Below are 46,699 nucleotides of genomic sequence, written 5' to 3'. Positions count from 1 at the left end.
GAACCCGGTAGCTAAGGTTGTTTGCGCTGATGGTACTGCACTCGGTGGGGTGTGGGAGAGTAGGTCACTGCCGCCATGTTTTTTAGTGTGTGGGGTGTTAGTCCTGTTTGGGGCTGGCACCCCACACACGCATTTAAGCTGCGAGGCCCAGCCGACCGGGCGAATTTGCCTTCGCATAATCTAGACGCGGTGAACTACTTTGATTTAAAGTAGTTCAAGGGAGTCACGTAGTTGTGACTTTCGTTGGTTGCACCGCGCAAATGGGAACTATGCGTGGTGACCGATATTGCGGTCAAGCAAGGAGCTTGACCGTAGGAAGGCTACGCCGTGTTGAATATTAGAAAACGCGCAGCAGCTGTCACAGCTACGCTCGCCGTTATGTGCGGGGGGGGGGCTCGCTTCTGCTAGCTTCGCCTCGGAAATAGATCCGAATGGTGTCGACGGAAGCTCCGATTATTCTGCGCCCGTCGGGGAGCATCTCGCTGCAACGTGGGATGCTCTTTCTGAAACTCTCACCGTCTCAGGTTACGGTGAACTCAACCGCGAACAATGGCTCACCGTTAAAAAGCCACATTGCGAAAATAACACTGCACCGGCGAAACGGATTATTTTTAGTCCGGACGCCGATAAGACAATCTCATTCCCGCAGGACTCCAGCATTCTGTTTAGTCAGTGCGGCGCTGCTGATATCCAATTGCCAGAGAACGGCATCGATACCAGCAAGGCTACAACGATGATGGCAATGTTCAACGGTGCGGCACAGGCGAATCCCAACGTAGCCAACTGGGACACTCGCAACGTTACCGATATGAACAGCATGTTCCTCCATGCAACGAGTGCCGATCCGGATGTCTCTAGGTGGAACACCGGAAAAGTCACGGATATGCACTCGATGTTCCGAGAAGCCACCTCCGCGAATCCAGTCGTAACCACATGGGACACCTCAAATGTGACGAATATGAGTGATATGTTCTTCCAGGCGACGCATGCTAACCCTGATGTGACGGCGTGGAAGACCGGGAACGTCACCACGATGGCAAATATGTTTTGGGGTGCAGAATCGGCTAGTCCAAACGTTGCGAATTGGGATACCAGCAAGGTGACGGACATGAACTCCATGTTTGCTCATGCCAAACAAGCGAACCCTGATGTTTCAAACTGGGACACCGGAAACGTCACCACGATGGCCAGTATGTTCAAGAGCGCGAAGTCGGCCAACCCGAATGCGGCGAGCTGGGATACCAGCAAGGTCACTGATATGAGTTCGATGTTCGCGAGTGCTTCTATGGCTAACCCCGATACGTCGAAGTGGAAGACCGGCAACGTCACCACAATGGCAAGTATGTTCGAGGAGGCAAGCTCAGCTAATCCAAACGTTGCCGATTGGGATACCAGCAACGTCACAAATATGCGCTCCATGTTTGCTAATGCCACAAAGGCGAATCCCGATGTCTCGAAATGGGATACCGGAAATGTTACAGACATGAGCCGGATGTTCACGTGGGCTTTTGCGGCCCGCCCCAACGTCACTAACTGGAATACCAGCAACGTCACAAATATGAATAGCATGTTTGCCGTTGCGGTATACGCGAATCCGGATGTCTCGAAATGGGATATGGGTAAAGTAACCGATATTAACCAGATGTTTGAGATGGATAACTTCGCGCAGTTCCTCGATATTGCAAACTGGGGTACCCTCCCTGCCTCGCTTGATTCAGTTTTTGCGACGAGCTCACCCGCGGTCATTAGACTCACCGGTAGCCAAGTGAAAGCACTTGCGCAGGGGACAAATAACTTTAAGTTCCAGAAAGACGTTCCCTTTAATATCGTGGAAGAGAGCGAATCTGCTGACGTCCCGCTTCCGCTGAGATCAGAAGCGGTCATGGGACAGAACGCTAACGATCTCTTCAGTATCGCCGATACACTTCGCGATGATGCGGTGTACTACGTGCGCCCGAACATGATGGTGGGAGTCACGGTTGCCCCATTGAGCGTCGTGGAGGGGAGCCCGGCGCCTAGCCTGGAGCTCACGACCAATCCCGAAGGATTCTCGACGTGTCTGGAAGGCCAACCTGCTCTGACGTACACCACGGAAACTAAACCCGGTGAATATCCGATCACCCAAGGAAGCGTGAAAGTAAAAGCCGAATGTGCGGCGGGATACGGAATCACATTTGAGGATTCTTCCTTAACCGTAACAGCCCGCGAAGTCACGCCACCGGCACCGAAGCCGACTCCATCCGTTCCAAACACCGGCAATATGTTCTACGTTTCGAATAACTGGACTTCCACGGTTGCTGAGCATATGTTCTCCTACGGCCGCGCCGGTGACCAGGTGCTCGTCGGGGACTGGGATGGTGACGGTGTGGATACCTTTGCGGTGCGCCGCGGAAACATTCTGTACGTGAAGAACTCCGTGCAGGGCGGCCAAGCCGATCACGTCTTCTCCTACGGCCGCGCGAGCGATGAGATCGTCGTCGGTGATTTCGACGGAGACGGTAAGGATACGTTCGCCGTGCGCCGCGGGAATGCCTACCATGTCCTCAACTCGCTGCACAGCGGGGCTGCTGATCAAGTCATCTACTACGGGCGGGCCAATGACGCCGTCTACACCGGTGACTTCGATGGTGACGGCGTGGATACCTTCGCGGTGCGCCGCGGCAATATGTACTACGTCAAGAACAGCATTGCCTCGGGTGTGGCCGATAGCGTCTTCTCCTACGGGCGGGACGGTGACACTACCCTCCTGGGTGATTTCGATGGCGACGGCGTAGATACTTTCGCGGTGCGCCGCGGGAATACCATCTACGTGAAGAATTCCCTGACGCCCGGTGATGCCGATCGGGTCCTGGCCTACGGGCGGGTCTCTGACACCCTTTACATCGGTGACTGGGATGGAGATGGTATCGATACCCCGGCGGTACGCCGCTAAAACTCCGTGACGTTCCGGCTACGTCGTCTTCTAGCCGGGCAAGGGCCCCGCTCCGTTTCGTGAGCGGGGCCCGCTTATGTGCGGCTAGCCGGATCGGCACACATAGCGACAGTTGGGCGGATGCGTCGCCAGGGCTCAACCTTGTCGTAAGGGTGTGGTACCGTCCGATACATGATCGGCGCGCCGCCTTCGGATAGCGACATGCACGCGGATTGCTCGCGGGGGCTAGCTGCGCCGTCGTACCTTAGGTACACGCGAAATGGAGGTAAGAATGAAACGTTGGGGAGCGCTGTGCGCGGTGCTCGCACTCGCCCTGGGCGCCTGCGGAACCACCGGGAAAACCGAAGGGAATTCCCCGAAGGAAGGAGCCGCATCCGCACCGGCAGCTGAAGCGCAAGCATCCGCGCCCGCCACCACCGCGGTAGCCGTGCCCGATCCGCGCAGCCTCACCGGAATGGTGAGCGTCGATCCGCTCCCCGAACCGCATCCGGCGCAGCCTGCCGCCGTCAATCTCCCCGTCACCATCACGGACGCCAGTGGCGCGAAAGTGACCGTGACCGATGCGTCGCGCGTGGTGACCCTCGATATGTCCGCCGCGATTTCGCAAACGCTCCTCGCCCTCGGGCTGGGCACCACCATCGCGGGCCGCACCGTATCCGATACCGAGCCGAGCCTCGCGGACGTGCCGGTGGTCACCGAAAGTGGGCACAGCGTGAACGCCGAGGCAGTACTGCGTCTCGCCCCGACCCTCATCCTCACCGACGGTACGATCCGCGGGGCCGAAGGCGCCCTCGCGCAACTCGAAGCGTCCGGTATTCCGGTGGTGCGGCTTACGCGCGCAACAAAGTTCGACGACGCGCCCGCCCGCGCGGCGGAAGTCGCCCGTGCTGTGGGAGCCGGGCAGGCGGGTGAAGAACTGGCCGCCCAGATTTCCCAATCCATCGCGCAGGCGCGGATCGATGTCGCCCAGCTGGCCCCGGCCGACCCGCTGCGCATGGTCTTCCTCAATATTCGCCCCCAGGCCGGGCTGTTTATGCTGCTCGGGAGCGAATCGGGTGCCAGCGGCGTGATCGATGCGGTGGGCGGGCGCGATATGGCCGGGGAAGCGGGAGTCACCAAGGCCCGGCCGGCCAGCCAGGAAGCCCTGCTCGTGGCCAATCCCGAAGTTATTATCGTGATGACCAATGGGCTGGGCGCACTCGGCGGGATCGAGGCGCTCGAAGGGCAACCCGGGATCTCGCAAACCGACGCCGGGAAGAAGCAGCGCGTGCTCGCCATCCCCGATAATCTTTCCCTCGGATTCGGTCCGCAAAGTGGCGATCTTATTCGGGCGATGGGCCAGGCGCTTTACACTGCCCAGTAGCGGTACAACGGCGGCAGCGGTGGGAACGCCTCGCCGGCAAGTAGTGGGAACACATCGCCGGCAGCAGTAGGAACACGCCACGCGGCGTGGGAAACGCGGGTGGTAGTACGCCCGCGGTAGCGCACCGCGAAGGGAAACACGAAAGGACAGTGAGAGGATGACCGTGGCCCAGCGCCCCAGCTCGCGCGAGGGACATCCGCATTCTTCGCCGGCCGGGCACGCCACGCGGCCAGCGCAAGGCCCGAGCTCACGCGGGGCGGATCCAATTTCCACCCCCGGGCGCCGCGCCGCACTCATCGCGGCCTGCCTGCGCCTGGCCACCATCGCGGCGATTATTGCCGGGTACGTGACGGTGGCCCACACCAGTGCGGTACCGTTGAGCAGCACCCACCTCTGGCTCGCGGCCGGCTTCTTCGCCTTGGCCGCCGCCTGCGCGGTAGCCGAACGAGTGGGCAGCACCGGGGCAGCCCGCGCGGAGGAACGCCGGCTGCGCGGCAGGCTCCTCGAACGCACCTTCACGCTCGCCCGCACCGGCACCCCCACGCTCTATACCGCCGGGCGCCTCCTCCCGCTCCTCACCGATAGCGTCGAACGCATCACCAACTACCGGCAGGGCTACGTGGGCACCACCATCGGCGCGCTGCTCGCCCCGTTCCTCACCCTCGCCTTTATCGGCATCGCCATCGACCCGGTAATCGGCTTCGGCGTGATGGCAGCCCTCCCGCTTATCCCCGCCGGCATCGGCCTCTTCTTCCGTTTCTTCCGCCGCGCGTCTACCGAATCGCGCCGCGCGCGCGACACCCTCGTGGATAGCTATCTCGACGCCATCCGCAATATGACCACCATCCGCCTCTTTAACGCCGGGGAACGCACCGAAGCGGACCTGGCCCGCCGCGGCGAAGCGAACCGCCGCGCCATTATGCGGATGCTGGCCGGCAACCAAATCGTCATTATTGTGATGGACGGCCTGGTCGGGCTCCTCCTCATCTGCCTGACCGCCGGGCTCACCACCGCCCGCGCCGCGCACCTAGCCCCGTGGGAAGCCCTCGCCGTGGCCCTCCTCGCGGTGGTACTCCTTGAACCGCTCTCGCAAGTAGCGGGCTTCTTCTACATCGGGATGGGCGGGCGCGCCGCCCAAAAAGCCATCACCCGGTACCTCGCCATCGCTCCGCGTATAGTGCACGACGGCGCAGCTGCGGCTCCCAGCACCGTTGCGGATTCAGGTGCGGCTGAGAGTGACGGCGCCACCCCGCCCGCCAGTGCCGCCCCGCTGATCACCGTGACTAACGCGGCGGTGAATTACGGGCGTGAAGAAGTGCTGACCTCGGTGAATCTACGCGTGGCGCGCGGGGAACGCCTCGCGATTGTGGGAGTGAGCGGAGCCGGGAAATCCACCCTGCTCGCGCTGCTGCGCGGAGCCCTGCGCCCGCAAGCCGGGAGTGTGCAGATTGGCGAGGTCCACGTGGATGCTGAGAGTGGTGACCTGGCGCAGTTGCGCGCGCGCAGCGCCGTCGTCGCCCAAACAACGTGGATGTTTACCGGAACTATTGCAGATAACCTGCGCCTGGCGCGCCCGGATGCCACTGAGGAACAGATGTGGGAGGCACTGCGGCGGGCGCAGGTCGCCGAGGACGTGGCGCGGATGCCGGAGGGGCTCGGTACCTATCTCGGGGAGGATTCCGCTTTGATTTCCGGCGGGCAGGCGCAGCGTATCTCCCTGGCGCGGGCGTTTTTGGCCGGGCGCACCCTGCTGCTGCTCGACGAGCCCACCGCACAGGTAGACCTCGAATCCGAAGACCGGATATGCGCGGCGCTGGCGGGGCTGGGGCTCGAGTACACGCTCGTCATGGTCACGCACCGTCCCGCCTTGGCGGCGCTGGCGGACCGGGTGGTGCGGGTCCGCGACGGAATTCTCGAGGAGGTCAGTGATGTCCACGCCGAGTAATAAAGCCGCGTTGCGCGGGAATGGTGCGCGCGAGAATAACGGCGCCGTGCGGCGCAGGAATGGTGCGCGCAAGAGCAATGGCGCCGCGCCGGGGTTGCGCACCGTGCTGCGCTGGCTGCTCTCCCTCACCCGCCCCGTCCACGGCCCGCTCGCCCTCTCCACCCTGTGCCGGGCCGCCGGCCAGGTGGCCGATATTGGGCTGTTCGCGGTGGCGACCTACGGGATGGTGGCGGCCGTGAGCAGCGGCGGGGGAGCGGGCTTCCTCTGGTTCGTGGCTCTCCTCGCGCTCCTCAAAGCCGCCCTGCGCTACCTCGAACAATTCACCGGGCACTACGTGGCCTTCCGGGCCCTCGAACTGCTGCGCACTCGCGTTTTTGCCAGCTTGTGGCCCAAGGCCCCCGGGATTATGGCGCGCTCGCGTTCGGGGGATATCGTTGCCTCCCTCACCCGCGATATTGACCGCATCGAGGTGGTCTACGCCCATACTGTGGCGCCGGTGGTCTGCGCCTACGTGCTTACCCCCGCGGCGCTGCTGGTGGGCGGCGCGCTGCTCGGGTGGAGCGCGATGGCGCTGCCGGTGGTAGCCGCGGCGCTCGCGCTCGCCGTGATTCCGTACGCGGGTACCCGGCGCGCGATTGATGCGACGACGGCGCAACTCGCCGCCCGCGCCGATCTGGCCGCGCATGTGACCGATTCGCTCTACGGCCTCGAAGACGTGCTCGTCTTCGGCCGCACCGCCGACCGGATGGACGAAACAGCGGCCCTGGGTGCGAAAGTCGCCACCGGTGGATCTTTCCCGGCCTGGGTGGCCGGGCTGCGCCGCGGGGCGAATATTCTTGCCGCCGGCATGAGCGCGGCGTGGATTATCGCGGTGGGAGTGAGTGATCCGAGTATTTCACTGCCGCTTGCGGCGGCCGGCGCGGTGGCGGCGCTGCGGGTATGGGAAGGCCCCCAAGCTCTCGAAGATGCGGCGTCATCCCTCGATGCCTCGCTCGCGGCCGCGCGGCGTATCTATGCCCTCGCGCACGCGCCCCAGCCGTGCCCGGACGGCCCCGGGATCCTCATGCCCGAACGCGGCCTCTCCGTGGAATTCGACGACGTCCACTACGCCTATCCGGAACGCGAGCGCGAAGTGCTGCGCGGAGTGAGCTTGCGTATTCCCGCCGGTTCCCACACGGTGCTGGCCGGGCGTTCCGGCTCGGGCAAATCCACCCTGGTGCATCTGGTGGAACGCTACGATGACCCGACATCCGGGACGGTGCGGATCGGCGGAATTCCCACCACGGACCTCAAGGTCGCTTCGCTACATGCCTGCGTGGTGGGGGTGTCCCAAAAGAGTCAGATCGTGGCCGGGACCATCGCCGATAATCTGCGGCTCGGGGTACCGAAGGCCACCGAAACTGAGCTGTGGCGCGCCCTCGGCGTGGCCGGGCTGGATAGCGATGTGCGGGCCATGCCGGAAGGCTTGAATACCCGGGTGGGAGGCGGTACCTCGCACGGGCGGCCCACCGGATATGCGCTTTCGGGCGGGCAGGTGCAGCGCCTGTGCCTGGCCCGCGCGGTGCTCATGCACCCGGCCGTCCTCATCCTCGATGAATTCGCCGCCGCCCTCAATAGCGAACTTGAAGCGCGCATCCGCGCCAATCTGCGCGCCGCCCTGCCCGAGGCCACCATTATTGAAGTGAGCCACCGCCTCGATGCGGTGCGCGAAGCCGATACCGTGGCGGTGCTCTCCGGTGGGCGCCTGGTGCTTGCCGGCCCGCCCGCCGAGATCACCGAAGCGCGGGTGCGGGAAGCTGTGCGGGACAACGGTACCGCCGTGCGGGAGAACGGCGCCGCGCCGCGCCATTAGCGCTCCGTACAACATTAAGGCAAGATAGACAGGATGAGTGGACAGCGCGGCAACCAGGGGCACGCGGCCACCGCGCTCCCCGCGGTGCCCGCCGGTATAAAAGCACGCCGCCACCGGCGCTTCTGGACGTTCCTCATCCTCACCGTGCTCCTCGCTTTGGGTATGCTCCTCTCCGCACACCTGGGCCAATTCCCCGTCACCGTGGGGGATGTAGCCCGCGGCGTTGCCGCCCGCTTCGGGCTGGCCGCGCCCCCGGAAGACCCCCTCGTCATGGCGGCGCTCTGGAATATTCGCTTCCCCCGCATCTGCTTAGGTGTCCTGGTGGGCGGGGCGCTCGCGGTGGCCGGCGCCGTTATGCAGGCGGTCTTCTCCAACCCGCTGGCCGAACCGGGAATTATCGGGGTGTCCTCCGGATGTGCTTTCGGAGCCGCCCTCACCATGGTTTTTGTTCCCGGAGCCCTGGGCGGTTTCTCGGTACCGCTAGGGGCATTCGCCGCCGGGCTCGTCACCTCTGCCACCGTCTACCTGCTGGCGCGCTCGCACGGGCGCGCTGAAACTCTCACCCTGGTGCTCACCGGCATCGCCGTGACCGCGGTGGCCTCCGCCCTCACCTCCATAGCCACCTACCTGGCCGATACCAATGCCCGCGAACAAATCGTGTTCTGGCAGATGGGATCGCTGGCCGGGGCCTCCTGGTTCCAGGTTGCCGTGGTGGGTGCGGTGGTGGGCATCGGTATCCTTGGAGCCCTCGCGCTGGCCGGCCGCCTCGACCTGCTCAGCCTGGGGGAGCGCGAAGCTGGGCACGTGGGTGTGAACGTCGCCGCCCTGCGTGCCGCCGCCATCGTGCTCACCGCCATCCTTACTGCCGCCGCCGTGTGCTTTGCCGGCGTGATCGGCTTCGTGGGCCTCATTGTTCCGCACGTGCTGCGTCTCCTCATGGGCCCCATGAATCGGATGCTCATCCCCGCCGCGCTCCTGGGCGGGGCGGTGCTCCTCACTTACGCCGACCTCGCGGCCCGCACCCTCGTGCCTTTCGCGGAACTCCCCATCGGAATCTTCACCGCGCTGGTGGGCGGCCCCACCTTCTTCATCCTGCTGCGCAAGAACCTGCGAGGTGCCCGTGGTTGATCTTTTCTCCGCGGTGGGCGGGCCGGCCGGGGCGCTTCGCGCCGAGCACCTCAATTTCGCCTACGGTACCCACCGGGTTCTCCACGACGTCAGCATTACCGCGCGCCCCGGGCGGGTCCTCGGGGTGCTCGGCCCTAACGGCACCGGCAAATCCACCCTGCTTTCCCTGCTGGCCGGCGACCTCAGCCCCACCTCCGGGCAGGTGCGCATCGGCACCACCGCGGTTACCTCCCTCTCTTGGCGGGAGCTGGCGCGCCTGCGCGCCGTCATGCCGCAAAACTCCACCTTCCCCTTCGCCTACCTGGTGCGCGACCTGGTGGCCATGGGCCTCGGATCCGGGAACGGGGCCGGGCGAGGCGGCGGCGCGGCACGGGGGAACGGGGCCGGGCGGGGGAACGGCGCGGCAGGCGCAAGCACCAGTACCACGAACGGGGCCGGCACCGGCAGAGCCGCGGGTGCTGCCATTATCGACGCCGCCCTGCACGCCGCCGACGTCACCCACCTCCAGGACCGCGATGTCACCCGCCTCTCGGGCGGCGAACAGGCCCGCGTTACTTTCGCGCGGGTGCTCGCCCAACGCGCCGGGGTGGTGCTCCTCGATGAGCCGACCGCCGCCCTCGATATTTCCCACCAGCAGCGCCTCCTCGAGCTGTGCCGGCGCCTGGCTGCCGGCGGGCACACCGTCGTCGCCGTGCTGCACGATATTCAACTGGCCGGCGCGCTCTGCGATGACGTGGTCCTCTTGCGCCACGGCCGGGTGGAAGCGGCCGGCACCCCACGCCAGGTACTCACCTCTGAGCTACTCACCCGGGTATACGAATGGCCGATCCGAGTGGAGACGCTGCGGGATGGGACCATCGTCGTCGTTCCTACCACCGCAACCACCACCGCGACCACCACCGCGACCACGTCCGAAAAGTGAGAAAGCAATTCTCACTACGTGGACACGGCTAGACTAAAGATCACGGCGGCACCGCCCGCCACCACAACACACGATACGAAGGGGAATAATGGCGCAGCTGCGATCGGCAACCTCAACAACAGGCCGGAATATGGCCGGGGCGCGGGCGCTCTGGCGCGCCACCGGGATGGGCTCGGAAGATTTCGGAAAACCGATTATTGCCATCGCTAATTCCTTCACCCAATTCGTTCCCGGGCACGTGCACCTGCGCAACGTCGGGAAAATCGTGGCGGACGTCATCCAGGCGAACGGCGGGGTGGCGCGCGAATTTAATACCATTGCCGTGGACGACGGCATCGCCATGGGTCACGAAGGCATGCTCTACTCGCTGCCCAGCCGCGAAATTATTGCTGACTCCATCGAATATATGTGCAATGCGCATACCGTGGATGCCCTCGTCTGCATTTCTAATTGCGATAAAATTACGCCCGGTATGCTCATCGCGGCCATGCGCCTGAATATTCCCACTATTTTTGTTTCCGGCGGTCCTATGGAGGCGGGCAAGCCGGTGGAAGGCGTCGTCGATCATAATATTGACCTGATCGACGCGATGGCCCTGGCCGTGGACGATTCCATCACGGACGACGAGCTCGCGCGCGTGGAAGAAAACGCCTGCCCCACCTGCGGTTCCTGCTCGGGCATGTTCACCGCAAATTCCATGAATTGCCTGACCGAAGCGCTGGGCATGTCCCTCCCCGGCAACGGCTCGACCCTCGCCACCGCCACCCGGCGCCGTCGGCTTTTCGAGGAGGCCGGGAAACGCATCGTCGCGCTCACGAAACGTTTTTATAACGACGACGACGCCAGCGTGCTACCGCGCAATATTATGACGAAGGCGGCTTTTACCAATGCCATGTCCATGGATGTGGCCATGGGGGGCTCCACCAATACCGTGCTTCATATTTTGGCCATTGCCCAGGAAGGCCATGTGGATTTCACGCTTGCGGATATTGATGCGCTCTCGCGGCGAGTGCCCTGCATGGTTAAGCTTGCCCCAAATTCCACCGAATTCCATATTCAGGACTTCCACCGCGCCGGCGGGATTCCGGCGCTGCTCGGGGAAATGTACCGGGCGGGGATGCTCGATGATTCGGTGCACTCGGTGCATTCCGATGATCTGAAATCCTGGCTGGAAACCTGGGATATTCGCGGGGTGGCGCCCTCGGAGCAGGCCCGTGATCTTTTCAGCGCCGCGCCGGGGAATGTGCGCACTACCCGCGCATTTTCGCAGGACTCCACCTGGGAAAGCCCGGATGTGGACGGGGAACACGGGTGTATTCGCAGCGCAGATCACGCCTATACCGAGGATGGCGGGCTGTGCGTCCTGCGCGGGAACCTCGCGGAAGACGGTGCGGTTATTAAGACGGCCGGAATTAGCGAAGAGCTTTTCCATTTTGAAGGACGGGCCCGAGTGGTCGATTCCCAAGAGGCCGCCGTCGAACTTATTTTGTCCAAGGCGGTGGAACCGGGCGATATTGTGGTGATCCGCTACGAGGGCCCCAAGGGTGGGCCGGGAATGCAAGAAATGCTCTATCCCACCTCCTACCTCAAGGGCCTGGGGCTCGGGAAGGTCTGCGGGTTGATTACCGATGGGCGTTTTTCCGGGGGAACGTCAGGGCTGTCCATCGGGCACGTTTCCCCCGAGGCTGCCGCGGGCGGCAATATTGCGCTACTGCGCGAAGGGGATCGTATTATTATCGACGTTCCTACCCGGCTGCTCGCCATGGATGTATCCGAAGAAGAATTGGCTGAGCGGCGCGCCCAGATGGGGGAGCTGCCCTGGCGTCCCGAGAAGCGGGACCGGCATGTTTCCAAGGCGCTGCGGGCCTACGCCATGATGACCACCTCGGCGGATCGCGGGGCGGTGCGGGTGGTGGACGGCCGCGTGGACTAAGGCGCCACGGTGCGCGCCGGGCTGCGGGCCGGGCTGCGGCCGGTGGTCACGGCCCGGCACCTCCACGGTGCCGCGTTCACACGAGCCTCGGCGCGGTGTTCGTTACTATTCGTTACTCGTCGAAGGCCGGGCTGAGCTCGTGGGGCGGCTCCATAAGCCAGTGCCGGTCCGTGATCATGCGCGCGGCGGCCACCCCGGCACCCACCGCGCAAATCACCAGAACCACATTCGTGAGCGCGCCGGCGGCCTGGGCAATCTGCCCGGCATTAATGGCGTGCAGGCCGCGGAAAAATACCACTCCGGGAATCATGACGACGACAGCCGGGACGCTCAGCGAGACCCGGGAAAATCGGGTGCGGCGAGTGAGCAGATGGGCGAGTACCCCGGCGCCCAGGGCCGCGAGGAAAACCGCGGCCACATTATAGAAGCCGGCATCCTGGGCGCTGAGGCGCGCGGCGTTGACAATCGCGCCGATAGCGCCGGCCAGCAGCGCCGCGCCCTGCTCCGCGGTAAAGAGCATGGCGAAACCGTAGGAGGCCACGAAGGTTGCGGCGCCGCGCGCCAAGGCCAACCACGGTTCGGGGATCACGTAAGCGGCGTGCGGGGCAATATCGGTATCGAAGAGGACAGTGACCACCCACACCGCCATCCCGGCGGCCAGCATGAGCATGGTGACATAGGCTCCGCGGGTCAGGCCGGCGGAAAAATCAGCGCGAATAGTATCGAGCATTGCGGTGACCAGCGGGAAACCGGGAATAAGAAAAAGGAGTGCAGACACCACCCCGGCTTCGTGCACCACCGCGATATGCCACGCCGCTTCGGCCACCCCAACCGTGGCCAGATACAGTACCGCGGCTAGCGCTCCTACCAGGAACCAAATCCCGAAGTGGTTAACGAGGCGGCGGGCTAACCAGCCGCGCACCGCCTGCCCCGCGCTCGCCGCGAAGAAGACCGCGGAGCATTCCACCACCCCGCCCCGGTTGAGGAAACAGAAACAGGCGCAGGCCACCCCGGATACCAGGGCGAGCAACCATGCCGGGTAGGTGCGCGCTCGCGTGATCGCATCGTCGAGCGTGTTTGTCACCTGCGTGGGAGTCGAGCCATCCGGAAGGGTAGCAATGGCAGCAATAAGCGCGTCAATACGGGCGGCGTTCACCCCGAGGGCGCGCTGCTCTCCGGTGAGAGTGCACACATCCCCGTAGCCGTAGCAGGTGACTGTGATTTCGGTGAAGGATACCTGGGCGTGGGTGGTACGAATTCCCAGGGCGTGGGCGGTGCGTTCCATGGAATGTTTCACTCGGTAGGCGGAGGCGCCGCTGGCGAGCAGCAGGAGGCCGGCGCGCAGCACCGCGCGCGCGGCGTAGCGCAGGTGGCTAGGGTGCTGCGGCGCAGGAGGCCGGTGCGAAAACGTCACGCGTCCAGGGTACGCTTCCCGAAACACTCCGGAAAACTGTCCGAACAATGAAACCAAAATCCACGATGTGAGACAGATTGATCTTTTTAGTGTTTGTGGAGCCCGCTCCGGTAGTCTGAAGGGCATGGCTCAGATTCTTCTTATTATCGTAGTGAGGTAGCGCGCACCACCGGTTGCGCGCTCCCCTCACGTGAGGGGATTTTTTATGCGCCAACCGCCACAGCTTGCCACCCCGCTTGTTATTTGAGGAGAACAGGCCCGAAGAACCAGGTGAATCAGGTTGAAGGAGGAACCATGGCCGCATCCGAGATGAATGCATCCGCGATGGGCGCGTCGGCCGCGTCCCATCGGGACCATCCCGGTGAGATCCGCGAAAAAATGGACGGCGCCCGCGCCATCGTCCGCACCCTAGCGGAACTCGGTGTTGATATTGTCTTCGGGCTGCCCGGCGGAGCCATTTTGCCCACCTATGACCCGATGTACGATAGCAAGTCACCCCGTCATATCCTGGTGCGTCACGAACAGGGTGGGGGCCATGCGGCTGAAGGCTATGCGCTGGCCACGGGGCGCGTAGGTGTTGTTATGGCGACCTCCGGGCCGGGGGCAACGAACCTCGTCACCCCGCTGCTCGATGCCAATATGGATTCCGTCCCGCTGGTGGCGATCACCGGGCAGGTGGGGGCCGCGGCCATCGGAACCGATGCCTTCCAGGAAGCCGATATCGTGGGTGCCACCATGCCCATGGTCAAGCATTCTTTCCTTGTAACCGACGCCGATGATATTCCGGCACGCCTGGCCGAAGCCTTTTACCTCGCGGCGAGCGGACGCCCCGGCCCCGTCCTCGTGGACATCGCGAAATCCGCGCAGAACCAAGAAACAGAATTCGTGTGGCCCCCGCGCTTGGACCTGCCCGGATACCGCCCGGCCGGCGAGCCGGATCCCGCGGCGGTACGCGAGGCCGCCCAACTTATTGCCACTGCCAGCCGGCCCGTGCTCTACGTTGGGGGTGGGGCGGTGCGTGCCCGGGTTTCCCGCGAGGTCACGGAGCTGAGCGAGCTCACCGGTGCCCCGGTGGTCACCACCCTGCCCGCCCGCGGCACCGTACCTGATTCCCACCCCCACAACCTGGGGATGCCGGGTATGCACGGTACCGTTCCCGCGGTGGGGGCGCTCCAACGCAGCGATCTCATCGTGGCGCTGGGCGCGCGTTTCGATGATCGCGTAACCGGGGCGCTTGACGGTTTCGCGCCGCAGGCGAAAGTTATCCACCTTGATATCGACCCGGCGGAAGTGTCCAAGAATCGCACCGCGGACGTGGCGATTATCGGGGATTTGGCTCAATCTGTTCCCGCCCTCCTCGCGCAGGTGCGTGCAGCTCGCGAGCAGTACGGGGAAGCGAATCTGGAACCGTGGTGGGGCTACCTCAACCGCCTGCGGGAAACCTATCCGGCTGGCTACACCCCCACGGATGATGGCCTCGTCTCCCCGCAGTACGTCATCGAACGCCTGGGCGCGGTGGCGGGAAGTGAGGACACTATCTGGGTGACCGGGGTGGGGCAGCACCAAATGTGGGCCTCGCAATTCCTGCGTTTCGAGCATCCGCACCGCTGGCTTTCCTCCGGGGGCGCGGGCACCATGGGCTACGGCATTCCGGCAGGTATGGGCGCGAAAGTCGGCCAGCCCGAGCGCACCGTGTGGGTGATTGACGGCGACGGCTCCTTCCAGATGACCAATCAGGAATTGGCTACCTGCCGTCTCAATAACATCAATATCAAAGTGGCCGTTATTAATAACTCCTCGCTGGGGATGGTGCGCCAGTGGCAAACTCTGTTCTACGAAGGTCGCTATTCCTTCACCGATCTGGAAACCGGGAATAACACCCGTCGCGTTCCCGATTTCGTCAAACTTGCCGAGGCCTATGATTGCGCGGCCTGGCGCGTGGAGAAGAAGGACGACGTCGATACCGCCATTCGGCGCGCTATGGAGATAAATGACAGGCCCGTCGTTATCGACTTCATTACCTCTCCGGATGCGGAAGTGTGGCCGATGGTCGCCGCCGGGGTATCCAATGATGAGATTATGTACGCCAAGGGGCTGCGCCCCGAAGTGGATGAGAACTTCGCGTGAGTAGCGGATTACAGCCGCTCGAGCCGCCACGAAAGGAAGGATAACAATGCCGCAGCGCCACACGCTCTCCGTACTGGTGGAGAATAAACCCGGAGTGCTCACGCGGGTGGCCGGGCTCTTCGCCCGCCGCGCCTTTAATATTCATTCGCTTGCCGTGGGAGAAACGGAAAACCCGGCGCTCTCGCGTATTACCGTGGTGGTCGACGCCGCGGTACAACCCCTCGAACAGGTGGCCAAACAGCTCAATAAGCTGGTCAATGTCATCAAAATCGTGGAATTGGACAGTGAGGAAGCGGTACTGCGCCGCCTCGTCCTCATTAAAGTTGGCGCTGATGATACGACCCGCGCTCACGTGGTGCAGGCGGTGGACCTTTTCCGCGCCCACGTGGTGGACGTGGTGCCGGATGCTGTCACCATTGAAGCCACCGGATCCGACCGCAAGATCGGAGCCCTGCTCACCGCCCTGGAACCCTACGGGATCCGGGAAATTGTGCAGTCGGGAACCGTGGCGCTCGGGCGCGGAGCGCATTCGCTATCCGAACGAGTCACCGCCGATATGGCGGGAGACCCCGGGGACTTCCCGGAAGCGCTCGCCCGCGGGCGCATCTAAGCCAGAGCGGCGCGCGGCCAAGATAGCGGCGTCGTCGTATATACGGCGCGCCTACAGCGTGCGCGGCGCCGCACTACCGCAACAAAACCGAAACCGAAAAACCGCAACCGCGGGGCCTGGCCCCGACCAACAAAAGGAGAAAACCATGGCAGAAATCTTCCATGATGCCGATGCCGATCTGTCCCTCATCCAATCGAAGAAGGTTGCCATTATTGGCTACGGTTCGCAGGGGCACGCGCACGCGCTCAACCTGCGCGACTCCGGCGTGGACGTGGTGGTGGGGCTGCGCGAAGGCTCGAGCTCCGTGGCGAAAGCGCAGGAACAGGGCCTGACGGTGCGTTCCGTGGCCGATGCCACCAAGGACGCTGACGTCGTCATGATTCTGGTGCCGGATCAGACCCAGCGTGGGCTGTGGGCCGCGGAAATCGAGCCGAATCTCAAGGCCGATGCCGCGGTGTTCTTCGCCCACGGTTTCAATATCCACTACGGATATATCAAGCCCGCTGCCGGCCACGATGTGTGCATGGTGGCTCCCAAGGGCCCGGGGCACACGGTGCGCCGCCAGTACGAAGACGGGCGCGGAGTGCCGGTGCTCGTGTGCGTGGAACAGGATGCCTCCGGGCAGGCCTGGGACGTGGCCCTGTCCTACGCCGCCGCGATTGGCGGCACCCGCGCCGGCGCCATTAAGACCACCTTCAAGGAAGAGACCGAAACGGACCTCTTCGGCGAGCAGACCGTGCTGTGCGGCGGGGTTTCCCAGCTCATCACCTACGGTTTCGAAACGCTGGTGGAAGCCGGATACCAGCCGGAGATGGCCTACTTTGAGGTGTGTCACGAACTCAAGCTCATCGTTGACCTCATTAACGAAGGCGGGCTGACCAAGCAGCGCTGGTCCTGCTCGGATACGGCCGAATACGGCGACTATGTGTCCGGCCCGCGCGTTATCACCCCGGATGTCAAGGAACATATGAAGGAAGTGCTGGCTGATATCCAGAACGGTTCCTTCGCCAAGCGCTTCATTGACGACCAGGATGCCGGCGCCCCCGAATTCAAGAAGCTGCGCGCCGAGCACGAAAGCCACCCGCTCGAGGCCACCGGGCGCGAGGTGCGTTCCATGTTCGCGTGGAATACCGATGTGGATGCCGATTACACGGACGGACAGACCGCCCGCTAAGCGCAGCATTGCCGTTCCCAGGTGGGGCGGCTAGGATAAGCGCCAGTTAGCCGGCCCGCTCGCGGCAAGGTACCGCGGGTGGGCCGGTTTGCATGAGCTGAGTTCTACTGTGAGAAAGGCTGCATATGCGTCGTCGTTCCGCTTTCGCTTTCCTCGGGGTGCTGGTTTTCGGCCTCGCCGCCTGCACCGATACATCGGATGCACCGGGGGTGAAACCTACCGTGGCCGCTACCACAGATAGTACGCCGGCGCCCAGCGGGCCCTCCGCCAGCGCGACTCCGAGTGCTACTCAAGAACCCGCCCATCTGGTACCCATCCAGCGCGGAGCCAATGTGGTGACGGAGAAAATCCCGGCGCCCCTCGATCAGTGGGGTGGCATTTCTATCGGGGCTGACGGCGTGGCCGGCAGCGTCAACGAAGGCAAACCAGTGGTGCGGGTGTATTCCGATTACTGGTGCCCCTGGTGCAATGACCTGGTGCGCGACCACGGTGAGGAACTCATCCAGATGGCCAAGGACGGGAAAATCACGCTGGTCTACCACCCGAATATGCGCTTCGAGGAATCGCCCTACAGTGTCAAGGGGGAGCAGGCCGAAGTATGGTTCGCGGTCAACGCCCCGGATAAATACCTTGATTTCCACGAGCTGCTCTACAAAGAAGGCTCCATCCCGGTGGTGAAACACGCGGACCGCGCCGAACGCCAGCAGCCCGACCCGGCCTTGATCGAACAATTTGCCACTCGGGTGGGTCTTGACGCCGCGCAGCTGGAGAGCCTGCGTGCCACGCTGGCCGCGGATGAGTACCTTCCCCTCCTCAAGCAACTACGCGAGCAATTCCTCGCCGACGGCATGAAGTACATTCCCGCCGTTGTTATTGACGAGAAGCTGGTGAGCGATCCGAATAACGGCAACCTGGACCAGTTCCTCGCGCCCTTGAAGTAGGTGGTGGCGGTAGCGCGTGGCGGTAGCGCGCAGGGGCGACTGGTTGTGGCGCGTGGCAGCGACTGGTTGCGGCCCGCAGGGGTGACCGGTTGTAGCTCGCGGGGCACGGAGCGTAAAAAAACTGTCGCAGGGGCGTGGCACAATAGAGGCCATGAAAGCCATTATGACTGTGACCGGGGTGGATCGCACCGGGATTATCGCGGCCGTTTCCGCTGAACTTGCTCGCCTCGGGGTGAATATTATCAACGTCACCCAAACCCTCATGGATGAGTACTTCACTATGATCCTCGAAGTTGCGCTTCCGGAGGGTAGCTCCATTACCCAGGTGCAGCAGGCCATGGCGGAGCTGGGTGCCGCTGAAGCACTCGAGATCCACGTGCAGGCGGATTCGATTTTCCGCGCCATGCATCGCGTCTAGCCCGGTCTGGTGGATAGGCTGGCCCGGTGCGTAAAACTGGCCGGCGCACCGGAACAGGCACAGCGATATGCACTGGAACGGACACGGCAACGTGCACGGGAACTCGCACAGGAACGGGAGAATACCTATGTATGCCAGCAGTGAGCCCACTGCCCACAACATTCTGGAAACCCTCGCGATGATCCGCGAGGACCGCCTCGATATCCGTACCGTCACCATGGGGATTTCCCTGCTGGACTGCGCGGATTCGGATGGCGAGCGCGCTCGCGAACGGGCCCGCGCCCGTATTATGGAGCGGGCCGCGCGCCTGGTGCCGGTAGCGCGGCAGATCGAAGCTGAACTGGGTATCCCCATTATTAATAAGCGCATTTCCGTGACCCCGATTGCTTTAGTGGCCGCGGCAAGCGGGGAAAAGGACCTCACCCCGTGGGCGGTTATGCTCGATGAATGCGCCCGGGAAATCGGCGTGGATTTCGTGGGTGGGTTCTCCGCCCTGGTGGAAAAAGGCATGACACGCGCGGATGAGGCGCTCATCGATTCCATTCCCGCCGCGCTGGCCGCAACCTCGGTGGTGTGCTCCTCCGTCAATATCGGAACCTCACGCGCCGGAATTAATATGAGCGCGGTGGCGCGCATGGGGGAAACCATCTGTGAGCTTGCCGCCCGCACGGAAAAGGGCTCCGGGGCTGCTCGGCTGGTCGTTTTTGCTAACTCGGTGGGGGATAACCCCTTTATGGCCGGGGCTTTCCACGGGGTAGAAATGCCCGATTGCGTGGTTTCCGTAGGGGTATCCGGGCCGGGTGTTATTACCCGGGCAATTACGGCGGCAGAAGGGGCATCCTTCGATGAACTCGCGGAAGAAATCAAGCGCAGCGCTTTCAAAATCACCCGCATGGGCGAACTGGTCGGGCAGCTGGCCGCGCAGCGCCTCGGGGTGCCTTTCGGGGTTGTTGACCTCTCTTTGGCTCCCACCCCGGAAGTTGGCGATTCGGTGGCACGCGCCCTGGAAGCCATGGGCCTGGAACGCGTGGGAGCCCACGGCACCACGGCGGCCCTCGCGCTTCTCAATGATGCGGTAAAGAAAGGCGGGCTCATGGCCTGCTCGCACGTGGGCGGCCTCTCCGGGTCCTTCATCCCCGTCTCCGAAGACGAAGGCATGATCGAAGCCGCGCGGCTCGGCGCTATTAGCCTGGCCAAACTCGAAGCCATGACCGCTATTTGCTCGGTGGGCCTTGACATGATCGCGGTGCCCGGGGATACCCCGGCCGCCACCATCGCCGGCATGATCGCAGACGAAGCTGCCATCGGCATCATGAACTCCAAGACCACCGCCGTGCGGGTCATCCCCGCTACGGGCTTGAGCGAAGGCGATACCGTGGAATTCGGCGGCCTGCTTGGCAGCGCTCCCGTGATGCCGGTAAGCCCGTACTCCAGCGCGGCATTCATTGGCCGCGGGGGTACTATCCCGGCGCCCGTGCACGCTTTCAAGAATTAGGCGCGAGGCGAGGAACGGTTAGTAAGCGAGCTTAGCGGGAGTCGTTAGCAAGCGAGGTTAGCGGGCGCGGATAATCGCCGCGATGCCCTGCCCGCCGCCGATGCACAGCGTCACAAGGGAGTGCTCGATTCCGCGTTCGCGCTGATTGAGGAGAGCACGCAGTGAAATAATCGCTCCCGAAGCCCCTACCGGGTGGCCCAGCGCAATCGCCCCGCCCAGCGGATTGACGATCTCCGGATCCAGCTCCGCATCGCGAATCACCGCAATGGCCTGGGAGGCAAAAGCCTCATTGAGTTCCACCCAGCCAATATCCGCCCGGCGCAGGCCGGTACGCTCAAGCACCTTCTCAATAGCCAAGCGCGGGGCGTAGCCCATGTACTCCGGTTCCACCCCGACGGTTGCCACATCCACCAGCTCGCCCAGAATATCCACACCCGCCGCAATCGCATCCTCTTCCCGCATGAGGACGAGCATGGCGGCGCCGTCGTTAATCCCGGAAGAATTACCGGCCGTCACGGTGCCGTGCGCGGCAAAAACAGGGGGGAGGTGGCTGAGCGTTTCAGCCGTCACGCCCGCGCGCGGATATTCTTCTGCAACGACGACGCGCTCAGTGGGTTCCCCGGCGTCAATCGTGAAAGGAACACGCTCCTTATCAAAAGCCCCGGCGGTGATGGCGGCCTGGGCGCGGGCCTGGGACTGGGCCGCAAAAGCGTCCTGCTCGGCGCGGGAAATGCCGAATTTCTCCGCGACCCGCTCCGCTGTCCAGCCCATGGGACGGCCCGAGAACGGATCAGAAATCAGCGAAAATGTGCCGTCCACGTGCTTCGGCCCGTTGAGGTGACCGGCGCGGGAAAAATCCATGACCGGCTGGCGCGTCATATTCTCAGCCCCGCCCGCCATGACGATGCGCGCATCCCCGGAACGCAAGGCGCTGGCTGCGCTCGCGAGGGCTTGCACCCCGGAGCCGCACACCCGATTGACAGTGAGGGCAGTGGAGGAGGCCCGCGCTCCGGCGGCCAGGGCGATCCGGCGGGAAATATAGGCATCGGCACCGGTCTGGCCCACGCAGCCCACCACGAAATCATCCACATCCGCCATGGGGATACCCGCGCGCTCGGCGGCCGCGCGCGCCGCCGCCGCACCCAATTCGTGCGCGGGAGTATTCGCGTAGTAGCCGCGGAACTTCCCCGTGGGAATGCGAGCGCCGCTGACAATGACGATAGGTGAATCGAACGCCATAACCTTGCCTCCCGAGATTCAAGAATTCAATTCTACGAGGAGAGGCGCGCCGGCTCCAGGAGAGGTACCTAACCCCGGCCTAAGTACGGCCTGAGCTTTGTGCCTCCGTTCTGTACCTACGTTCCCGCCGCGCGGGTCTCAACGCCGCCCCGCTGCTTCGTCCCACCCGCCGAGCATTCCGAAAAGTGAGACGAATAGTCTCACCAAGTGGACGGATCTCGTATACTCACCCGTATGCGCGCCTCTATTAATCTCGCTGTTATTGCCGGAGATGGCATCGGTCCGGAAATTGTGCCCGAAGGTCTGAAAGTGCTACGCGCTGCGCTGGGAGAAAGCGGCACGGAGCTGAGCGTGACACCCTATAGCATCGGGGCGCAGCGCTATGTGGATACCGGAGAAACTCTCAGTGATGCCGATCTGGAAGCCTTGGCCGGGCATGACGCGCTGCTGCTCGGCGCTATTGGAGATCCGCGGGTGCCCGCCGGAATTCTGGAGCGTGAGATTCTGCTGCGGCTGCGCTTCGCCTTCGACCACTACGTTAATTTGCGGCCCAGTGTGCTCTATCCCGGGGTTCCCACCCCGCTGGCGGAGCCGGGAAATATTGACCTAGTGGTGGTGCGCGAGGGAACCGAAGGCCTGTACTCGGGCAACGGAGGCAGTGTTCACCGCGGTATGCCCACCGAGGTGGCAACGGAAGTATCGGTAAACACCGCTCACGGAACTGAGCGTTTGGTGCGTTACGCCTTCGAGCTGGCCGCATCCCGGCCCCGCCGCCACCTCACTCTCGTCCATAAAACCAATGTGCTCGTGCACGCGGGTGGGCTGTGGCAGCGCACCGTGAACCGCCTGGCCGCGGAGTACCCGAGTGTAAACGTTGATTACTGCAATGTGGATGCTGCCACGATTTACCTGGTGACCGACCCGCAGCGTTTCGATGTCATCGTGACAGATAACCTCTTTGGCGATATTCTGACCGACGAAGCCGGGGCGGTAAGCGGGGGCGTGGGGCTTGCGGCGTCGGGAAATATTAACCCGGAAGGCGACTTCCCCTCCATGTTCGAACCGATCCACGGGTCAGCGCCGGATATTGCGGGGACCGGGAAAGCAGATCCGACGGCAACAATCGCCTCCGTGGCGCTCATGCTGCGCCACCTCGGGCTGGTGGGGCCGGCCGCGCGTATCGAGGCGGCTATCAGGGCGGATATGGAAGCGCGCGCCGCGGCCGCGGCCACCGGAGCGCCGTTGTACCGCACAACCACCCAGATCGGTGATGCTATTCTCGCCGCTATGGAAGATAACCGTTAAGGATCACCACCAAGAAAGAAGGACTCAGGTATGAGCGTTCCGAGCACTCCGGAAGAACTGGAAGCCGCCGCTACCACTCCCGCGCCCGCGGATAGCCTCGCGGGGCGGTTCGTTGTGCACCCGAATGAGCACCCGGCCAGCGAAGAAGAGGTGAGCCAGGTCCTGGCCAGCCCCGGTTTCGGCCGCTACTTCACCGATCACATGGCACGGGCAACATGGACCGCGGAAAAAGGCTGGCATAACCACGCCATCGTGCCCTACGGGCCGCTCAGCCTGGACCCAGCCGGCTCGGTGCTTCACTACGGCCAGGAAGTTTTTGAAGGCCTGAAAGCCTACCGGCACGCGGACGGATCGCTGTGGCTGTTCCGGCCCAGCTACAACGGGGCGCGTCTGAACTTCTCCGGGCATCGGCTCGCTATTCCGGAGCTGCCGGTAGATGATTTCGTGGCCTCGCTGGTGGATCTGGTGCGCCAGGATCGGCGCTGGGTTCCGGGAGCGGAGGGCGAATCTCTCTACCTGCGACCCTTCATTTTTGCTTCGGAAGCTTTCCTCGGGGTGCGGGCGGCCGCGGCCTACGAATACATCGTACTTGCTTCGCCGGCGGGGGCGTATTTCCCCAACGGTTTCCAGCCCATCAAGGTGTGGGTAGAGCCTGATTACCACCGCGCCGGCCCCGGGGGTATGGGCGCGGCGAAAACCGGCGGGAACTACGCCGCCTCGCTGCTGCCCAAGGTCACCGCGAGCGCGGCCGGCTACGATGAGGTTCTTTTCCTCGACGCCGCAACCGCCACGAACCTCGATGAGCTGGGCGGGATGAACGTCTTTGTGGTCTATGCCGACGGTAGCGTGGCCACCCCGAAACTTACCGGCAATATCCTGCCCGGTAATACCCGCTCGTGCATTATGCAGCTGCTGCGCCGCTCCGGAGTTGAGGTACGCGAAGATACTCTCGCTTTGCGCGATGTGGTGAGTGGTATTCAGGACGGGAGCGTGGCGGAAATGTTCGCCTGCGGGACTGCCGCCGTAGTGACTGCCATCGGCCAGCTCACCGGGGAAGATTTCAGCGTTGAGCTGCCTACCCACACCGTTGCCCAGCGGATTTACGAAGAGCTCACCGGCATCCACAACGGTACTCGCGAAGATCCCTTCGGGTGGATGTATCGGATCGCTTAGCGGGGTTGGGCGGCGTTACGCGCGGCGCTGGGGTGAGCGACGCCCGCGGGGTTGGGCTAGTTCGTTTTGTGCTTCTGGGCTCGATACTGGCGCGGCGGCGGGACGAGGAAACAACCGGCACCAGCGGCCACCGTCACGGTGAGCGGAGTGGGGAAGAGGTCTTCGCCATCGACCGCCGGAATAAGGTCGGGCATCTCCAGGCGAACACTGTTTACCTGGATTTGAGTGACGATATCTTGCAGTTTGGAGAAATTTCCGGTGTAGATATTGCGGAGGTTGCGAGCCGCGGTGCGGCGCGATACCGGGCCGACGACGGTAAGTGCCAGCTTGCCGTCACGCGGATCCGCGTGCGAGCACATTCGGATCCCGCCTCCGTAACTGCGGGTATTGCCAACCGCGCACAGGGTAGCTTCTAGGGTGAAGGGTTCGCCGCCGTCGATGCTCAAGGTGAGTGGGGTGGTGCGCATGGCTGCGACTTCGGCAAGAACCGCGAGGAAATAGGCGGCCGAACCTCCCGGCCACCGAATCTCCTTCGCCCGCGCGTTAATGCGGGTATCGATACCCGCGGCGAGGATTGAGGCGAAATAGCGGCGCTCGGGTTGGGAAACACCGTTTACTTCGCGGGTGGCCAGGCCAAGGTCGGTCATCAGTGTATATCCGGATGCGATGACCCGGGCCGCTGCGCGCACATCGAGGGGAATGCCCAGGCCGCGCGCAATATCGTTCCCGGTTCCGCCCGCGACTAAGCCGAGCGGCTTGCCGGTGCCGGCCTGCTCCTGCACGATGAGATTCGCCAGCCCGTCCCCGCCGCAGGCCACCAGGGCGTCAATGCCGGGATCGGCCAGTGCTGCCCTGGCGTTCTTACGAGTTTCCGCGACGGTGGTGGCGTAGTTTCCTACCACATCAACGCCATGTTTGAGCAGCTCGGCTGTGATATGGGCAGCTAGAGAAGTGGCGCGGCCCTTTCCCGCGGTCGGGTTGGTGAGAAGAACGACGCGGCGGATCTGGCGCTGCCCCTCCGGATAGCCGTTGTGCTGGTGCTGCTGCGCCGCAGAATCTGACATAGTGGCAAGCCCTCTTTCCCTCGGTGGCGGTGGCGCGCTCCGAGCCTCATAATTCCCTGCCGGGGCCGCGCCCGAAAACACCGCTCACAGGTGAGCACTGTTCCCTTATCGTAACCGAGCTACGGAACGGGCGCGCTCGGTGTCCGCTAGGCTGGCGGTATGGCAATGACGTATCGCTCGGTAGGGAAGTCGGGCCTGATGGTGTCCGCCGTCGGCATCGGTGGTAATAATTTTGGCCGCGCCCATACGCAAACCGAAACACAAGAAGGCACGGATGCGGTTGTGCGCGCGGCGCTCGAAGAAGGAATCACCACCTTTGATCTTGCCGACGTGTACGGCAAAGAGCCGGGGCTTTCGGAAACCATGTTCGGAAAGGCGCTGCGGGAAGTGGGGGAGCGGGCCCGCGACGTCGTCGTTATAACAAAATTTGGTATGGATATGCAGGGGCGTAACGGCGCGGATTACGGGGCGCGCGGTTCGCGGCGCTACGTGACGCTGGCCTTGGAGGCATCCTTGCGCCGGCTCGGCGTGGAGGCGATTGACCTGTATTTTTATCACACGCCGGATGGTGTGACGCCGCCCGAGGAGACTCTTGAGGCGCTTTCGGATGCGGTGCGGGCGGGAAAGATTCGGTATTACGCGACGTCGAATCATGCCGGGTGGCAGCTTGCTGACGCTTCGCATTTGGCGGCCGGGCGCGGGCTGGTGGGGCCGGTTGCTACCGAATCGCATTACAACTTGATTGACCGGCGCGCGGAACTCGAGGTGGTTCCGGCGGCGCAGCGCTTTGGCCTGGGGATCTTCCCGTACTTCCCGTTGGCGAACGGATTGCTGACGGGCAAGTATCGGCGGGGTGAGGCGCCGCAGGGTTCGCGGATTGCGCACTCGAAGGCGGCACTGATGGAGTCCACGGACTGGGATCAGATCGAGGATTTTGTTGCGTTTGCGCAGGCGCGCGAGCTGACGCCGGTGCAGGTGGCGATGTCGTGGTTGGCCGCACGGCCGTGCGTGGCCTCCGTTATTGCCGGTGCGACGACGCCGCAGCAAGTCCGCCAGAATGCAGCCTCCCTGGTGTGGGAGCCGAGCAGTGCGGACCTAACTGAGCTCGACGCGATTTTCCCGCCGCCGGAGAAGGTGGCGTTGTTCTAGGGGCTCTGGGGTGGTGATCGTGAGTACCTCCGGCTGCGCGGGGAAGAGGCGAGCGGTAAGACCCTGCCTGGCACCTACGTGGAATTACCCCCGCTTTTGCGGGGAAGAGAATGCCTGCCCAATAGTTTATTGGCAGCGGGTCTGGAAATCGCAGCGGAACATTGTTCTAGCTCTGCGACTTCCTGAGGTGAGCTATAACTTCGGAAAAGCGGGCCAGTACTGGAATCACGTCGTCGCCTCATGCACAATTGAAGTAGCGTCGTTTCGAATAGCTAGTATCCGCGGGTAGCGCCCGTTTATTTCACGCGCCAAGGCAATGGAGTTTTTATGGCAGATGATCTCACCGCGGAGCCACGCCGCGTTTTCCTCACCAAAGTTCCGGCCCACTCACTGCTATCTCGGATTGCCTTGCATAAGCCACGATCAGGTTGGAATATCGGTGATCACAAGGTGCGCCATCGTGCGATCATGGCGCTTTTCCCTCAAGCTGATGCTGATCGGCCGCGCGCTGAGATGGGGATTCTTTTCCGTCTCGATCACATCCCGGGGCAGACACCGTTCTTCTTGGTGCAATCTACGGAACCAATTCCGGCCCTCAATCTCCCTGCCGAAGCGCTGACTAAGGAAAAAGAAATCCCCGTCCTCCCGGTGGGAACGCCTGTAATGTTCCGGGTGGCGGTTAACGCCGTTGAGCGCCGCGGGAAAAAGGTTGTTCGGACTATTCCTCAAGATGGTGCGGAAACCGGGGCTCCAAATACTCCCACGCTTTCAACCTGGCTGCAGAAAAAACTCGATCCGGCATTACACGAAGTCGCTATTAGCTCCGCGCACAGGGAAGTACTGAAGTCCGGACAGGGAGATACGTTCCATAATCTATGCATTGATACCATTGATGGCGTCGCGGTGGTAGGCGATAGTGCGGAGCTCCAACGCCTGCAGCTGAGCGGCGTTGGCCGTGCAAAAAGCTACGGTTGCGGGCTGCTTTCCGTCCAGGTACTTTCATGACCCCTGCGCATCCCCGCGTCTGGGCGAAACAGCGCAGCACTGAAAATCCTTATCCGCTTCTGGCGCATCTTCTCGATACCGCGACGGTTGCGGGGGAACTGTACGACGTTTGGCTACGTCCGGGTCTGCGGGAAGTCCTGGGTGCATCCGTGTCGCGCAGTGTAGTGGAGTGGGTGGCTGGTAGCCACGATATCGGGAAAGCTAACCCAGTTTTTCAATACCAGAGAGGTAGTCGCGGACCGGAATGGGACGATCTGCGTACACAGTTGCAACGCAGCGAGCCCACTCTCACAAAACTCGGAGAGTGTGAAGAATACTTTCGTGAGATTTTCGGAGAAGATGCTCGCTATCACCAAATTATTTCTGGGCTGTTGCTGTGGCGCGCTCCTCTCATTCTGGACGATAGTGCGTGGTCTTGTTGGCTGTTTCTTCCAGCGCTCGGGCATCACGGACACTTTGACGTTCCTCATTGGTACGACGACGCGCAAACCGACATGTTCCTATCAGAAATGGAAAGCACCGGCTGGCTTGCCCTGGCCGATGATCTCCTCACCTGCTTGGAAGAAGGCATCGGCATAACCCGGGCCGAACTCCCGGCAGAGCTCTCACCCACCGCAACGATCCTGCTCTCCGGCCTCACCGTGCTAGCCGACCGCATTGCCTCGGGAACCGAATGGGTTACCGCCCAACAGGAACTCCTCGCCGCCGGAAAACTCACCCTCAGCGACCCCGCCGGGTGGATCACCGCCTGCCGTGCCCGCGCCCGATCCCGTATCGAAGAAACTGTCGGGGTGTACCACGGATGGGAATCCGCAGAGCAAAGCCAGCGGGCAATCCTCGGAAAGCACACCCCGCGCCCGCTCCAGGAAGAAGCCACCCGGGTAGGCTGCGGACTCTGGAATGTCATGGCCCCCACCGGCATCTGGAGTAAAACCGAAGCGGCCCTACTCCGGCACGCCACCGCGAACGAACGCCTCATTTTCCTTCTTCCCACCCAAGCTACCTCAAATGCGCTCATGCGCCGCATCCAGCGGTACTACGCAGGAACGCCCAATGTTGCTTCCCTCGCGCATTCCCTCGCCTCCACCGAAGATTTTTATAATCAACCGGTCACCGTGGAGAATGATCGCAGCGAAGCCCCGGGCAAAGCCAGCATCACCTCCGCGGAGCACGGCGCTAGCACAACCGGCCTTTTCCCCACCGAATTCGTCCGCTCCGGAAGCTCCCGCCTCCTAGCACCCGTATGCGTCGGTACTGTGGACCAAGCACTCCTCGGCGCGCTGCCGGCGAAATGGACCCACCTGCGCCTCCTCGCCCTCGCCAACGCCCATGTTGTTGTGGACGAGGTCCATACCCTTGACCAGTATCAGAGCCTTCTCCTCAGCAACCTGCTGTTCTGGCTGCGAGCCACGAACACCCGGGTCACTTTCCTCTCCGCCACCCTTGCCAGCGACCAACGCGCCACCTACTTCGAGGCATATACCGGCCAGCCCCCGCAGGGCGAAGCACACTTCCCGCTTCTGGAAAATCTGGATACCAGAGGAACCCAGCTGCGGATTATTCGCCCCGCTGGCCCGCCCCGTACCCTCACTATTGACCGCAGTGCCGAAAAGTATTGCAAGCTCGTTAGTTCGCACCGCGATTGGGTGCGTGACCAGCGGCGGCGTTACCCCCAGGCCCGCATCGGAGTCATGTGCAATACAGTTGCGCGTGCCCAGGAACTCACCCGAGCGCTCGCCGCCGAGGGCAACGTTGTTATCCTCCATTCCCGCATGACAGCTGAGCATCGCCGTCGTAACGCTGAACTCCTCGAACACGAAATCGGTTCGGGTAGCACGGGCGCGGCGCTCACGGTTATCGGAACCCAGGCAATCGAAGCCTCCCTAGATATTGACCTCGACCTGCTTCGCACCGAGCTATGCCCGGCCGCATCCCTCATTCAGCGTGCCGGGCGCCTGTGGCGTTCCGCCGATCCGAACCGCGCCACCCGAGTGCCGGGACTGAGCGGGCCGCGAGTGTCCGTCGTCGCTATTAATGGCAGCGAGGGGCAACAGCTACCGTACCTAGCCAGCGAACTTGCGCGCGTGGAGAAATGGCTTAAGGCTCATAACGACATCCGAATCCCGGAGGACTGCCAGGAATTTGTGGATACCGGAACTCTGCAGCTGGCCGATATCGCGGAAGATAAACCGGACGAGCTAAATGAATTCGCGAAGAAATCGCTAGCGGGAATCCGCGCCCGGAACGCTGCTTACAATATGAAAAACTGTCTGGGCGAAGCCTCCCAAGTGCAGTCCTTCGCGGCCATGACCCAGCGCGATCAAAACCTCGGGGACGAGCGCTCAACCAGGCTCATCGAGGTGGAAACGACCCGCCTGATTGTATGCGGTGATCCGGATATTATCCCCGGCGCGTGGACCGGTGCCCCTGAAGATTTGGGGAAGCTGCGCGGCAGTGACCGTGAAGGCATACGCAGCGCTTTGCGTGCGTCCGTTCCGGTCACGGTTACGGGTCGTGCGAAAACACTGTTTACGGATGCGACATCGCTTGAAAATGCGCCGTCGCTACTCTGCCGCTACCACGTTTTAAACGACGGCGCAGCTCATTACGATCCGCTCATCGGGCTCGTTGTGCCGGGTAGCATTCCGGATCCCCACTGCTCGGGCGCACCGGCACAGTCCGCCACCGGGAAGGAGTAAACATGGCTTACTCAGATGAGGCTCTGGCCTTCCGCACTATCAAGGCGAGCGAGCAGGTGCGCCTTGAGGACCGGGTCTCCTTCCTCTACCTCGAATACGTGCAAATCCGCCAATCGCGCACGGGCGTGGTGGCCTACGATGCCGGCCGGGAAGGGAAGAATGGATCCTTGGAAGGCACCCGTGCCCGGGCGATCCAACTCCCGGTAGCCGGGTTAGCAGTGCTTACCTTGGGCCCCGGAACCTCAATTTCTAGCGCAGCGCTGACCTCCTGTGCCCGTGCGGGAACCACCGTTCTTATCACCGGCGGAGGAGGCGTGCCCCTGTATACCCACGCCACGCCGCTCACCTCGAGCGCACGATGGGCCATTGCACAAGCCCGGCTGGCGAGTAATGAAGCCCGGCAGCGCGAAGCCGCGCTGGTGCTCTACAAAAAGCAGCTGGGGGTGGAGAATGCGCCTGGTAGTTCTATTGCAACGATGCGCGGGCTGGAGGGGCAGCTCATGCGCAATACTTACCGCACGATGGCAGCAAAATATGGAACCGGGAGCTTCGCACGTGATACTTCCTCGGACGACCCGGTCAATGCCGGCCTGAACTTGGCGAATTCAATACTCTACGGGTGCGCAGCTTCCGTGTGTGCGGCGCTGGGGATCAACCCGGCGCTGGGGATTATTCACCGCGGTGATGCGCGCTCCTTACTTTTTGATCTCGCGGATCTGTACAAACCGAGCGTGACGATCCCTCTGGTGTTCGCGGCGGCGCGCGAAGACGACCCCATGACGGCGGTCCGCAAAGCGGTGCGCAGAGCTATCGTGGAGCACCGAATTCTTCCCGATATGCTCGCCACCATCATGGATATCCTCGCGCCTTTCCTTCCGGCGCGCGATGATGACCGGCTGATCTCCGGTAATAACGTCGAAGTTTCCGGCCACATCCAGTACGGATAAGGAGGCTGTGTTGTTCGTTGTTGTTAATGCGGTCGCCATCCCAGATCACCTGCGCGGATACTTGAGCAGGTTTCTTTCCGAGGTTACCACCGGATTATACGTGGGAGTTGTTTCCGCGCGAGTGCGGGACAATTTGTGGGAACGTGCCGTATCCGCCGCTGGTTCCGGCAGCCTCACTCTTATTTATAACGACGCCGCCCGTGAGCAAGGCTTCGTGCTGCGCAGTACGGGAACCGGCAGTCGCCCAGTCCTTGATCTGGACGGCATGCTACTTATCGGGACGGGTGCGGAGGATGCAGTTGCTACGGAAGCAGTTGACGTCGATCTACCAGGTGCTTCGCTCAGCTCTCCTGATTCGGTTAGCGCTGCACCGATTCATCGCGAACGGAGAAGCCGGGTTCGCAAGCGCACGGTCACTATAGTCAAACGGGATCATCGAGAGCACGATCCTGTGTCCGATAAAGATAGGTAGGGCGAAATAAGCTAAATTTGAGGGGTGGGAACTGACGTGGTTGCTGTGCCCAGCACACCGGCGCATCTCCCGGCGAGCCGCAAATCTGGAACTCTGTTCCATTGCGATTTCCGGGTCCACCGCCGATAAACAACCAGGTCAGGCAGTCTCTTCCCCGCGCAAGCGGGGGTAATTCCTCCCGGGGTATCGGCCAGTGGTCTACCTGCCACTCTTCCCCGCGCAAGCGGGGGTAATTCCGGTGCCTAGCGTGGTCAAGGCCCGCGCGCTGACTCTTCCCCGCGCAAGCGGGGGTAATTCCCTGACTGATCCTTCCGGCAGTCCTAGCGAGTACTCTTCCCCGCGCAAGCGGGGGTAATTCCCGGGTCGTTGCCTGCGCCGTCGTCGTCAACCCCTCTTCCCCGCGCAAGCGGGGGTAATTCCTCTACTGGCTCAACATCAAGGCTGGATGGGAACTCTTCCCCGCGCAAGCGGGGGTAATTCCCTTTCTGCGCAGTTCTCAGTCTACGGGTACGCCTCTTCCCCGCGCAAGCGGGGGTAATTCCCGACTTTCACGGCAAATTCAATTCTGAGCAGGCTCTTCCCCGCGCAAGCGGGGGTAATTCCATACTGAGGCTGCGTGATACCCAAAATATTTGCTCTTCCCCGCGCAAGCGGGGGTAATTCCAACGCCGGTAACCTCTCTGTGCGTGGCTGCTTCTCTTCCCCGCGCAAGCGGGGGTAATTCCCGGGCCAAAACACTGACGAGGGAAGCATCGCACTCTTCCCCGCGCAAGCGGGGGTAATTCCTCACCACCAACCACCCCACAAACACCCCCCACCTCTTCCCCGCGCAAGCGGGGGTAATTCCTGGATAAGGTGATGGGCGAGAACGCTCCCGGGCTCTTCCCCGCGCAAGCGGGGGTAATTCCGGCTTGAAAAGCGCATCGGTGCGGTCTCGGATCTCTTCCCCGCGTAAGCGGGGGTAATTCTGGCTTGACTGCACCTTCCCCGCGTAAGCGGGGGTAATTCCTGGCATTGCAAAAAAGGTATCCAGGGGCGACTTCGACTCGTGTAAACTGCCTATAGGAGCGTTGTCGCTCCTGGCCGACCCATAATGGCTAGCAAGGACGGGCTATGGAGAGAGATAACGCGTTGACCGAGATTGCCTGGTTGACAACTACCCGAGCTTGTCAAGTTTTTTGTGTAAATGGTTTTGTTTAGTTGGTTGGGAACCGGTCTGGGTAGTGCAGGGATAACTCGCCTAATACTTTCTGCCAGCCCTGCACGCCTTGCCCTTCGATAAGCCGGCCAGGTCCTTTACGCGCACTACCCTTGGGTCGTACAGCATCCCTAGCTCGCTGCCTGGCACGTTTATCCTCGATATTCATGATGGCTAGCCACATGAGTTTGACCGCTGCCCCATCAGAAGGGAAATGCCCACGGTTCTTAATAATTTTACGTAGCTGGTAATTCAACGACTCAATACTATTCGTCGTATAGATCGCTTTACGAGTAGCCGGACCGAAAGCCAAGAACGGAATAAACCGGTCCCAAGCCCGCTGCCAGGCCGCTACCGCCGCCGGGTATTTACGCCCCCACTCTCCTTCTTTAAACGCCTCCAAAGCACCTAGCGCGCCTTCCTCGTTAGGTGCCGTATAGATAGGCTTGAGGGCTGCTGCCACGGCTTTACGGTCTTGATAGGACACAAACCGCATCGAGGCACGGATCAAGTGGACCACACACGTTTGAATGATTGCCCTTGGCCAGGTAGCCGTGATCGCTTCAGGGAAACCAGCCAGCCCGTCACAAGCCACGATTAACACGTCTTGAACACCACGATTGGCTAGCTCAGCGCAAACACCAGCCCAGAACTTCGCGCCCTCATGTGCTTGCACCCAGATCCCTAGTACGTGTTTGATACCATCACAATCCACGCCGATAGCGATATGAGCAGCCCGGGAGGCAACCCGGTTATGGTCTTTGATTTTCACGTGGATAGCATCCAGGAACAGCACTGGATAAAACGCTTCTAACGGGCGGGTCTGCCAGGCAATGACTTCCTCTTGAACAGCCTCGGTAATATTCGAGATCGTCTCATGGGATATTTGGGTACCGATAGTAGCTTCTAGGTGGTGTTGGATTTCCCGGATCGTCATGCCCCCGGCATACAGGGAGATAATCATGTCATCCAGGCCACCCATCCGGCGCTGGCCGGGAGGAACTAGGCGTGATGTGAAGGTTCCAGCCCGATCTCTGGGCTGGTCTATCCTTACCGGTCCTACCTGGGTTTGAAGTGTTTTAGGTGACGTGCCGTTACGTGAATTCCCGCTACCATGCCCGGCCCGGTCATGTTTTTCATACCCGAGATGATCTGTTAGTTCGGCTTGCATACCTCTCTCAAGGACAGCCTTGATTAATTCTGGTAGAAACCCGTTTTCGCCAGTTAAACCGATACCACGTTCGCTAGAAGACTCTACTAAACGGTCGAGTAGATCGTCGTCAATAAATTCCCGGCGTAAAGCACGAGCGGGAGATTCTGGGCCAGTAGCACGAGCATCCGTCATAGTCATAGTTAATCCTCAATTTCTTAGTCAAATCAAGCATTTACACAAACCATTTGACACCCTCAACTACCCATGGGCGAATGACTGTTGCGGAACTCTTAAAAAAGCTCACCTTGGCCCGACACAGCTCAAAGGAACCGAGCATGCTCCAATCATGCTTGATAAGACTATTCCAGGGTATCTTTACACCGGTCAAATGCGATTACTTCTAGCAGTGGCGGGGGTTGCTCTTCGTTATTCTCGCTATGTTCAGCAGAATCCTCTGAGGATTAACCATAAGGAATTATTGCGCAGGGGAATTGACTCTGAAGCAATTGATAAAGCCATGAAGATTCTTGACCCTGGAGCCCATCTATTCGATTCTATTCAGCCGTTTATGCAGCGTCCTCTTGAGGAAGAGCCAGCGGAAGAAAAAAGAAAAAAACTAAGGTACCCCGACAGCTGGACGATAGGTCCCGGCAATAAGCCGGTGAAGAAGCTTCTTCCATCAATGCTTTCCGACGATGGTGAATCTTTCTGGGATTTGAGCTCTCATCGAGAAAAACTTAATCTTGAGGACGCGACTCTACATTTGGTTGGGTATCATAACTACTCTGTTACGGGAAATAACGCTTATGCCAACATGAAAGCCGAGACGGATAGCCCTGGCATTCACTTTGCACGTAAAAACGTAACTATCACAGAGATTTTATGGGAAGGTAAGTCATTATTGCATACTTTGTTGAGTATGCTGCCAAAAAGTTGGGTTGAGGGTGACGGCTTACCTGCATGGGCTGACCGTGACGGTATGAGCGGCGGGTCAGATCATCCACTATGGCGAGCCACCTGGTCGTCTAACACGGCCGCTTGCGTCTGGCGTGATAATCACCTAGTAGGAGTGCGAGTCGGGGGTCTACCGCTCGACTGGATCCCGGCTGTAGCTGGTAGATTCTGGGCTATTAGTCCTGCGACGCCCGCGGCAAAAAGAGACCAGGATGAAAAGAAAACCGCTTACAAAAAGATTCGGAGTGAGTATAGGAATACTCGCAATATTGTCGATCCCTTTTACTTCTATCGAATAAATAAAAATGGAAAAGCGGTAGCTCAAACTTTTGATTTTGGTCGAGATGCAACAGATCTTGCTGTGGAATGGGCCGCGAACGGAAGTTTGGCTGAGGCTGCACGCTCGTATGATCGTGTAATGTCCCCTCAGGGATGTCGCTTGGTATTCATTCGTCATTATATTCAGGGTGAACCTACATCTCCGGTAATTAGGTCATCGCGAGTTGAGAATGCGAATCCAAAACTGTGGCCGTTCGGCATCTCGGATCAAGCGCAACTGATAGTTCAGGGGCACGCTAAATATATTCAGAAGCTTTATTATTACGTTATGCGGCCCTTTATATCGAATGAGAAAGCCCCCACTACCACTCCGGAAGGACTACCGCTAAGGTTATCCGGTTTGGTACCGCGATACAATGCTGCTTCGGATGCTTTTTGGCGTTCTATAACGGGTACCTACGCGAGGTTTCTTTCCCAGGTTAGAGCCCATGCCGAAACTTATAATGATATTAAGCATGCACAGCGGGAAGCTGCGAAGGTGGCCCTTGACGCGTTTGATGAGGTAATCGGACCGTACCGGGAACAAAATCCTGCGGTGTACGCAGCGCTGCGTGCAACGGTCGAACGTGACATCAAAAGAATTAGTGCGAAGCTCTGTTATTCGTCTGAGAGGCAAGGAGGCGAGGCATGAAAGAACTTGAGAGTATGCGTCGGGAACCGTGGGTAGATCTGCTCAGTGAAATTCTACGTAAGCGAGAGCAAGAAGATTACAAACGAATTAAAAGTGTTATAAGCAAAGGGGCAACCCCACATACCCAGGTATATGCATACCCTATAATATTACCTTACCTACCAGAAAATTTCCAGGGTAGTGAACGCGATGCGCTTTTACGGATAGCGGCTCTTGCGGCTGATTTTACAGATATTCCCCATCGTTCCAAAACATCTGGCGGTTTAAGCTTCGGTCGTTGGGCTTTTCGTATCGCCATGACGGAAGACAAACATGGGCATTCACAATCTGTCGCGCCAGATGATCCAGGCATGATAGCGGCACGACTTACTTATCTTCATATGCAGGATCTCGAAGAAGCGGCTCGTTCGATACGCCGTATATTTAACTATGCGGTTAGCCTACCAAGTCTGATACCCCCACTAGATTACTTTTCCCTGGGAAAGACGCTCCTACGTTGGGGGAACGGAATCTCTGAGAAATCGCGACAAGTACGGCTTAGCGTAATCGAAGACTTTTACGCTGCGACATCCTTTTCGGATCGAGTTTCGCTAACTTCGGATGAATCCGATCGAAAAAATAGCTCAACCCCAACCCGAGAGGAATAGTGTTCCGTGTTTCGCCATTTAACTTTGCATGTCCTGACCAGGGTCAGTTATTCAAACCTCAATCGTGATGATACGGGTACCCCTAAGAACTTTATCGAAGGTGGTGTTATGCGTGCTATGCATTCATCCCAGTCGATTAAACGGGGCATTCGTATGATCTACGAGAACACCAGTGGTGATGTTTCTCTGCGTTCTGGGAATCTCGCAGAATACGTCTTTGATCGAGCTTGTGAAATAGCACCAGATTTGAAGGAGACAGGTAAGAAGGGGGACGACGCGAAGAAAGAGATTCGAGCACGCCTAAGTAAACTTGTTTCTGGTAAAGACAGTCGTAATAACTCGATGTGGTTGAGTGCGGAAGAAATCGAGATTCTCGCTCAATCAATCGCGAAGTCGCAGGCAAAGGATGCGGGTTTCTTGGAGAGTGGGAAAACAGGTTCTCTTGCAATTGCAGCATTTGGGAGAATGTTTGCAAATGCGCAAGATAAGGGCACGGAAGCTGCCATAAGCGTGTCACCCGCAGTAACTACTCACGCGGCGCGCATCGCAACCGATTATTTCACGGCTGTCGATGATATCCGAGAATTTAATCTTTACTCCGAGGCGGGTAAAGAGAGTAACAAAGGCGCTACGCATATTGGTGTAGCGCAATTCACGAGTGGCGTATTTTACCGGACAATCTCTATTGATCGCGAACAGCTGAAGAAAAGCTGGACGGCCTTCGGTAAGCCGGAATCCCGTGCAAACTTAGAAGAACTTATCTCCGCGATTCTTTATGGCCAACCCAGAGGGAAAGAGCACTCAACTGCTCCTTATACTCAGCCTTCGGTGGTTCTCGCAGAAGAACAGCGGTACCGGTGTGCATACAGCTTCGAAACTCCAGTTTCCGTGGATAAGGTGGAGGGGGGCTATCTCAAGCCTTCGGTTAAGGAGCTTGCCGAACAAGTTCGTGCGGCACGGCGTTTCGACCCGGACAATTTTGGGCCAAATCTGGTTCTCACAGGAACTTATCCGGATCTAAAGGGAGTTTTTGGGATAGAACCGGGAACAAAGGCGGATCTGGTCGATGCAGTCGTGGGATGGATCCTCGGGGACACTCGTGAATAATTCGACGTTCATTCGCCTCGCGGGACCACTACAGTCATGGGCTGGGCCTAGGGTGACAGGTTATGTCGTTGAAACTGAAGTCCTTCCTACCCGTAGCGGGCTCCTTGGTCTCATTGCGGCAAGTTTGGGGAGCTTGAGAGGGCAGTGGCCGGCTTGGCTCGGAAATATCGACTTTTTAGTACGGAGGGATAGACAGGGAGGACTTGTTACCGATTACCAGACGATTTCTCCGCGCGCTCGTACCAGTGATCTTCGTGCTAATGAGCTGCTTTTTCGAGAGCGCCTTTTTTACTTGCAAGGTGGTGAAAAAATCAGCAAAGGATATTTGGCATATACGCCTGCCGGGGAAGATAAAACCGCTCCAATCCGCCGCACCTACCTAGCCGGTGCCGAGTTTCTTGTGCGAGTCACTTGCCCGGGGCATCAGGAGGAGGTGGACGCCGCGCTGCGCAGTCCCGCTTTCGTGACCTACTTGGGGAAGAAAGCCTTTGCGCCGTCGTTCCCGTTCTATCTGGGACGCGGCGAGGATGACATGCTCAACCGGATCCCGGTGTGTGACCCGTCTTTCGAGAAACCGAAAAAACAGGTGTGGACCTATTCGCGGGCCCCACATATGCCCGATAGCGGGCCGGGGGCATTGCCTGGCACCGCGAGCATGGTGGACGTGGTGACCGAACGGAAGCAATGGCTCAATCGGGTAGCTGAGCTGCTGGAACGTTAGGTTCCGTTGCGTCACGGCGCGAAGTGGTCACCAATGCCAGCATGTCGCGGCTGTGAACCCGCCCGCGCGCCACAGTGTGACTTCGCCCCACAGAAAAGCCCCGGAAAGCTCACCCATGAGTGGTCTTTCCGGGGCGTTCTGCGCGAATCTGTGCACCAGGCCGTAGCACCTAACAGCGGCCTAAAAGCTCAGCGTTTACTTCGCAGCCTTCTCAATAAGCGGCGTCAGCTTGTCCAAGGCCCACAGCTGCGCGGCCGGGGTACCCAAGGAGAACGCATTGGACAGGTCGCCATCCACCACGAAAGCGTGGCCGGCCGCAACCGCCGGGACCTTCTGCCAGGTGGCATCTTCGGTGATCTGCGCGGTATCAATGAAAATCGGGAATGCCGCAATGAGATCGGCATCAATCGCATCAAGCTGCTCGGCGGAGAGCTGCACAGCGAAACCGCCATCGGCCGGAGCCAGCTCCTGAACCTTCGGGTTCTGCACGAAGCCCAGCTTCGTCATGAACTCCAGGCGCGTATCACCCTTCAGGTAGGCACCCCAGCCCTCGGAGGTCTTCGTCGCCACGGTCACGGACTTGCCCTTCCAATCGGGGTGCGCGGCCGTAACCTCAGCGAACTTCTTTTCCACCGCATCCAGCTGCGCCGCGGCCGCCTTCGGCTTACCCAGCGCCGCACCAATCATGGTGACCTGGTCCTTCGTGGAGGTCAGCCAATTATCCGCGCCCTCCGGCAGCGAGACAGTCGGCGCAATCTGGGAAAGCTTATCGTGGCGTTCCTTATCGCCCGAAGTCTTGACGTCAAGAATAAGATCCGGCTTGAGCGCCGCGATCTTCTCGTACGACAGCTCCATCGTGCCCAGGATTTCCGGGGCCTTCTCATACGATTCGCTCACCCACGGGCCCACGCCATTGCCGCCGAAAGCCAGCCAGTCAGCCGCACCCACCGGCTGCACGCCCAGCGAGAGCGCCACTTCGGCATCGCCCCAGCCCAGAGCGACCACGCGCTGCGGGGCTTCTTTGACGGTAACGGGCCCGAACTTCGTGTCAATCGTCGCGGGGAATACCGCCTCGGTCGCGGCATTCCCGTCCGTAGCGGAACTCGCCGCCGATGAGGTAGCCGACGCCGACGAATCAGCAGAATCATTACTCTTCTGAGAACCGCATCCGGCAAAAGCCAGGCAAGCCACCAGAACGGTGCCCGCCCACGCGGTCAGGGACTTCTTCATAACTTCCTTTCGTGGATGCCGCACTCGCGGCCGGACGCACCTGCGGCTGCGGTGGTCGTGTGGTTGTCACTGAAACCACAGATGCCCTATTAGGATACGCTGGCGTTGTTTAATTGGGGTAGCCTGTTCTCGTTATGAACAGCACTGTCCACCACCGTTTTTCGGTACGACGCCGCGCCTGCCCTGCTCCCGGCCGCACCATCGCGCGCCGGCGGGTCGCGGCCCTCACCACCGGGATCATTGCTGTCGCGGTGCTGGCACTCCTCTCCATTTGCATAGGCGCCCGCCCCATCTCCCCGGGAACACTGTTTACTATCATCTCCGGGGCAGAACGCGATTCCATGGACGCGCAAGCAGTGCTTACCTTGCGTCCGCCTCGCACGGTCGCCGCCCTTGCCATTGGTGCAGCTCTCGGGGTTGCCGGCGCGCTCATCCAGGCGATTTCCCGCAATCCTCTGGCCGAACCTGGGATCCTCGGGGTTTCGGCCGGTGCCGGTTTCGCGGTGACTCTCGCTATCGCGGTGGCGGGTATTAGCCGGCCGAGTATCTACATGTGGTGGGCGGTGGCCGGTGCACTCTTGGCCACCGCGGCGGTCCTCCTCATCGGCTCGCACCGCAGCGGTCGCGCGGATCCGGTTCGCCTGATCCTGGCCGGGGTGGCGCTTTCTGCCGTGCTCAACGGCATCGTGGGTGTGCTACGCCTGGCTGATCCGCGTACTTTCAACGAAATCCTCGTCTGGACGGCCGGCACGCTGGAAAATCGCCCCTGGGAGGTTATCCTGCCGGTTCTTCCGCTTCTGTTCTTCGGCCTCATGGCCGCTGCCGTGCTCACCCCAGCGCTCAATATCATTGCTCTCGGTGACGACGCCGCTCGCGCACTCGGTGCTCATGTCACGGTGATCCGCCTGACCGGAGTGGCGGCCATGACGGTACTCACCGGGGGTGCGGTTGCTATCGCCGGCCCTATTTCCTTCATCGGTCTCATGGCCCCGCACGCTATCCGCTCCTTTGCCGGGGCGGATCAACGCTGGATTGTGGGACTATCCGCGCTCTGGGCCCCGGTCCTCCTTCTCGCCGCGGACATCCTCGCCCGCATTATTCTCCCGACCGGGGAACTTCCCGTGTCGGTCATGAGCGCCTTCCTGGGTGCCCCGGTCCTCATCTACCTCGTGCGCCGGCGAAAGGCTTTCACGCTATGAGTTTTTCGCACCAACCTGCCGCTTTAAAGTCCCCTCTGCGCCACGTCGCACTACGACGACGCCGCCGTTCCCGCCTGGTTGCGGCCGCGGTGAGCTTCGCTTTGGCTTTCGGATGCGTGGGGGCTCTCCTCCTCGGGGATCTGCCCCTGAGCCTGGGCGAGGTGGCGGCCTGCTTCACCCCGGATTCGATACGCGCGGTTGCCGCGGGTGACGGTGACTTCGCGGCCCACGTGGTTCTAACCTGGCGCCTGCCACGGATCCTCGCCGCGGTGGCCTTCGGGGCAGCGCTCGGGCTTTCGGGTGCGCTCTTCCAAATTCTCACCCGAAACCCGCTCGGCTCGCCGGATATTATCGGATTCAATGCTGGTGCCTATACCGGCGTTATTCTCACCCGGACTTTCCTGGTGGGTGGAGCTGTTGCGGTGAGTATGGGGGCGCTGGCAGGTGGCGTCGTCGTCGGAATAATTATTTACGCGCTGGCCTACCGCAACGGCGTGTCCGGGTTCCGTCTCATTATTGTGGGAATCGGTATGACGGCGATGCTCAGCGCGGCGAATACCTGGCTGCTCTTGCGGGCCTCGGATGAGGTGGCGCTCAGCCTCGCGGTGTGGGGCGCCGGAACGCTCGGGCAGGCATCGTGGGCGAAGATCGGGCCCGCGCTGGTTTTCTTGGTGTTTTTGCTCCCGTTTGTGGCGTGTTGCGTGCGGCCGTTGCGGCAGCTGGAATTAGGCGACGACGCCGCAGCTGCACACGGCTTGTCGGTCGAGAAGGCGCGCCGGGGGATCCTCGCGGTTGGTATCGCTTTGACCTGTGTGGTGACGGCGGCAGCCGGACCTATTGCTTTTGTGGCTTTGGCTGCTCCGCAGGTGGGGCGGGTGGCGGCGGGGCGACGCGGAATTTCGCTGGTGCATAGCGCGCTAGCGGGTGCCTCGATTTTGTTCCTGGCTGATCTTTTCGCCCAATATGCCCTGGCTCGGCCGGTGCCGGTGGGTGCGATTACCACGGTGGTCGGTGGCCTTTATGTGCTGGTTGTGGTGATGTCGCAACGGAAGGGACGATGAATATGCGTGGCGACAGCGGTGGCGTGAACGTGGGTGCGGCTGGCTCGGCCGGTGCGGCGCGTTTGCGCGGGGTTGATCTGAGCCTGGGCTATGGGGATGTCGCCGTGGCGCGGGAGCTGAATGTGGAGATCCCGGATGGCTCGTTCACGGTGATCGTGGGGGCGAACGGGTGTGGGAAGTCCACGCTGCTACGTGCTTTGGCACGGTTACTTTCGCCCGCGCGCGGCCGGGTGCTGCTGGATGGGCGAGATATTGCGGCGATGGGCTCGCGGGATTTCGCGCGGGAACTTGCGTTGTTGCCGCAGTCTCCGCATGTTCCGGAGGGTATTACGGTTGCCGAGCTGGTGGCTCGGGGGCGTTACCCGCACCAGGGTTTGTTTGCGCGGCCTTCGGCACGTGATGAGGAGGCGGTTGCTCGGGCTTTGGCGGCTACAGGTACCGCGGATTTTGCTGATGCGTTGCTGGGGGAGCTCTCGGGTGGAGAGCGCCAGCGGGTGTGGGTGGCGATGGTTCTGGCCCAAGACACACCGATTATTTTTTTGGATGAGCCGACGACGTATCTGGATATCGCCTACCAGATTGAGCTTTTGGACTTGTGTGCTCGCCTGAATCGGGAGGGCCGCACTCTGGTGGCGGTCTTGCACGATCTGAATCAGGCGGCGCGTTACGCCACCCATATCATCGCGATGAAGGATGGGCGTATTGCTTTTTCGGGCTCGGCTGTCGAGGTTTTCACTCCGGAAAACATTGCGGAAATCTACGGGATAACTGCGGTAGTTATCCCGGATCCGGTGACGGGCACCCCGATGGTCGTGCCGGTTTCGGCAGGTATTTAGGCCGCGGGCCGGGGCCCGAAGATGGCGCTGCCCACACGTACCTGGGTGGAGCCTTCGGCCACGGCGATGCCCATGTCGTGGGTCATTCCCATGGAGAGTTCCCGGACGCTGGGGTGCTCGCGCTGGAGCTTATCCCGCAGTTCACGCACAAGCGCGAAGGAGTGGGCGATCTCCCGTTCATCAGTGGTATTGGCTCCGATGGTCATGAGGCCATCGACCCGCAAGTGGGGGAGTTCGGCGATCTGCCCTACCAGTTCTTCTACCTGGTGGGGTTCCACTCCGTACTGGCTGGCTGCTCCGGAGGAGTTGACCTGGACGTAAATGGAGAAGGGGCCGTGGGCGTTGCCTTCTTCGCGCAAGCGGCCTTGCAGCCGGTTGAGGCGCTGGGCAAGTTTCAGACTATCCACAGTTTCGATGCAATCGGCCAGTTCGAGGGCGCGCCCGGCTTTATTCGATTGCACGTGGCCGATGACATGGGTCCAGTGGGGTGGGTTTCCGGCGCTGGCCGGGGCGATGCCGTTGCCTTCCCAGGTGCTGGCGTCGTGGATGAGGCGTGCCGATGGGCCTGCACCCGTGCTGGGTGTTGCGAGCTGGGTTTCTACGTCCTGGAGTTGTTGGATGAAGTTTTGGCCCATGAGGCGGGATCCGGCGGCAAGCGCAGCGTGAATGGCGGTGATGGACTGGTGTTTCACTACGATTTGGAGCCGAGCGGTACCGAGCGGTATGCCGGCAGCTTCTTCCGCTCCGCGCAGGGCATCACGCACCAGGTTGATGCGGTCGGGGATCTCCTCCGCGGTTGGGACTATGCTGGACAATTCGGCGAGGTGAGCAAGCCTGCCCTGCTCCGTATGTGTCATGGTTTGTATCAACTCCACAGGTATCGTGTATCAGCCGCTGTTTATGGTAGATCTCTGCGCCGCGAACTGGGGAAATGGTCTCAGAACTAACGGCATGGTTTCAGAACTAATGACACGCTCTCAGAACTGGTGCCGCGTTTTCCGAATCGGCGTATATCTCATCACCGGGGTAGTGGTGGCGGGTGCAGCGGGCTCATAGTTCTCCCACGCTAATAATGTCGAGGATGGCGTGTCCGGCTTCATCGCTTGCCTCGAGGTCCACAACTGCCCAGAATCCCCACGAGTTGTCACCTGCGCCGTCGTCAAAAACTTGACGCACCAACCAGGCACGCAGACGCCCGGTGGCGGTGGTGAGGTTGTCCATGACGCTATCCACGTGGGCTGCCGGAACTCCGGCGGTGATGAAATCGGCGCGGTCGGGGTGTTCGAGCACGGTGACGAGTTGGGCGGAGCGTGCTTCGGCACCGGTGCCGATCTCCTGGTAGGAATCGAAATAAGCATCGGTGGCATCCATCCAGGCATCGCCATCCCAGACCGGGCCGCCCACCCAGAGCGGGATACCTTCCCCGCGGGCCACGCCGGCCCCATCATCGAGTGCCGCCCTATCAAGCCAGTCGAGATTTTCGTGCGCTACGGCTTCCACGAAACGGAAGAGCGCATTGCGGATGGAGACGCGCAGCGCGTGCGGGCTGCGCGAGAGCGTGACCTTTCCATCTTCATCAGCACCGAAAGCGCGTTCGCGAGCTCCGCCGGTGCTGCTGTCAAGATTGGTGATGTCTGCGGTGGTAATGCGGCCATCACGCAGGGCTTCCCATTCGTCGAGCAGGCTGGAATCCACCGAGCGCACCAGGCTGCCCAGCCAGGCGGTCATATCCTCAAAATCCTGGGTGCGGGCCTCCAGCGGCACCGTTTGGCGCAGCGCCTTGTAGGTATCTGTGAGGTAGCGCAGCAACGTGCCTTCGGAACGGGCCAGGTCATAACGGGAAATAAATTCCGAGAAGGTGATCGCGTTTTCGATCATTTCCCGCACGATGGATTTGGGGGAGAGCTGGAAGTCATCCACCCAGGGATTGGTTTGCCGGTAGATCTGGAGTGCCGCACCGAGTTCTTCCGCGAGCGGTTGGGGCCAGGTGATTTTATCGGCTTCGGCCATGCGTTCGTCATAGCCGATGCCAGCGGCTTTCATTCGCCCGATTGCGCGCCCGCGCGCTGCGCGTTCCTGCGCGTAGAGGACCTGCATGGGGTTATCCTGGACCGCTTCGATCACCGAGATGACATCGAGGGCGTACTCCGGGCTATCCGGATCAAGGATATCCAGCGCGGCCAGCGCAAAGGGTGCCAGCGGTTGGTTCAAGGAGAAGTCATCAGGAACTTCGCGTGCGTATTCGATGGGGGAGTGGCCCGGGTGCTCCGCTAGCCACTGCGGAGTACGGTGCAGGATAACGCCCGCCCGCTCGAGAGACATGTAAATGCGGGTGGCTTGCCGGATGAGTTGGTTGGAAGCCGTGCGCGGTTCGTGATTATCCGTAAGTAACTTGGTTACGGCCGCGACGTTATCCCCCGGGCGCTGGAACAAATTGAGCATGAGCGAATGGGAGACCCGCATCTGGGACGTCAGAGTTTCCGGAGCGGCACCCTTGAGGTACTCAAAAGTCTTTTCCGACCACAGCACCGTATTTTCCGGGGGCTTCTTCTTTTGAATGCGGCGCTGTTTGACCGGGTCATCCCCGGCCCGGGCAACCAGCCGCGCATTTTCTATTTCAAATTCGGGCGCCTGCACGATCACGTCACCCTTAGTGTCAAAGCCGGCCCGCCCGGCGCGGCCCGCGATCTGGTGGAATTCGCGTGCGCTCAGGTGCCGATTACGCTGGCCATCAAATTTAGCCAGCCCGGTCATCACAACGGTGCGAATCGGAACGTTGATACCGACCCCGAGGGTATCTGTACCGGAAATAACCGGAAGCAGGCCCGCTTGCGCCAGCTTTTCCACGAGCCGCCGGTAGCGGGGGAGGAGGCCCGCGTGATGCACGCCGATACCGGAACGGAGCAGCTTAGAGAGAATTTTCCCGAAACCCGGCCCGAAGGAAAAATCCCCGAGGGCTTCTTGGATGCGGGCTTTCTGTTCCTTGGAAACGAGCGCGTGAGTGAGGAGAGCTTGGGCCTGCGCCACCGCTTCCCGCTGCGAAAAATGCACCACATATACGGGCGCCCGGTGCGTGGAGGTGAGTTCCAGGAGGAGCTCACCGAGCGGCTGATAGGAATACGAGAAGGACAGCGGTACCGGCCGTTCCGCGTTACTCATAAGTTCGACGGCGCGCCCGGTGCGCTTCTCAAGATCCTCCGCCAGCCAGGTGGTATCCCCCAGAGTGGCGGAAAGAAGTACCTGCTGAGTGTGGGTGAGTTCCAGAAGTGGCACCTGCCAGGCCCAACCGCGCTGCGGATCGGAGTAGTAGTGGAATTCATCCTGGACCAGCACTCCGATATCCGCAGCCGCACCATCACGCAGACTCAGGTTCGCCACGATTTCCGCGGTGGCACACACCACGGGAGCGCCGGCATTAATGGTGGAATCCCCGGTTACCATCCCCACATTATCCGCACCGAAAACGTTGATGAGTTCGAAAAACTTCTCCGATACCAAAGCCTTGAGAGGCGCGGTGTAATACGCGGTTTTCCCGCGCGCGAGCCCGCAGAAAATGGCGGTGAGCGCAATGAGTGACTTTCCCGACCCGGTAGGCGTGGAGACAATCATATGAGCATCATCAATAGCGGCGAGCAACGCTTCTTCCTGATGGGGGTAAAGCGGCCGCCCGGTGCTTTCCGCCCACTGGGTGAACGCCTCATAAAGCGCATCATCAGGCGGGTTGAGCCCATACTTATCCTCCAGAAGGTCCAGGGCAACATTGAGTTGCGGACGAGGGCGCGGCGCCGCGGCCCCGGGCTGATCTGACTGTTGTGAACTCATGACTTAAGGGTGCCACACTCCTACGACATAAAAATTGGCCGAAACGGATGTACGGTGTTTGTCCAGTAAATTCTGAAGAAATAGATAGCGATGTGACCGCGTTCGAATCTTTCCTGTGCAAACGAGACCCACGCGCTGTATCTGCTGCGGGTACCGACAGTCTTACTCTCTATTTACGACGACGCCGCCCGCGAGCAAGGCATCGCTCTGCGCGGCACCGGAACCGGCAGTCGCCCTGTTTTTGATTTGGATGGCGTGCTGCTTATCGGGACGAGTGCAAAGGGTATAGGTATGGCGCAATAAGCTAAAGGGGCTGCGGACTGTTTATTGGACATTATCGCTTAAAACCGCTTGACGATGTTCCACAATCGTTAAACCATCGAACTTCAAGGTAATACGCTTCTGGTTATAGAAGAGCATATACTCGTCTATCGCCTCGCATAACTCATCGGTTGTAGCCCACTTCTTCCCGTGATAAATCTCGGTTTTCATCC

Annotated in this window: 35 protein-coding genes and 1 CRISPR repeat array; of the genes, 27 read left to right on the top strand and 8 right to left on the bottom strand. The window is 61.1% G+C overall.

From position 1 onward, the window contains the following. Positions 1–334: 334 nt before the first annotated feature. From ACRQDJ_RS07430 to ilvD, 7 genes are all read left to right on the top strand, one after another. Positions 335–2,932 carry a BspA family leucine-rich repeat surface protein gene (locus tag ACRQDJ_RS07430; RefSeq protein ID WP_350309604.1) on the top strand — a complete coding sequence of 866 codons (2,598 nt, stop codon included), beginning with the start codon at positions 335–337 and terminating at the stop codon, positions 2,930–2,932. Between the two features lie 271 nt (positions 2,933–3,203). Further along, a complete protein-coding gene (locus ACRQDJ_RS07425) occupies positions 3,204–4,295 on the top strand; it encodes a heme/hemin ABC transporter substrate-binding protein (protein ID WP_284904857.1) in 1,092 nt (363 codons plus the stop codon). 163 nt (positions 4,296–4,458) lie between these two features. After that, positions 4,459–6,240 (top strand): ATP-binding cassette domain-containing protein, encoded by a 1,782-nt coding sequence (locus tag ACRQDJ_RS07420; RefSeq protein WP_284904856.1) that lies wholly within the window; start codon positions 4,459–4,461, stop codon positions 6,238–6,240. After that, the gene (locus ACRQDJ_RS07415) at positions 6,224–8,092 is read left to right on the top strand and encodes an amino acid ABC transporter ATP-binding/permease protein (protein ID WP_284904855.1); all 1,869 of its coding nucleotides are present in this window, start codon (positions 6,224–6,226) and stop codon (positions 8,090–8,092) included. Before ACRQDJ_RS07420 ends, ACRQDJ_RS07415 begins: the two co-directional genes overlap by 17 nt. A gap of 33 nt (positions 8,093–8,125) precedes the next feature. Beyond that, positions 8,126–9,220, top strand: coding sequence for a FecCD family ABC transporter permease (locus tag ACRQDJ_RS07410; protein WP_284904854.1), 1,095 nt, complete (start codon positions 8,126–8,128; stop codon positions 9,218–9,220). Next, positions 9,213–10,142 (top strand): ABC transporter ATP-binding protein, encoded by a 930-nt coding sequence (locus ACRQDJ_RS07405; RefSeq protein WP_284904853.1) that lies wholly within the window; start codon positions 9,213–9,215, stop codon positions 10,140–10,142. The genes ACRQDJ_RS07410 and ACRQDJ_RS07405 overlap by 8 nt, the downstream gene beginning before the upstream one ends. An 88-nt stretch (positions 10,143–10,230) precedes the next feature. Next, entirely contained in the window at positions 10,231–12,075 is a 1,845-nt protein-coding gene (ilvD, locus tag ACRQDJ_RS07400; RefSeq protein WP_435717950.1) for a dihydroxy-acid dehydratase, read from the top strand. A gap of 112 nt (positions 12,076–12,187) precedes the next feature. On the opposite strand, the gene ACRQDJ_RS07395 is transcribed toward ilvD, so the two are convergent. After that, positions 12,188–13,489 carry a threonine/serine exporter family protein gene (locus tag ACRQDJ_RS07395; protein ID WP_320757882.1) on the bottom strand — a complete coding sequence of 434 codons (1,302 nt, stop codon included), beginning with the start codon at positions 13,487–13,489 and terminating at the stop codon, positions 12,188–12,190. A 324-nt stretch (positions 13,490–13,813) separates the two neighbouring features. Here ACRQDJ_RS07395 and ACRQDJ_RS07390 point away from each other — a divergent pair, with 324 nt between their 5' ends. The 6 genes from ACRQDJ_RS07390 to ACRQDJ_RS07365 all read left to right on the top strand — a co-directional run bounded on the left by ACRQDJ_RS07390 (position 13,814) and on the right by ACRQDJ_RS07365 (position 20,254). Next, on the top strand, positions 13,814–15,616 hold the full coding sequence (locus ACRQDJ_RS07390) for an acetolactate synthase large subunit (RefSeq protein WP_320757884.1): 1,803 nt from the start codon (positions 13,814–13,816) through the stop codon (positions 15,614–15,616). Between the two features lie 46 nt (positions 15,617–15,662). Next, positions 15,663–16,226, top strand: coding sequence for an acetolactate synthase small subunit (ilvN, locus tag ACRQDJ_RS07385; protein ID WP_435717949.1), 564 nt, complete (start codon positions 15,663–15,665; stop codon positions 16,224–16,226). 145 nt (positions 16,227–16,371) lie between these two features. Beyond that, a complete protein-coding gene (ilvC, locus tag ACRQDJ_RS07380) occupies positions 16,372–17,400 on the top strand; it encodes a ketol-acid reductoisomerase (protein ID WP_016442336.1) in 1,029 nt (342 codons plus the stop codon). A gap of 125 nt (positions 17,401–17,525) precedes the next feature. Further along, entirely contained in the window at positions 17,526–18,341 is an 816-nt protein-coding gene (locus tag ACRQDJ_RS07375) for a DsbA family protein (RefSeq protein ID WP_435717948.1), read from the top strand. Positions 18,342–18,492: 151 nt separating this feature from the next. Then, positions 18,493–18,759 carry an ACT domain-containing protein gene (locus ACRQDJ_RS07370; protein ID WP_087071100.1) on the top strand — a complete coding sequence of 89 codons (267 nt, stop codon included), beginning with the start codon at positions 18,493–18,495 and terminating at the stop codon, positions 18,757–18,759. Between the two features lie 127 nt (positions 18,760–18,886). Further along, entirely contained in the window at positions 18,887–20,254 is a 1,368-nt protein-coding gene (locus tag ACRQDJ_RS07365; RefSeq protein ID WP_435717947.1) for a PFL family protein, read from the top strand. A 57-nt stretch (positions 20,255–20,311) separates the two neighbouring features. Here ACRQDJ_RS07365 and ACRQDJ_RS07360 read toward each other — a convergent pair whose 3' ends face one another. After that, a complete protein-coding gene (locus ACRQDJ_RS07360; protein ID WP_435717946.1) occupies positions 20,312–21,493 on the bottom strand; it encodes a thiolase family protein in 1,182 nt (393 codons plus the stop codon). Positions 21,494–21,727: 234 nt separating this feature from the next. Here ACRQDJ_RS07360 and ACRQDJ_RS07355 point away from each other — a divergent pair, with 234 nt between their 5' ends. Together ACRQDJ_RS07355 and ACRQDJ_RS07350 are read left to right on the top strand one after the other, a co-directional pair. After that, positions 21,728–22,798 (top strand): 3-isopropylmalate dehydrogenase, encoded by a 1,071-nt coding sequence (locus ACRQDJ_RS07355; protein ID WP_435717945.1) that lies wholly within the window; start codon positions 21,728–21,730, stop codon positions 22,796–22,798. A 30-nt stretch (positions 22,799–22,828) separates the two neighbouring features. After that, the gene (locus tag ACRQDJ_RS07350) at positions 22,829–23,971 is read left to right on the top strand and encodes a branched-chain amino acid aminotransferase (RefSeq protein ID WP_320757876.1); all 1,143 of its coding nucleotides are present in this window, start codon (positions 22,829–22,831) and stop codon (positions 23,969–23,971) included. 56 nt (positions 23,972–24,027) lie between these two features. Here the strand turns inward: ACRQDJ_RS07350 and ACRQDJ_RS07345 are convergent, their stop codons facing one another. After that, on the bottom strand, positions 24,028–25,035 hold the full coding sequence (locus tag ACRQDJ_RS07345; RefSeq protein WP_320757875.1) for a diacylglycerol/lipid kinase family protein: 1,008 nt from the start codon (positions 25,033–25,035) through the stop codon (positions 24,028–24,030). Positions 25,036–25,194: 159 nt separating this feature from the next. Here ACRQDJ_RS07345 and ACRQDJ_RS07340 point away from each other — a divergent pair, with 159 nt between their 5' ends. The 5 genes from ACRQDJ_RS07340 (at position 25,195) to cas2e (ending at position 31,307) form a co-directional block, all read left to right on the top strand. Then, positions 25,195–26,184, top strand: coding sequence for an aldo/keto reductase (locus ACRQDJ_RS07340; protein WP_435717944.1), 990 nt, complete (start codon positions 25,195–25,197; stop codon positions 26,182–26,184). 327 nt (positions 26,185–26,511) lie between these two features. Then, entirely contained in the window at positions 26,512–27,189 is a 678-nt protein-coding gene (locus tag ACRQDJ_RS07335) for a type I-E CRISPR-associated protein Cas6/Cse3/CasE (protein ID WP_435717943.1), read from the top strand. Then, entirely contained in the window at positions 27,186–29,888 is a 2,703-nt protein-coding gene (gene cas3 / locus ACRQDJ_RS07330) for a CRISPR-associated helicase Cas3' (protein ID WP_435717942.1), read from the top strand. The genes ACRQDJ_RS07335 and cas3 overlap by 4 nt, the downstream gene beginning before the upstream one ends. A 2-nt stretch (positions 29,889–29,890) precedes the next feature. Further along, complete coding sequence (cas1e, locus tag ACRQDJ_RS07325; RefSeq protein ID WP_435717941.1) at positions 29,891–30,835, top strand: type I-E CRISPR-associated endonuclease Cas1e; 945 nt, start codon at positions 29,891–29,893, stop codon at positions 30,833–30,835. Positions 30,836–30,842: 7 nt separating this feature from the next. Continuing rightward, a complete protein-coding gene (gene cas2e, locus ACRQDJ_RS07320; protein WP_320757873.1) occupies positions 30,843–31,307 on the top strand; it encodes a type I-E CRISPR-associated endoribonuclease Cas2e in 465 nt (154 codons plus the stop codon). Between the two features lie 147 nt (positions 31,308–31,454). Then, a CRISPR array of direct repeats spans positions 31,455–32,316; the repeat unit is 29 nt; unit sequence CTCTTCCCCGCGCAAGCGGGGGTAATTCC. Between the two features lie 187 nt (positions 32,317–32,503). Here cas2e and ACRQDJ_RS07315 read toward each other — a convergent pair. Then, the gene (locus tag ACRQDJ_RS07315) at positions 32,504–33,850 is read right to left on the bottom strand and encodes an IS256 family transposase (protein WP_394373877.1); all 1,347 of its coding nucleotides are present in this window, start codon (positions 33,848–33,850) and stop codon (positions 32,504–32,506) included. Positions 33,851–34,004: 154 nt separating this feature from the next. Here ACRQDJ_RS07315 and ACRQDJ_RS07310 point away from each other — a divergent pair, with 154 nt between their 5' ends. From ACRQDJ_RS07310 to cas5e, 4 genes are read left to right on the top strand one after another with little or no spacing between them, the layout of a single operon-like run. Continuing rightward, positions 34,005–35,582, top strand: a complete 1,578-nt coding sequence (locus ACRQDJ_RS07310; RefSeq protein WP_435717940.1) for a type I-E CRISPR-associated protein Cse1/CasA — start codon at positions 34,005–34,007, stop codon at positions 35,580–35,582. After that, the gene (casB, locus tag ACRQDJ_RS07305; RefSeq protein ID WP_435717939.1) at positions 35,579–36,229 is read left to right on the top strand and encodes a type I-E CRISPR-associated protein Cse2/CasB; all 651 of its coding nucleotides are present in this window, start codon (positions 35,579–35,581) and stop codon (positions 36,227–36,229) included. The genes ACRQDJ_RS07310 and casB overlap by 4 nt, the downstream gene beginning before the upstream one ends. 6 nt (positions 36,230–36,235) lie before the next feature. Next, on the top strand, positions 36,236–37,336 hold the full coding sequence (gene cas7e, locus ACRQDJ_RS07300) for a type I-E CRISPR-associated protein Cas7/Cse4/CasC (RefSeq protein ID WP_435717938.1): 1,101 nt from the start codon (positions 36,236–36,238) through the stop codon (positions 37,334–37,336). After that, complete coding sequence (cas5e, locus tag ACRQDJ_RS07295) at positions 37,296–38,057, top strand: type I-E CRISPR-associated protein Cas5/CasD (RefSeq protein ID WP_435717937.1); 762 nt, start codon at positions 37,296–37,298, stop codon at positions 38,055–38,057. The genes cas7e and cas5e overlap by 41 nt, the downstream gene beginning before the upstream one ends. A 195-nt stretch (positions 38,058–38,252) precedes the next feature. On the opposite strand, the gene ACRQDJ_RS07290 is transcribed toward cas5e, so the two are convergent. After that, positions 38,253–39,287, bottom strand: a complete 1,035-nt coding sequence (locus tag ACRQDJ_RS07290; RefSeq protein WP_435717936.1) for an iron-siderophore ABC transporter substrate-binding protein — start codon at positions 39,285–39,287, stop codon at positions 38,253–38,255. A 134-nt stretch (positions 39,288–39,421) separates the two neighbouring features. On the opposite strand from ACRQDJ_RS07290, the gene ACRQDJ_RS07285 reads away from it, so the two are divergent. From ACRQDJ_RS07285 to ACRQDJ_RS07275, 3 genes are read left to right on the top strand one after another with little or no spacing between them, the layout of a single operon-like run. Further along, on the top strand, positions 39,422–40,486 hold the full coding sequence (locus ACRQDJ_RS07285) for a FecCD family ABC transporter permease (protein WP_435717935.1): 1,065 nt from the start codon (positions 39,422–39,424) through the stop codon (positions 40,484–40,486). Further along, positions 40,483–41,547, top strand: coding sequence for a FecCD family ABC transporter permease (locus ACRQDJ_RS07280; RefSeq protein WP_435717934.1), 1,065 nt, complete (start codon positions 40,483–40,485; stop codon positions 41,545–41,547). Before ACRQDJ_RS07285 ends, ACRQDJ_RS07280 begins: the two co-directional genes overlap by 4 nt. Next, the gene (locus tag ACRQDJ_RS07275; protein WP_435717933.1) at positions 41,544–42,383 is read left to right on the top strand and encodes an ABC transporter ATP-binding protein; all 840 of its coding nucleotides are present in this window, start codon (positions 41,544–41,546) and stop codon (positions 42,381–42,383) included. Before ACRQDJ_RS07280 ends, ACRQDJ_RS07275 begins: the two co-directional genes overlap by 4 nt. Here ACRQDJ_RS07275 and ACRQDJ_RS07270 read toward each other — a convergent pair. The 3 genes from ACRQDJ_RS07270 to ACRQDJ_RS07260 all read right to left on the bottom strand — a co-directional run bounded on the left by ACRQDJ_RS07270 (position 42,380) and on the right by ACRQDJ_RS07260 (position 46,697). Beyond that, on the bottom strand, positions 42,380–43,240 hold the full coding sequence (locus ACRQDJ_RS07270; RefSeq protein ID WP_435717932.1) for a YggS family pyridoxal phosphate-dependent enzyme: 861 nt from the start codon (positions 43,238–43,240) through the stop codon (positions 42,380–42,382). The two genes, ACRQDJ_RS07275 and ACRQDJ_RS07270, sit on opposite strands and share 4 nt — an antisense overlap. Before the next feature lie 193 nt (positions 43,241–43,433). Then, positions 43,434–46,205 carry a DEAD/DEAH box helicase gene (locus ACRQDJ_RS07265; RefSeq protein ID WP_435717931.1) on the bottom strand — a complete coding sequence of 924 codons (2,772 nt, stop codon included), beginning with the start codon at positions 46,203–46,205 and terminating at the stop codon, positions 43,434–43,436. Between the two features lie 324 nt (positions 46,206–46,529). After that, entirely contained in the window at positions 46,530–46,697 is a 168-nt protein-coding gene (locus ACRQDJ_RS07260) for an IS3 family transposase (protein ID WP_407933839.1), read from the bottom strand. Positions 46,698–46,699 lie beyond the last annotated feature (2 nt).

It is taken from the genome of Actinotignum urematis (genome assembly GCF_051264595.1).
Lineage (GTDB): Bacteria > Actinomycetota > Actinomycetes > Actinomycetales > Actinomycetaceae > Actinotignum > Actinotignum timonense_A.
Note: the sequence above shows the minus strand (reverse complement) of the source record. Positions and strands in the feature narration are given on the sequence as shown.

Coding starts and splice junctions, on each gene's coding strand:
- ACRQDJ_RS07425 (WP_284904857.1), top strand. CDS start 3,204: ATGAAACGTTGGGGAGCGCTGTGCGCGGTGCTCGCACTCGCCCTGGGC.
- ACRQDJ_RS07415 (WP_284904855.1), top strand. CDS start 6,224: ATGTCCACGCCGAGTAATAAAGCCGCGTTGCGCGGGAATGGTGCGCGC.
- ACRQDJ_RS07410 (WP_284904854.1), top strand. CDS start 8,126: ATGAGTGGACAGCGCGGCAACCAGGGGCACGCGGCCACCGCGCTCCCC.
- ilvD (WP_435717950.1), top strand. CDS start 10,231: ATGGCGCAGCTGCGATCGGCAACCTCAACAACAGGCCGGAATATGGCC.
- ACRQDJ_RS07390 (WP_320757884.1), top strand. CDS start 13,814: ATGGGCGCGTCGGCCGCGTCCCATCGGGACCATCCCGGTGAGATCCGC.
- ilvN (WP_435717949.1), top strand. CDS start 15,663: ATGCCGCAGCGCCACACGCTCTCCGTACTGGTGGAGAATAAACCCGGA.
- ilvC (WP_016442336.1), top strand. CDS start 16,372: ATGGCAGAAATCTTCCATGATGCCGATGCCGATCTGTCCCTCATCCAA.
- ACRQDJ_RS07375 (WP_435717948.1), top strand. CDS start 17,526: ATGCGTCGTCGTTCCGCTTTCGCTTTCCTCGGGGTGCTGGTTTTCGGC.
- ACRQDJ_RS07370 (WP_087071100.1), top strand. CDS start 18,493: ATGAAAGCCATTATGACTGTGACCGGGGTGGATCGCACCGGGATTATC.
- ACRQDJ_RS07365 (WP_435717947.1), top strand. CDS start 18,887: ATGTATGCCAGCAGTGAGCCCACTGCCCACAACATTCTGGAAACCCTC.
- ACRQDJ_RS07360 (WP_435717946.1), bottom strand. CDS start 21,493: ATGGCGTTCGATTCACCTATCGTCATTGTCAGCGGCGCTCGCATTCCC.
- ACRQDJ_RS07355 (WP_435717945.1), top strand. CDS start 21,728: ATGCGCGCCTCTATTAATCTCGCTGTTATTGCCGGAGATGGCATCGGT.
- ACRQDJ_RS07350 (WP_320757876.1), top strand. CDS start 22,829: ATGAGCGTTCCGAGCACTCCGGAAGAACTGGAAGCCGCCGCTACCACT.
- ACRQDJ_RS07345 (WP_320757875.1), bottom strand. CDS start 25,035: ATGTCAGATTCTGCGGCGCAGCAGCACCAGCACAACGGCTATCCGGAG.
- ACRQDJ_RS07340 (WP_435717944.1), top strand. CDS start 25,195: ATGGCAATGACGTATCGCTCGGTAGGGAAGTCGGGCCTGATGGTGTCC.
- ACRQDJ_RS07335 (WP_435717943.1), top strand. CDS start 26,512: ATGGCAGATGATCTCACCGCGGAGCCACGCCGCGTTTTCCTCACCAAA.
- cas3 (WP_435717942.1), top strand. CDS start 27,186: ATGACCCCTGCGCATCCCCGCGTCTGGGCGAAACAGCGCAGCACTGAA.
- cas1e (WP_435717941.1), top strand. CDS start 29,891: ATGGCTTACTCAGATGAGGCTCTGGCCTTCCGCACTATCAAGGCGAGC.
- ACRQDJ_RS07315 (WP_394373877.1), bottom strand. CDS start 33,850: ATGACGGATGCTCGTGCTACTGGCCCAGAATCTCCCGCTCGTGCTTTA.
- ACRQDJ_RS07310 (WP_435717940.1), top strand. CDS start 34,005: ATGCTTGATAAGACTATTCCAGGGTATCTTTACACCGGTCAAATGCGA.
- casB (WP_435717939.1), top strand. CDS start 35,579: ATGAAAGAACTTGAGAGTATGCGTCGGGAACCGTGGGTAGATCTGCTC.
- cas5e (WP_435717937.1), top strand. CDS start 37,296: ATGCAGTCGTGGGATGGATCCTCGGGGACACTCGTGAATAATTCGACG.
- ACRQDJ_RS07290 (WP_435717936.1), bottom strand. CDS start 39,287: ATGAAGAAGTCCCTGACCGCGTGGGCGGGCACCGTTCTGGTGGCTTGC.
- ACRQDJ_RS07285 (WP_435717935.1), top strand. CDS start 39,422: ATGAACAGCACTGTCCACCACCGTTTTTCGGTACGACGCCGCGCCTGC.
- ACRQDJ_RS07280 (WP_435717934.1), top strand. CDS start 40,483: ATGAGTTTTTCGCACCAACCTGCCGCTTTAAAGTCCCCTCTGCGCCAC.
- ACRQDJ_RS07275 (WP_435717933.1), top strand. CDS start 41,544: ATGAATATGCGTGGCGACAGCGGTGGCGTGAACGTGGGTGCGGCTGGC.
- ACRQDJ_RS07270 (WP_435717932.1), bottom strand. CDS start 43,240: ATGACACATACGGAGCAGGGCAGGCTTGCTCACCTCGCCGAATTGTCC.
- ACRQDJ_RS07265 (WP_435717931.1), bottom strand. CDS start 46,205: ATGAGTTCACAACAGTCAGATCAGCCCGGGGCCGCGGCGCCGCGCCCT.
- ACRQDJ_RS07260 (WP_407933839.1), bottom strand. CDS start 46,697: ATGAAAACCGAGATTTATCACGGGAAGAAGTGGGCTACAACCGATGAG.